Origin of the sequence: Psychrobacter sp. 78a-MNA-CIBAN-0178, from assembly GCF_040309625.1 — a bacterium.
Classification (GTDB): Bacteria; Pseudomonadota; Gammaproteobacteria; order Pseudomonadales; family Moraxellaceae; genus Psychrobacter; species Psychrobacter okhotskensis.
Genome location: NZ_JBEOOZ010000002.1, coordinates 230686 through 288356, shown reverse-complemented (window position 1 = coordinate 288356; position 57671 = coordinate 230686). Strand labels below are relative to the sequence as shown.

The following is a 57671-nucleotide window of genomic DNA, read 5'->3' as shown; positions in this document are numbered from 1 at the left end:
TCGTCAGCGACCAAGGCGGCAAATTGCTTCATCACCACGCCTGCACTGTGATGGTTTTTGCTAAAGGCAAAGTGCTCAGGGAATTCGGTATGCGTGCCTTGCTGCTCATTCACGGCTTGTCTGGTTTCACTAGCATGGCGAATTTGTAGCGTATGTAGGTCGCGACCTTTTTCGATAATACGGTTTTTGTCATCGACCACACAGATTTGCGGCTGCAAATAACGATCGATACTAGAGGGATTAAAATTGTCTGCTGTCACCGACATAATGCCGCGACGATTTAAGGCTTGGCAAAGCTGCTTAAGCAAACCTTGTCCACCAGCGGGCTGCAATTCATCAAACAAGCTATCAGCGGTGTCAGGAATTGGTACGATTTGACGGCGGATATCTTTGGGTAATGACTTAAGTAATTGCAATACCAACTCAAAACGCCAACCAGGTACGCCCCATAACAGCTCGATAGCATCTAGCTGCGGTAGCGCAACGAGTGGCACGCGAATCGTCACTCCATCGTCATCGCTCGCCGGATCGAAGACATAACGTAGCGGCAGCTTTAAATCACCCAACTGCCACACTTCAGGAAAGTCACCTGTGGTCGGTGCTTGACTATTGAGCACGTCATCATCGGTGAAGAATAGATGCTTGGTATCAGTTTTTTCAACCTCAGCCCGCCAGTCTTCAAAGGCCTTGCGACTGGCGACATGCTCAGGGATTTTTTTGTCGTAGAACTGGTATAGCGTCTCTTCATCGACGAGTAAGTCACGACGGCGCAGCTTGTCTTCGATACGCTCAACATGAGCGATTTTGTCCATGTTGTGCTGCAAGAATGGCGCTTGGCGACCCAAGTTACCCGTGACCAAACCATCACGGATAAAGATTTCTCGTGACTCAACCAGATTGACTTGCTCGTAATTGGTCAGCTGCTTACTGATAATAATCAAACCAAATAAGCTGATCTGCGCGTAAGCTTTGACACGCCCCGTCTTTTTCGACCAATGCGGCTCAAAGTAGTGATATTTTAATAAATCACCTGCCGCTGAGATAATCCATTCTGGTTCAATTTTGGCAACGGTACGCATAAAGACTTGCGACGTTTCTACGACTTCAAACGCCATGACCCAAGGTGGTATCTGTTTAAATACCGTACTCGCTGGGAAGATTTTAGCTTTTTGCTGGCGCGCGGCTAGATATTCACCACGATTTTCAGTCTTGTGGGCGATGGTAGACAACAGACCTGTTAATAATGCGCGATGTAAATTGGCATACTTAACCGCTTTGATTTCTTCATCATCAATCGCCGTTGGATCGTTAGTCACGTTTTCTAACGTATCCGTAGTTTTTGCCTCTTTAACATCCGTAAGCTTGAGGTCGGTGACCATTTGCACCAACTGGCGATGGGTCTGACTCCATTCACGCACCCGCGGAAAGCTCAGATAGTTTTTCTTCGTGAATTGCTTGCGTTGATTACCAGAGAGCTTGTTGCCGTCTTCATCGGTTTCAAACAAAGCTTTCCACAGGCTTAGATAAAATAAGAAATCTGAGTCATCTTGGCGAAATTCTGCATGCTTCTGATCCGCTTGTTGACGCTTATTGGCAGGGCGCTCGCGAGGATCTTGTACAGCAAGCGCGGCAACCACGATAAGCATCTCTCGAATACAGTCAAAATCGCTACCGGCAACTAGCATACGTGCTAGCCTTGGATCGATTGGCATACGTGCCATCTTTTGACCAGTAGGCGTCAGGCTTAGATGATCGAGACCTTTTTTTGCTTTTGGCTTGTTGGTTTGAGTAGAGACAACTGCTTCGTTTTTAGCGGTGATCGCCCCTAGCTCATCAAGCAATTTATGACCGTCAGTAACCAAGCGGCTATCGGGTGGCTCAATAAACTCAAAATCATCAACGCTACCTAGACGCAGATTCGCCATCTGTAAAATAACCGACGCCAAGTTGGTACGCAGAATCTCAGGTTCCGTAAACTCAGGACGACCAGTAAAGTCCCCTTCACTATAAAGACGAATACAAACACCCGGCGCGACACGGCCACAACGACCTTTACGCTGATTGGCAGCGGCTTGTGAAATCGCCTCAATCGGGAGACGCTGTACACGTGAGCGATATGAATAGCGTGAAATCCTTGCAAACCCTAAATCAATCACGTAACGAATACCCGGTACGGTCAACGCAGTCTCAGCAACGTTGGTCGCGATAACAATACGCCGACCTCGACCTGATGGCTGAAAAATACGTTGCTGCTCTTCATATGTCTGCCGTGCAAATAATGGCAACACTTCGGTGTGCTTGGGTCCATGACGCTCTAGCACTTCTTGTAGTTCACGAATCTCGGCTTCGGTCGCGGCAAATATCAAGATATCTGCCTGATCAGCATGACCTTTGCTTTGTGCATCACCAAAGCATTCTTCTACCGCAGCCACGACCGCACGCGGCAGATTTTCTTCAAAATCATCGTAGCTGTCATCATCCGAGCTGTTTACTGGCTCATCAGTCAGCGGACGATAGCGAACTTCGACGGGGAAGCTGCGCCCTTCGACATTAAAAATCGGCGCAGGGATGTTGCGCTTCAGCTTATTATCATAACGGCTAAAGTATTCACTAAAGCGCTTGGTATCAAGCGTTGCTGAGGTAATAATGACTTTTAAATCGGGGCGTTTTGGTAGCAACTTTTTCAGATAACCCATAATAAAGTCAATGTTTAAGCTACGCTCATGCGCTTCATCAATAATAATAGTATCGTATTTACTTAAAAATCGATCATGACCCAATTCCGCCAATAAGATACCATCAGTCATAAGTTTAACGACTGACTGCGCGGTACCTTGTTCATTAAAGCGAATTTTAAAACTGACCGTATTACCAAGCTGCTCGCCCAATTCTTCAGCGATACGGTTTGCTACACTTCTAGCCGCTAGTCGCCTTGGTTGGGTATGCCCTATCTGTCCAGTAATACCACGTCCTGCTAGCATTGCCAATTTCGGCAATTGCGTTGTTTTACCTGAGCCCGTCTCCCCTGCGACGATAATGACTTGGTTATCGATAATAGCCTGAATTAAGTCATCACCACGTTGGCTAACGGGCAGATCAAGATTTAATTTAGCTGGCAAGTCCTGAGGAATACTATTGATACGCGCTTGCACGGTTTGCTGTGAGCGGGTTTTAATTTTGTCATACTGCGCACGTTTTTTAGCTAGCTCATCAACTGCTTTATTATCAGAATTGCTACTGGCTTTCTTATTCTTAGCAACAGCTGCACGCGCCAGCTCACGCTCTAAGCGACTTAGATAGTAGCTGTCTTTTGCTAGTACGGGTAAGTCAGTGGCAACTTTAGCGTGCGAAGATGTGTTATCAGTGTGTAGCGTAAGATTTGAGTCATCATTATTTGGGTTAACAGCTTTACTTGATTCATTGCTTGGCTGATTGGGGCTAAAGGCACTGGCGTTTCGTTCATTGGCGGTGTTTTCAGTAGGCATTTCTGAGACATTTTTAGAAGTATTGGACATATTTACTTAGGCTATTTATTATTTGGAAGTGGTTAGATTATGGGGGTAATTTGGGCATGATTCAAGATGGTTATAGTGCTTGGTTTGCACATTGAAATCTTTTATCAGTTTTGAGAGCCCTAGCTTTGATGGCATTGATAATGTAATAGCTATTTTGATGCCCTGGTTAAGCCATCAAGCACGCCCTAAAACTAATGAAAACGGCCTAAAAAGTAAAATTAAGCGTTACTGGTATGAATGAGCTGTCGACTAGTCGCAGCTCCCGTAAAAAAGGTCTGCAAATTTTGCAGTGGCACCCTAGGAAAAGGTAGGTGTAGCGAGAGTATTAACTTTTCAAACCCTACCATCTCATCAGCCAATGCTTGAGCAATATCAGGTTGAATCTGCGGATTGTCATAAAGATTATCAATCAACCATGTCAACTGTGGAAAACTGCCATTATCATGAATCTGATATAGGGCGGGTACTAGCTCATCAGAGATTTGGCAGCGCGTTTTGCGAATTATGCCGTTCTTAAAGTACATATTTAAAGCCATATTATGTCAACTTCCTTAAATTCTTAATACTGAGGTAACCGACGTACTCTTTATCATCGTCGGTTTTTGCAAGTGCATGACTATCATGAGCAATAGGTTCAATTAAAATCTGTACGTTTGAGATAAGATCATTAACGTTATAAATATCATCGATATCCACCGCAAATTTATCATCAATATGCGACGCGGCATCGAAAGGTGAATCTTTATCTTTAAAAGTAAATTCTTTATAAAATGCACTCTGTTTGGCTTGTTTGATAGCCTCTGCTTGAGTGGCAGCAACGATAAGTAGTTTGTAATGAAACTCTTCGAAGCTCCCCTGCTGATAGCCGCCTAAATTAATAAAGAACAGTTTTAAACCATTATTGCTATCTCTAATTGCTGATTCGACTAACTTTATCGAGTGATTACCAACCTTAGTAATAGCGCGATACGAGTCGATGTGCCATTTATTTTTGACTTCAGGCCAATGGTGATTAATATCCTCTATCAACTCGCTCACCTGATTGGCCACACCAAAAAACATGTCATGCTGCTCAATCAAACGACCTTTTGGACGACCACCAAGTTGCACCATAAATAGTGTTGGCATCTTATGCAATCCTTATTGGGTATATGGAACTTGTAATCAATTTGCTCTAAAAATTATTTAGCTGTTTTTATAGTTATAACACCCGCCCTGTCCTTAGCGCAAACGCCCAATCTTCACGACCGTTCATTGCAGCAAATTTAGCCGCAGCTTCATAATCATAAGGCACTTTGATATGCTCAACTTGCCAGCTTGTATCTTGCTTAGTACTTTGTATAGTACCTTGCTCAGCACCAACGCATTTTTTAATAAGCGCGTAACTGGCATGGGGCGAATAGGTTTGCATTTTATGCGCGATAGGCAAATTATCTTCATAGGCTGGATAACCAACGCTACCTGTATTGACTATCGTTTGCCCTGTCGATAGCGTAACGGTACGCGGGATATGAGTATGACCACAGATGATAACGGCACTTTCAATACTGTTAAGCAATGTCAGAATATCTGCGTCATCACGTACTATCGGCTGCCCTGTTTCGATATTCTCGAGCATATATACCATGTCATCGGTTGGTGACCCGTGGCATAGATATACATCTTCACTGACATGATAATCAAACGGCAAAGCTTGCATCCATTCAACCGCTGCTTTAGGTAAGTCTTCAAGGATAAAAGCCATGGTTGCGTTATCAGCAATATCCGCCGCTGTCGCTTCATAAATCTGTCTATCCTGATTACCTCGAATCGTAATGATATCGTTCTGATGCGCCATGAGAAGCGCATAGGTATCTTTAGGGGCAATAGGTCCGTATAAAATATCACCCAGATTGACAATTTGATCGATATCGCGACGTTTGATATCAGCCAACACAGCTTCAAGCGCGAAGACGTTGCTATGAATGTCGGAAACAGCGGCTATTGTCGTTATTCGTTTGTTTTTTGGATTATTCATCTATTTGTTCACCAACCAAAACCTGCTGTACTACTTTAACCGTCGCTACGGAATCCTCTTCGTGTGGTACATGTCCCAAATTATCAAATACCTTTAACTGGCTATTAGCGATATCTCGATGAAACCGTTTGGCGTTTTCTACTGGGATTAGGTCGTCTTGCGCACCCCATAAGATGAGGGTTGGTAAATCCAATTGTTTGATTTGTGCTTGATTTGCCGTGTTATCCATCTCCAGCAAGCGGCGGTTTAGCGCCAGACGGTTGCCTTGACGCAAAGTCAAATCGTAATAACGATCCACTAAAGCCTCATCGACTTTGCTGTCGTCCGCGTAGACGCTTAAGATACTTTTTTTCACAACATCACGCGGTAGCACACGGCTAAGCAGTGGAGTCAATATGGGGTATTTCGCCAGTTTAAAACCAATAGGCACCTGTTTTGGCGTTGCAGGGTAGCCAACTGCATCGATCAATATGAGTTTATTAACCCGCTCAGGATATAATGCCGCAGTACGCCACGCGATTTTACCACCCAGCGAGTTGCCTGCTAACGTCACGCGACCCACTTCTAAATGATCAAGCACATCAATGACAAACTTAGCATAATTAGCACTGTCATACTGAGTGGATTCATCGGTATAAGGGCCGGTCAAGCCAAACCCCGGCAGATCCATGCTGATGACACAATAGTCATCACTTAACTCACATGTCCAGCCCTGCCACGTATGCAAACTTGCTGAAGTGCCATGTAGTAATACGATAGTTTTAGAGCTCTCAATGGTTTTAACACTATTAAGATCAGATTCTATCTCATTTTCTACGGCATTTTTGCTCGGATAGGCTGTGCATCTTGGCGATTTGATCACATGCGCCTGCATCCCTTGCACGTCTATAAACTCACTATTGGGCAGTTGCCAGCGCTCTAGGTCGGCGACGCTTCTGTCGGCCGCCCAATAAAGTGCGATTAAAGCTATCAATAAAACAAGTAGCCCCAAAACAATAAAGACCATGATTTTCGTTAGACGTTTTGCCATTTTTATTAAATCCGTTTAATGAGAGGACGTTATTGATTATGTTATACAGTCATTAAACCTAAAAAGAAACAAAAAACCCGATGCTTGAGAGTAACTCAAACATCGGGTTTAATGGTTTTATAGTCAGATTATTATAAGGCTAAATTAAGAAAAAATACGCCCACAGCCCTACTACAAAGGTGGCGATGATATTGAGAATGATACCAGTACGTATCATCTCTGACTGCTTGATAAGCCCCGTACCAAATACAATCGCGTTTGGTGGTGTGGCGACAGGAAGCATAAAGGCACAAGAAGCACCAATACCGATGACCAATACCAACACTTCATGTGGTAAACCCATTTGCTCAGCAATAGCAGCGAATACCGGCACTAATAACGCGGCAGAGGCAGTATTAGACGCGAACTCTGTTAAGAAGATAATAAATGCCGATACCGCAATCATTACGATAATAAGTGGTGCCGAAGACAACGCATTGGCCACGGTCTCGCCCAGCACTAAGGAGGCGCCAGAAACTTTCAAAATTGTTGATAGTGCGATACCACCACCGAACAACATGAGCACACCCCAATCAGTATTGTCAGAGACTTGCTTCCACGATACAAGTCCCAAGCTCACTACCGCTGCTGCTGCAGACAATGCAATGACCGCATCGGTATCGGTGATATCAAGTGCCGCACCGATTTTTTTGGAGAATATCCAACTGAGTGCTGTCACGATAAAGACAATAATCGTCACTACCCGAGGCTTATTCCACTCAATAGGTTCCTCTTCGACAAGGACGACCGTACGATTAAGATTGGGTTTCAGGAACAAATACATCGCCCCCAGTAATAGTGGCAATAGCACTAACATCATTGGAATACCGAATTTCATCCAATCGATAAACGCAATATCAAGCGCTTTTGCCGCGATGGCGTTAGGCGGTGAACCAACAATCGTACCCAGACCACCCAAACTGGCAGAGTAAGCGATACCCAATAATACAAACACAAACGTACCGCGATCTTTTTCGCGGTCAACCTGCGTCAGGATACCGAGCGCAAGAGGCAGCATCATCGCAGCTGTGGCAGTGTTCGATATCCACATCGACAAAAATGCAGTGACCCCAAATATTAAAAATACAGCCGTGCCAAGCTTGCCACCTGACATGGATAGAATTTTTAGCGCAATTTTTTTGTCCAATTGCTGTACATGCAAAGCGGCAGCCAAAGCAAAACCACCAAAAAACAAGTAAATCGTTGGGTTAGCAAAACTCTGCAAGCCGATTTCGGCATCGAACTCTGGTATACCAATCAGTGCGCCAACCACCACCACTAATAGCGCAGTAATGGTCACATGTAGCGCTTCTGTCAGCCATAACACACCGATGAAGAACAGCAGGGCCAAGCCTTTATTGGCATTGATATCGAACGGCAACACGTTATAAATAATCATACTGATAATGGCAGCGATGATGACCACTATCAGCCCTTTACCTGTACCCTTTGGAAAGGTGTCGGTAAATAAATACTCATTGCCATCATCAGGAAGATGGCTGTCTAACTTTTGCTCTGACATAACATATCCTTATTGTCCTCAAAGACGTTGAAAAAACTAAAATATAAAGATAACTTTTAATCATAATTGCTAACAGCAATTTATTTCGAAACCTATTCTCTGCTATTGTAAATGACATTGAACAGAAATCATCAGCATCCCAGTGATACCTCGTTACACATCGTCACTAAACAAGCCTACACCGTACCTGTACAACAAGGTAGCTCTATCTCATACTTACTATGTGAAATAAAACCAAACGCCCATAAATATTGCATATAGCTATTTTTATTGGCAGTTAACAAAAACAAACAGGAGCACGTTATGACAGACCCAAATAAAACGGATGCAACCACGAAGATGGCACCGAAGGATATCAATCAAGATGGTCTAGATAAAAAAGACCAACAACGTACTGATGACTCTGCCTTAGATATGATGCAAGGTATGCACGAACATGAAGATCACAATCCAGAAGAAGATAAATAGTTCGGTTCGGTATAAAAAGCCATAAAATATAGTCTAAAAGCGCCTATCTTGCTGATGAGCGCTTTTTTGCTTGTGGTGGTCTCTGTTCTGGCAAATGATCTGAGGCATAGTTATAGACAAATGCCGCCGTTAGCACGATAGTGATCGGTACAAACAATGCGCCATAGCCAATTTTGGCATATAAAAACGCACCCACTACCCCGCCACCGCAAAAGCAATACCAAATAATCGCCTGAAAGCCCAATGTCGGCTTACTGATTGAACGTCCTGCTAGCCAATTACCGATAGCAGCACCCATGTCTGACGTTAGACCCGTTAGATGAGTGGTACGAATGACTGCGCCGCTATAAGTCGCCACCATCGCATTCTGTAATCCGCACGCCATGGCTGCAGCTAATTGCCCAAAGTAATCATGCTCTTTATAAAGTAGATAGCTGATCAGCAGTAACGCAGCTTCGATATATAATGCCCGCCCATAGCGCCGTCCTAACTTCAATGAGCTTTGCCCAATGACAAAACCGCTCAATATTGACCCTGCCAAAAATGATAACAACGACGCGCCTATATATAGAATACTAATGGCATCAAAATGAGCAATAGCGGCAGCAAATAGGCTCACATTACCAGTGACATGCGACACGGATAAATTGGTAAATCCCATTAATGCTGCCGTATTGAGGCAGCCCGCACTAAAGGCAAGTACAGCACCGCCCCACAATATCCACCTTGGTAATTTGGTTATCATATCTAGCACCTAAAGGCTTGTTACCAAAAAGCCCGTAGTATAACCAAAAAAGACAGCCGGTTGGCTGCCTTCTCTGTCATTACTATGATTGCACTAAAGGTTTGTCATGGTCAATGGATTTTATAAATCTCAAGAATTAGAGCATATTGAATATTCAACACACCCTGATAAAACACAATTAAAGACCTTTTAAACAATTACTGCTGTGGCTCATCAAGCATCATTAATTGCTCACTGATCGCAACAGTATTAAAACCAGCGTCAACGAACATAATCTCACCAGTGATACCTGAAGCCCAAGGCGACAGTAAAAATAAAGCCGCATTTCCCACTTCTGTTTGGCTGACATTACGCTGTAGCGGTGCAATTTTTTCGCTAATATCCAGCATTTTACGGAAAGACTTAATACCACTGGCAGCAAGCGTGCGGATAGGACCTGCAGAAATAGCATTGACGCGGATACCTTCGCCGCCCATAGAGGTCGCTAGATAGCGAACGCTGGCTTCAAGACTGGCTTTTGCCATACCCATGACGTTGTAATTTGGCAATACCGAAATACTACCTTCATAAGTCAAGGTCAGCATTGAGCCGTGACGCATGGCCAAAAGCTCTCGTGCTGCTTTGGCTAGCGCGACGAAACTATAGCTGGAGATATCATGCGCAATATGGCTGCCTTCACGCGTTGTGGCGCTAACAAAATCACCATCGAGTTGATCCATCGGGGCAAAGCCGATCGCATGTACCACACCATCGATACCGTCGCCCCAATGTGCGGTGACTTGCTCAAAACACGCCGCGATAGACTCATCAGAAGCCACATCACACTCTAATACCAAGTCCGCTTCGAACTTCTCCGCAGCCATATCAACGCGTTTCTTAATCTTATCATTAGGATAAGTTAAGATGAGTGACGCGCCTTCGCGATGCAACGCCTCTGCGATAGCCCAAGCAATAGAGAGCTTGCTGGCAATACCAGTGACGACGAACCGTTGTCCTTGCAGTAGCATAATATTTCCTTTTGAGTCGATCAACGTTATTTATTTAGTTTGTTTTAATAAGATAATAACCATGAATAAAAAAGATAGATATAAAGATGACTTATTATACACGAAATAATTTAAGTATACAGTCGTAAACTGTTTTGAGTGTTCAATGAGTGACTATATTGATTAAACACTTAACTACTGCCACAGCGGTATGAAGTTGAGCAGATTTAAAGTATAATCACAGCCCTCCCAGCTTGCACAATTTTTATAAAAATCCTTTATAACCGTTGTTTATAAACAAGGATTTAGCGTTAAGCTACACCCACATTTTGGATGGCTGCCAAACTTATGAGTAACACCCCTATCGTCTCCTCAGATTATCAAGAAAGTATTGTATCCTATCGTCAACTGATTGAATCAACTGGCGAAGACTTAGATCGTCCTGGATTGCTAGATACGCCCATTCGAGCGGCGAAAGCATTTGCTCATTTAACCCAAGGCTATCATCAAAGCTTGGATGAAGTGGTCAATGACGCGGTATTCCCGTCGACCAATCGCGAATTGGTTTTAGTACAAAATATTGAGTTTTATTCGTTATGTGAGCACCATATGCTCCCCTTTCATGGGGTGGCACATATCGGTTATCTGCCGAATGGACAAGTCTTAGGGCTGTCAAAGTTTGCACGTATCGTCGATATGTTTGCTCGCCGTTTGCAAATTCAAGAAAACCTGAGTGAGCAAGTGGCACAGACCATCATGGACGTGACGGGCTGCCGTGGTGTAGCTGTGGTAATGGATGCATCACATATGTGTATGATGATGCGCGGTGTCAATAAGCAGCATTCGACCACACGCAGCACAGCAATGCTTGGTGAATATGTGCATGATAACCAAGCACGCAACGAGTTTTTAAATGCCGTACCTAAGCGTCAACCGGCATTTTAAAATGGTATTCTATAGTGAGTGAAAAGTAATATCGAACCATCATGCACTGCTGCTATCAATCTTCTTGCTTGCTGTGCCTGCGTAGACAGAGGCTACAAAAAAACGATAGCAGCAATACCGTCGCGTTTTTAGGATGTTTTGACTATAGAACAAAAAAAGGACACTCATCAAGTGTCCTTTTTTTATGCAATTCAGATATGTTTAAAACAGAGATACTGTGCCGTGTTGAGCAAATCCTAACTCACTGATTTTACGGCATCAATCCAGTTGCCATAACCTGCTTCTTCCATCTTCGCTAATGGAATAAAACGCATTGCGGCTGAATTCATGCAATAGCGTTTGCCCGTTGGCGCTGGACCATCATCAAATACGTGACCCACGTGCGAATCAGCGTAGCGGCTGCGGATTTCGGTACGGGTTGAAAAAATACCACGATCTTCTTTTTCGACGACCACGTCGGCACTCAACGGACGGATGAAGCTAGGCCAGCCTGTACCAGACTTGAATTGGTCACGAGAAGAATATAGCGGCTCGCCCGATATCACATCGACGTAAAGCCCCGGCGCTTTATTGTCCCAATAAGCATTATCAAAGGCGCGCTCGGTACCTTCTTTTTGAGTAACTTTATATTGAATGTCACTCAGCGACTTTTTCAGTGTTTCCTGTGTTGGCTTCACGAATGTTTTTGGGTTGAAGCCTGCGCTTGCTTTGGTAGTTGCTGCTTCATTTAAAGCTGCCTGTTTAGAGCTGGCCGCAGTCGGTTTAAACTGGTTAAAATCTAGCTCATAGTCTTTGCCATAGACGCTTTCGATAAATTGATAGCGACCAGAGTTGAAGGTATAAGCCTTATAGCGTAGCGGGTTTTTTTTATAATAATCCTGATGATACTCTTCTGCTGGATAAAAAGTGCTCGCAGGTACAATCTCAATCACCACTGGCTTGGCATATACCCCAGAGTCCTGCAATGATTGCTTGGCAGTTTCTGCTATCTGTTTTTCTTGCGCATTATTATAAAAAATAGCGGGGCGATACTGCGTACCTCGATCCACATACTGACCTTTATTATCAGTGGGATCAGCAATGCGCCATAACGCCTGTACGATACCGTTATAGGTAATCTGTGTAGGGTCATAATATACTTGCGCCGCTTCCGTATGACCCGTACCACCTGCTGATACTTGTTTATAAGTTGGGTTTTCGACATTACCACCTGTATAGCCAGACACCACTTCTATGACCCCAGGGATTTTCTCATAGCCTGCTTCCACGCACCAAAAACACCCACCAGCGACCGTTGCTACTGCCAGTCCTGGAGTCGTCGGCGCATAAGGATTGGCAGCATTTACATCCTTCACAGCGGTGTTGGTTTCGGTAGAAGCACAACCTGCGTACAACGCACTGCTTGCCACGATCACTAATCCGATAATTTTAGACGGCAATATACGATTCATAACTATTTCCTAAAAGAATTTTCGTGTAACTATAGTGACCCCTTGGTGTCACCACAATATTCCTATATTGTTATATATATAAAACGAGTTCAATTGTTTCTAATAAAAAAAGCTTATTATCCTATGATAATAAGCTTTTTTAGTTTATCAGCGACATGATTAAATAGATAAAATAATCTATGCTGCTATGCTGCTATGCTGCTATGCTGCTATGCTGCATTGTCACTATTTTTATCTTTACCAGCAAGAGCTTCACTTTCTTGCATAATCTTGGTCAAGATTTCCTTGATACCAGACGCTGGCATATAAGTCGGCACTGCATAGGTATCACTGACTTCTTTAGCAGCGGCTTTAGCGATACTGTCAAAGTCACTGCTTTTCATACCTTTGACGGTTGGATCAATATTTAAGCTTTTGATCAGCTCTCGTACTTGGGCGATTAAGTCATCTGCTATCTGACCATTGCTACTACTCGCTTGATCGTGCTTGACCATGCCCGTTTTTCTTGCCAATGTTGCCAGTCGTTTTTCACTTGCTTTACGATTTAAGTCCAATACATAAGGCAAGACGATGGCATTCGCACGACCATGAGGAATACTATAATACGCGCCTAATTGATGAGCGATAGCATGAACATAACCTAGACCAGCTTTATTAAAGGCAATACCACCGTAGTGAGCCGCAATACCCATCGCTTCACGGGCTTTTAAATCGCCACCATTTTTATAAGCCAGTGGTAGATATTGCATGACAGACTTGACAGCGGAAGCCGCATAATAGTCAGTCTCTACACTTGCGTTTACGCTCATCCACGCTTCTAGCGCATGGGTCAATACATCAATACCGGTATCGGCTGTGATGTGCGCGGGCATACCTTTCATAATAACCGGATCGATGGCCGCTGCTAATGGCACCATTCTTGGATCAATAGATAAGGCCTTTTGATGAGTTTTATCATCTGACACCACTGCACCGAGCGTTGCCTCTGATCCTGTACCAGCCGTAGTAGGAATACAATATAGCGGCGTAGAAGGTTTTCTGGCTTTTAGAATCCCGATAAGTTGTCTAGGTTTGCAATTATTGCCTTGCGACATCGCAATCATCTTAGCCGCGTCGATGACTGAACCGCCGCCGATAGCCAGTATAGAGTCGCACTTAGCATCGATAGATTTGCGCAGGCCTTCTTCTATGACCTTAAAAGTAGGGTCTGGTGTCACACCATCATAGAGCTGATAGCGGATGTTTTTACTATCTAGATAGTCGGTCACTTTGGCAGGTATACCAAGCTTATTCAATACGGCATCAGTGACGATAAATACATTGCTACTACCTTCGTTAATGAGCATATCACATAACTCATCACAGGCAGTCTCACCAACGAATAGCATCGGTCTTCTGATAGGCACTACGTAAGAAAAGGCTTTTAATACTTTGGCACGCGTCTTGGCAACTGCCAAATAACCAACATGCTGTAATGGATTGTTATTTACTAACTTAGAAAGACTGCTTTGTTTTTTGCTGGGCATAAAAAATCCTTTTTTAATAATGCTTTTAATAGCAGTTATAACTGTGTTGATTCCACCAACTAGGGCGTGTCTCAATTCAAACGATAGTCATCTAAATGGACTAAAAATGAGGACATGCCTTGGGAGCGAAGCCAAAACAGGTAAATACATAAGTAAAATATATATCGATAGAGTAGACTCATGTCCAAATTTATTGTACCACTGCATTTTTTAGGATGTCGTGATTATTATGAACTGCTATGTTCTGATTTTTTAGAAGGTTTTATCGAATCGTCCAATAGCAGCAGTATTCATAAATAAGGCAACCTTAATTCTCTTCTTTGACCAGCCACTGGTTATTGTCTTGCCCAAAATACCAAATCATCACCACAGGTGCCAAGATACTCAGCCAAATGCCATAGGTGATTGGCAATCCCTGCGTGACCGCTATATAGCTCAGTCCAATGATGGTCAGTGCAAGGAGCATCGCAATAACATTATGGCTCGATCTACGGCACATCAATTCTCGTAAGATGGTCAGCGTCAATAAAAATACCACCAACATACTCATTAGCATGCCCATTGCATAAGGTTCTGAGATGATTTTTTTGGCGCTATCACCCGTTTCACCGGCGACGGATTCGGTAACCAGATTCAGCATACTACCCAAACCTGCTAAGGCAGCAAAGATAAAAAAGTGCCCATAACCAAATAAAAACAAGTCATGACGTCGGCGCTCTTTATTTAAAATGGTATCAAATGGCACGATAAAATACAGCCACCATAAAGAAAACACGAGAGCGACTAAGCTTGAGCCGAGTAACAGGATGCTACTCGCAGCCGAGGTAGAGTTAACCAAAAAATATTGAATACTGTTACTAACCCCTACCACACCCTCGCCCAATACGATAATGGTCAAGAGTCCATAACGCTCAGCAATGTGTCCAGGGTGCCAGTTATCAAACTGCTCTGAACGTGCCCATACTGGCATGAGTAGTTCTGCTGCTATGAACAGAAACAAGGCGGGCGTTTGTAACGCGGATGGTAAAAACAACCAGATAATCCACAACGCCTGTAAAGTTAACAGACCGACCATACTGCGCCCAGCGACTTTTTTATGACCTGGAACTTATCGATAGACACGCCACCATTGACTACAGCTTGCTAGCCGCATGATGGCATAACCCGTCACCCCAATCTAAGTCAGCCCTTGCTCATAAAACTGATGGATGTTGGCGGCTATCATGAGAGAGCCAAACATCTGAAACATGACTGAGATGCGATAAAACCAGTCGTCAGGGTCATAGCCTGACGCAAACCACGTAAAGCTGGTCCACGCATTCCACAAGATAAAAAATGCCACAGTAAAGGTCAAAAAACCTGAAAAATCGTGCTCACTCAAGCGATTATAAAAACCATTGGCAGCGGCGGCGACAGCAATGACATAAACCAAGTCAAATAGCAGCTCAAGCGTGGTTGACGGTCGATTTGGCTCGTTAGGGTTTCGGGCTTGGATAGGTTTTATTTTGAGCCTGCCGATCATGTAGAGTGTTCCACTTATTTCAAAATTAGTGCAGCCACATGATTATGTAATTACGTAGCTATTCATTTCTGACGGTTGATCTTTTAATAGGGTCTGTTGAACATTCAAATATTAGGACTGCTGATCGCTAAAATCGTCCCAAACCTTTTATCAAATCAGGCGTAAACCGATGATAATGTCGAGACCTTAGCTAGGTTTACAACAACGTTTGGGGTGGTTTTAGCATCAGCCTTTTAGGGCAGTAGCTATTTTTTGCCAATACATGGCGAAATTGTCTAACCTAGAATGACTAGGCATCAAAAATTTCACTGCGCATTGTCTAAAAAATAGCTACTGCCAGTGCCACATTTGAATGTTCAACAGACCCTAGGCTATAGCACACTTGCCTGCAATAACTGCTGAGCATATGAATGCTCTGGGTTATTGAAAACCTCTTCAGTACGACCATACTCAATACACCTACCTTCTTTTAGCACCATAATATGCTGACATAAGGCGCGGACTACTTTTAAATCATGACTGATAAATACATAACTGATTTGCAGTTTTTCCTGAATTTCACGTAGCAAGCTGACCACAGTGACTTGTGTAGTGCTATCAAGTGCAGAAGTTGGCTCATCCAGTATCAATAAACTTGGCTGCATAATGAGTGCGCGCGCCAGCGCCACGCGTTGACGCTGACCACCTGATAGCTCATGTGGATAACGCTGCGCAAACGCTAACGGTAAGTGCACAGTAGCAAGACTATCCATTACTGCTTGCTGGCGGGATGTTTTATCAACGCCTTGTACTAATAGCCCTTCTTCTACTATCTGCATGACCGTCATACGCGGGTTAATACTGGCAAAGGGGTCTTGAAATACCATTTGAATCTGCGAGCGAAAGGTACGCAGATCGCGTTTTGATAATGCCGAGATATCTTGTCCATTGACCATTATCTGGCCACCAACACGCGCTTGATTGCTGAGTAATTGACTTAGCGCAAGGGCAATCGTGGTTTTCCCAGAGCCTGACTCACCAATGATACCCAGTGCCTGCCCTTTGTGTAGGATCATATCGACATTTTTTACCGCATCAAACCAGCGTTTGGTACCGCCAAATAGACTTTTCTCTACAGGAAACTGCACTTGTAGGTTACTGACTTGCAATACGGTTGGTTGCTCACTGCTATCAGCGAATAAACTTAGCGCCTGCCCAAAGTCTTGCTTAATAAGTGTGCGAGTATAGTCGGCTTTAGGCTGACTAAACACATCTGCAGTTTTCCCCTGCTCAATAGTGTGCCCTTGACGCATAACGATGACTTCATCACTGTAGCGTCTAACCAAATTGAGATCATGGCTGATTAATACCATCGCCATATTGTGCTGACGCTTAAGGTCATCTAACAGGGCGAGAATTTCATGTTGCAAGGTCACATCAAGCGCGGTGGTTGGCTCATCAGCGATTAAAATATCAGGCTGCTGCGCCAATGCCATGGCAATCATTACCCGCTGACGTTGACCACCCGATAGCTCATGCGGATAGCGATTCAGTTTATCAGCAGGGTCAGTAATATTGACATCGTCTAGCAAAGCGATGCTTCTTTCGCGCCATTGCTTTTTGGGTACACCGCTGAGACGCAGAGACTCTGCGATTTGCTTAGCAACCGTATGTAATGGATTGAGCGCCGTCATCGGCTCTTGAAACACCATACCGATGCGTTGACCACGGATAGAGCGTAGCGCAGCATCACCTGTTTTGTGATTGCTTATCGGCAATGTAGCCATTCCTGTCGCATCTGCTAACTGCACTTCACCAGTAACGGTCAAACTATCGGGTAACAAGCCCAACAGCGCGAGACTGGCAATCGATTTGCCAGAGCCCGACTCACCAACGATGGCTAGCGTTTGCCCTTGCCTAAGCTCATACGTTAGTTTATCGACTAAAGCATTACCTGCATTGGTGGCGATGCTAAGCTTATCCACTGTCAGCATGAGCTTATTCTGTGCTTTGCTATGACTGTTATTTAAACGATTATTTTGCTCAGTAGCAGTTATCATATTAGCGTTTATCATCTTATCAGTTGTCATATCAGGAACGCCTCGGATCAAAGGCATCACGCAGCGCTTCGCCAACGAAAATGAGCAATGATAAAATAAAGGTTAAGCTGAAAAATCCAGATAAGGCCAGCCAAGGGGCATCGAGGTTGTTTTTCCCTTGCACCATCAACTCACCAAGCGATGGTGACCCAGGCGGTAAACCATACCCTAAGAAGTCTAGCGCTGTTAAAGCAATGATATTAGCGGTTAGGATAAACGGCAGTTGTGACAAGCTTGAGGCCAACGCATTAGGCAAGATATGTCTGAGCATGATTTGACTGTCCGATACCCCAAGGTTGCGAGCGGCACGGACATAATCAAAATTACGCGCTCGTAAAAACTCTGCCCGTACCAAACCGACCAGCCCCATCCAACCAAATAACAGCATCATCGCAAACAGCATAAAGATACTAGGGCTAAACAAGCTGACCAAAATAATAATCATAAATAGCTGCGGCATACCGCCCCATACCTCCATGAAGCGCTGCCCTGCCAAATCTACCCAGCCACCGTAATACCCTTGTATCGCACCAACGATAATACCAATAAGCGCGCCTGCTAGCGTCAGTGCCAGACCGAACAGCAACGATACCCGCATGCCGTAAAGTATCCGCGCCAGCACATCACGACCCAAATCATCTGTCCCAAGCCAGTTTTGGCTATTGGGTGCGGCTGGATATGGAATCCCTAGCTCAACGTTCGGTGTCTGGTCTGCAAAGGGAATGAGCGGCATCACATAGTAACCCTGATCATTAATCAGCGTTTGCACAGCAGGATCTTTGTAATTAGTTTCAGTCTCGAACACACCGCCAAAAGTTGTTTCAGGATAGGCTTTTAATACGGGGAAATAATAGTTACTTTCATACTGCACCAGCAGCGGCTTGTCATTAGCAATCACATTGGCTGCCATACAAATGACAAATATTATCGCAAAAACAAACAGCGATATCACGCCGAGACGATTGCGGCGAAAACGATTAAGGCGTGCCTGCCAAATAGGATTTAGGCGGCGTTTTTTTTCTGGGACAATGGAAGATGTGTTTGAGGGTACAGAAGATAATGGATGACTTGACATTAGCGCCCCTCAAAATCAATACGCGGATCAATTAAGTGATAACTTAAATCACTGATTAACTGTAATAACAGCCCGAGCAAAGTAAAGATAAACAGCGTACCAAATATCACCGGATAATCACGCTGCTGAATGGCTTCGAAACCCAACAACCCCAAACCATCAAGTTTAAAGATAATCTCAATCAAAAAATTACCGGCAAAGAAAATCCCAACGATAGCCGCTGGAATACCGGCGATAATAATCAACATCGCATTACGAAACACATGGCCGTATAACACTTGCCGTTCGCCCAAGCCTTTGGCTCGCGCGGTAAGCACATATTGCTTACCGAGCTCTTCTAAAAAGCTAAACTTGGTCAAGTAAGTCAAGCCAGCAAAGCCGCCAACGGTACTTGCTAGGAGCGGCAATGCCAGATGCCAAAAGTAATCTTTCACTTTACCAAGCGTGCTTAATTGGTCAAAATTTTCGGAAGTTAATCCTTGCAGTGGAAAAATGTTCCAGTAGCTGCCACCAGCAAAAAATACTAGTAATATGACGGCAAATACAAAAACGGGTATTGCATGGCCGATAGCAAGCAGCATGGCTGTTGCTTTATCAATCCCTGAACCATGATGCATCGCTTTATAAACCCCGAGTGGAATGGCGATCATATAAATCAGCAGCGTACTCCAAAGCCCTAGCGAGATCGATACGGGTAGTTTCTCTATAATCAGGTCGGTCACCGTCTGACCTTTAAAAAACGACTCACCAAAATCCAACTGGGCATAATTTTTTAGCATCAGCCAAAAACGCTCTGGTGCCGATTTATCAAAGCCATATTGAGCATTAATCGCCGCCACCATCTCCTCTGATAAACCGCGTGTCCCTTGATAAGTGCTGTTGTTGCCTGCACTGCCCGCGCCAATATTACCACCAAGCACATTGTCTTTTGCGCCTTGTTCGATAAGCGCCAGCTGCTGCTCGACAGGACCACCAGGCGCTGCTTGTACAATCACAAAGTTTGCGAGTAATATCAAAAAAAGCGTCGGTAATATCAGCAGTAACCTTTTCAAGATATAACGACCCATAACGACGGCTTCCTAAAATAAAGAGAGATGACAACTTAGTATTTAGAAGTTATTTTTAAGCTCACGTAACTCAGCAAATACGGTCAAAGACTTATCGTCATCGATATTTACCTTAGACTTAACACCAGCGATCACACTCGATTCTTGCGTACGCAAAAACACATTGATTGCGCGTTCATGCTCTAAAGTGACTGGCAGCGTCGGGATACCTTGAGCGGTTTTTTCTTCTGCTTGAGCCAGCGCTTGCTGCATCGCCGCATTGTCAGGCTCGATAGACAAACCAAAGCGTAAGTTGCTGGCAGTATATTCGTGGGCTGGATACAGCAGCGTATCAGCAGGCAGCTCATTTAAGCGCTTAAAGCTCTCATACAACTGCTCAATCGTGCCAGTGAATACACGCCCACAACCGCCACTAAACAAGGTGTCACCGCAAAAGCAATGCTTCTGTCCATCGATATCCAAGATATATGCTACATGACTGGCAGTATGACCTGAGATATCCCATACTTGGGCAGAGCAGCCCCAAGCACTGACCGTACTGCCGTCTTTAATAGTTTGATCTTCATCGACATTGTGCTCGGTATGCGCAACCAAATGAGTCATTGGATAAGATTCTTGTAGCTCGGCGACGCCTCCGATATGATCATGGTGATGATGTGTGGTCCAGATGGACGTCAGCTCTAAGCCGTTTTCTTCTAAATAGGCGATAACTGGCTCGGCTTGACCCGGATCAATGACAATCGCCTGCTTATTATTTTCATTAATGAGTGTCCAAATATAGTTGTCATTGAACGCTTTAATGGGGTGAATACGAATACTCATATAAAATCCTTAGCAGTGATTGTCTTTATTACTGATGTTTTTTATTAAATTTTAAAAACCAAATGAAACACGATTTTATTTACTGGTTTAAATGATAATTTTTAAATAACTGTTTTAAGCCATTATTTTAAACTATTGCTTTAAGTATAGATTAACGCGAGCTTCTGCTTCTTTATCTGTCCACCAATAATCGATACCGATAGCATTGGTCGGGAGTTTTGCAGTATGACGATATTGATTCCAGTAGGCAACATTGGTGCTAGGTTTGCCGTATAAAGGGACTAAATAATGTCCTGCCCGTAGCAGGCGATCAAGTACGTGCGTATATAAGACGATCTCATCGCGATTTTTAGCGTCGCCCAGTTTTTTAATAACACTGTCAATCGCAGGATTTTTAATACCGATAGTATTATGATTACCTGCTTCATCAGCAGCGGCACTGCCCCAAAAACCCACTTGCTCAGCACCAGGTGATAGACTTTGGGCGAAGACATCGACGACCATATCATAGTCAAAACGGCGTATGCGCTCGTAATATTGCGGCCCATCGACTTGACGTAAGCTCGCATCAAAGCCCAAACGCTTTAGATTACGGATATAAGGCAATAATACACGCCCCATGGTTTCGCCTGTCATCAAAATCTCAATCTGAGCAAGCTTGCCGTTTGGTTGATACAACTTCATATCATCATAATAAAAACCCGCATCTAGTAACAGCTGCCGCGCCTTTAACAATCCTTCACGATTAAATCCGCTACCATCGCTGGTTGGCAATTGCCATTCGTCTAGTACTGCTTGCCGCTGACTCGGTTCAAGTTTGGCGAGCAATGGGCTTAATACCTGCATCTCAGCCGCAGATGGCGTACCAGTTGCAGCAAGCTCTGAGCCATGAAAAAAACTTTGCAAGCGCTCATACTGCCCATGGAATAAAGTTCTGTTCATCCATTCAAAGTCATAAGCCTTGCTCAATGCTTGACGGACGCGAATATCTTGAAAAAGTGGCCGGCGCATATTCATCACCAGACCCTGCATCGGTACTGGATTTTCGCTGCTGATGGTTTCTTTATTAATCAGACCTGCTTTGACGGCTGGGAAATTGTAACCGGTGGCCCAATTAGAGGCTTTGTTTTCCGGACGGAAACGATATTGCCCAGATTTAAAACCCTCAAAAGCAATCTCATCACTTTGATAATAGACGAATTTAATCATATCAAAGTTATAACGACCGCGATTGACCATCAAATCACGGCCCCAATAATTGGGATCACGCACGTAGCTGACCGCACGTCCGGCATCGACACGGCCGAGTTTATAAGGCCCACTACCCATCAATGGCGTCAGGGTAATTTTCTCAAAATCAGTATCAATAGAGGACTTGGCAAAGACAGGAAACTGTCCAACCGTCAATAAAATCTCTTTATTTTCATCAGACTTAAAAACAAACTTTACCCGCTGCTTATCGATAATCTCAACGTCTTTAATATCGCCTAAATAACTGCGGATATACATCGGGCCTTTATTCAATATCGCATCATAAGTGGCTTTGACGTCACTGCTGGTCACCGGCGAGCCATCCCAAAAGCGTGCGGCAGGATTAATATGGTAAATAATCCAACTGGTATCATCAGGATCATACGTGACTTTATTTGCCAGCTGCGGATACATGGTAAAGGCTTCATTGAGTGAGCCTGTCATCAAGGTATCATACAGATAGTCCGTACCAACCATCGCCACACCTGTGGTCATCCATTTATTGGCCGCATTAAAGGTGCCGCGTGCATCCAATGAAAGCGTACCACCTTTGGGCGCCTTTGGATTGGCATAGGGCATGTATGGTACGTCAATATACTCAGTGGTACTATTGTGCCCAAGCGCAGTCGTGGTGATTGGCGCTGCGATACTAACAGGTATCCAGCTGCTAGTCATGACAAGCAAGACGGCTTTTAGTATGGTGTTTTTTAGCATCATGACTATGTAATACCCCTCATAACGACCTTCTACTCTAAACCGACTTGGATAAAAAATGCGCGACTGACGGCAAAATAGGCAATTGAAGAAATTTTATCATAACAAACTTAGGTTTTTTAACCTAATGCTTTGCGGTGTTAAGGATGCTACATAACGCATTATGCTACTTAAAAAAACGCTAATAGACATAAAAAAAGACGCAGCTCTTAAAGTTGCGCCTTTTGTTTCAAAGCCTGTACTAACTTAAGCGTGTTTTTTTTCAAAATCTATCATAAAGTCAACCAACTGCTGTACCCACTCTAATGACACTGCATTGTAAATACTGGCGCGCATACCGCCGACATCGCGGTGACCTTTTAGATTCATGAGGCCCGCCGCCTCTGACTCTTCTAAAAACACTTTATCAAGGCTGCTGTCGGCTAACGTAAACGGCACGTTCATGATAGAGCGATATTTGGGGTCAACGGGATTACTATAGAAGCTGCTGTCATCAATCGTTTTATAGAGTAAATCGGCTTTTTGCTGGTTGATTTTACCAATAGCAGCAACGCCGCCCTGCTCTTCTAACCAATCAAATACTAGTCCTGCTAAATACCAAGAATAGGTCGCTGGCGTGTTTGACATCGACTCTTTTTCAGCTTGGTGTTCATAGTTCATCAGTAGTGGGCACCACTCACTCGCTTTGCCCAATAAATCTTCACGAATAATGACGATAATTAGTCCTGCTGGCCCGATATTTTTTTGCGCACCCGCATAAATCATGCCAAATTTAGAGACATCGATTGGCTGTGACAAAATGCAAGAAGACATATCGGCGATAATTGGTGCATCGACTTGTGGCGGCTCAAAAATCTGCAAACCATGAATGGTCTCATTAGCGCAGTAATGGAAATACGCCGCATCTTCGCTTAGGTTCCAATCGCTTTGGGCTGGCACGTCAGTAAAATTACTGTCTTTACCCGTTGCCACCACATTAACCTCGCCCAAACCCAGTTTGGCATAGCGCTGTGCTTCTTTAACCGCTTTACCAGACCAAGTACCTGTCGTTAAATAATCTGCGCGGCTACCATTTAATAAGTTTAATGGAATCGCTGAAAACTGTAAGCTGGCACCGCCTTGTAAAAACAGCACTTTATAGTTATCTGGAATGTCCATGAGCGAGCGCAATTTGGCTTCCGCTTTTTCAGTAATCGCGATGTACTCTTTACTACGGTGACTCACTTCCATGACCGACATACCGCGTCCCTGCCAATCAAGCAACTCTTCTTGAGCGCGTGATAAGACGGCGGTAGGTATGGTGGCAGGTCCCGCTGAAAAGTTGGGTACACGGTTAGAAGCGGCTTTGGTGGTCATAATCATTATCCTAAATATGATGAAATCATCGTGGTTATTAAAGATTAAATGTTAAAGGTGAATGTTATCGTTATTTTTTAATCTCTGCCGTAGTAGTCGTAATAATAGTAAGTGGTAAGCCTTTAATACTACTTTGATAACTGCTCCCACAGCTGACGTTTAAGGCTACTATCAGCCAGCATCTCATCGAGTGTCGGCACAGTGGTAAAGTTCGGATGCTCAAGACCGTCAGGTAACACTGTCAATGCGGCAACTTTTATCTCTTCGCGACGACCAATTTTAAAGACATATCCTGCAAGGCTGGCATTGGCAAGCTCAGCGGTATCCATACCTTCACAAATAGGAAATGAGGTTGTCTCACAACTGATGGATAGCGCCTGGGTGATATTTTGCCACAGCTTTTGGCTGTCATTATTAAGGGCTTGGATATCAACCAAAATTACCCAATCGCCATAGCGACCACCTTGTAAATCAAATGGTGCTACCTTTTTAAAGCTTTCCTCTTTAAAGCCCTCTTCCTTAAAACCAACGTCTTCAAAGCTCGGAGCGTCGTTTATATTATCAATCGTAGTGTGCTGAACGACCGTATTTACAAGTGAGGTAACGGCCGGCTTGGAGATATCAGGGGCAGTCGAGTCAAAACTATAGATGACGGGGCTTTGTTGGTCAGAAGGACTTAAGCCTGTTTCATTAGCGTCATCATAAGAATGATTAGACTCATCATCTACCATATCTGCTATGGCGACGTTTATAGTATCGATATTTGGGGGTTCAATATTAGAAGATTCAAGGCTTGGCTGTTCGGTACTCGTCGCAGAAGAAGCCGTAGCATTAGATGGAGTGCTGGCATTAGCTAAAGTTGAGTTAGCTACAGTCTGCTCAGGCAGAGCAGGCGCAGAAATATCAGCGATATTCATGGTTTCAGAGCTCGGCTGCACCCACTGATTGATACCCATCATCGCTAAAATCTGGCGCTGCTGCATACGATGTTGCATGACAACTAGCGGGTCTTGGATATCACTCATGCTTATTTACTATCCTACTTGTCTAAAATGGATTTACAGGCTTTTACTATCAAAAGAATACTCAAATGCAATTAATGACACTGCTCAAAAAAGCTGCCGAACGCCTAGCCAATGATTGGCAAGCTCGGTCAAGCAATCATACTCATCTTGACTGACTATCGTATCGTGTAACATCACTGTATGCAACGTGCTTAGCCATTGCCGGTAATCATTATAACCATAAGGTTTATTAGTAGTCGCATTATAATCTATTTGAGCGCCGCCCTGTTGCCTCTGTCGATAATTATCATCACCTTTGGCTTTAGAACCAAACGATTGACTGGCAGGCGCTATAAAAATAGGTGCGGCTGCTATTAATGCTAATAATTGAACGCTATTTAGATTTTGCGCAGTCAATAATAGCCATTGCAAATTTGCCTCACTAGCGGCAGCTAAATCAATATCAATCAAACGTGCATGACGGCGTAAATCTACAAGATAATGAGCAACGCTAGCACTATTATAGCTGAGCACTGAAATAGGTGTTGAGATAGGTACTGAGCTATCTAGTGCGGATATTATTTGCCCTTTAGCATCCTTTGCTAAGCGATACGCCAATAAAGTAAGCATGGTTTTTGCGGCAACATCAAGACCATCAAACACCTGCCCTGATGGGTCAAGCTGAGCATAGATATCATCCGTGCCGGCGTGCAATACTTGCTGCCATTGATAGTATGGATATTGAGGGGGAAGATGCGACTGAACCTGTGTATCGTTTAATACGGCAGACAATACGGGCAACAATTGCTGTAGCTGTAGCGCCTGCCATAACGCTAAAATCGAAGGCGAGCGAGACAATCGAGAGCGCGTATTCTCTAAAGGATTTAATACGGATGTAGATTTATCAATAGAAGCATCATTATTTATATTATCAGCGATATTTTGGCTTAGATCAGCCGTAAGGGAGTTTTCAAACAGCTCAATGATACCTTGCTGATAGCGCACTAGCATCGTCCGACACTTTTTTTTCTGCACATAATATTGATGATCTTGATTACTATGACTGGCTTCATATTTTAAGCGCCATTCATCAATAGCACTTTCTGATAAATCATGCTGGCGTAGTTGCTTTAACGCCAACGCAATCAAAGCGCTGTCTAGACGCCGATCAAGATTTGCTACTGCCGCTAATAATTTATGATCGAGTGTATGCGGTAAAATTTGTGTGTTATTTATATCGACCTTAGTTTTAGTAGCAAAAGCTCTATCGCTATCGAGCCCGAGCCAGATATCAGTTAAGTCATAAGTTGCTGTTGTTGACAGCACATAACCCTGATGACAAAGCAGCACAGCTTCAATCAAAGCTTGCGCCCCTAGCGGGTGATAACTGTGATTGAGCATATACTGCGGTAGCGATACTTTTTGTATATCTTCGATACCAATCAAGGTATCTGATGGCAAATCACTATCAGGTTTGGCTTGCCATGGCTTAAGCAACTGATGCGTACCGACATCTTCTGCTTGCACCTGCAAACGCTCGTCAATAACGACATCTTGCTCTACAAAAAATTCAAGCCCGTTATCGTCCTGCAATTCATTATTTATCTCACTAGTCGAAAAAGTTGCAATTTCTTTTTCGATAGCAGCTTTTTGAATAATATCTTTTTGAATAGCAACTTTTTGAATAGTACCTTCGTCAATAACATCATTGAAGTTACTATTAAGTCTTTTATCAGCCGAATAGCGGTTTTTATCGGTCGCGCTTTTATAAATATCTGACGCTGATTGAACTGCAGATACTCGCGATTGATGTGCATTTTTCTCTTGCTTATTATTGCTTAGGCTATTTACTACTATTACACCCCAATCACCCAAGCGGCGCTGCTCATAAATTTCTTTTATCTTTTGCTGATTGAGACGTTTTTCTTTAGCCACTTGCACGGCGAAATCATGATAAGCATTGGCATTGATGGCACTCATGCGCTCAGCCAAACTTGGATGCGTGGCAAACCACGATACGTCACCCAAATCGGCACCACTACTAGCAAAAAAGAAATGACTTAATCCATTAATATCGGTGATGCCAGTTAAGCGCGAACCAAGCGAGTCTTGATGAATGGCTTTTAGCGTTGCCATAATCGCCGGTGAGCGGGTCAACTGTACGCTGGTCGCATCGGCGAGCAACTCGCGCTCACGGTTAAAGCTGTGTTTAATCAGTTGCGCACTGGCCATACTGGAAAAGCTCAATCCATGGATTAATAATGTCCAAATATTGCGCGGTGCTTGGCTATCGAACTTATTATTATTTTGCAGCCACATCGACTGAGTTTGTGTTGATGATTGCTGGCTTTGTGACTGTTTATTCGACTGAGCTTGCCAATAGCTTACCCATTCACTATGAGTGTTAAAGTTTGCTGTTAACGCTTCAGTGCGACGCGCATGGCTATCAATTGCTCTTTGCGGCAAGGGGTTGTTTTGCTTAACCGCACTATTAATAAAAGAGCCATCAAAATAGTTTTGCTGACTGTTTTTATGACTGCTTTTATAACCAGCACCAAAATTATTAATAGAATCACTCCAATCATAGAGTAATTGCAAACCTGCCAGTATCACCATTAACTGCAAATTAAACGTCGCATCACCATGTAAGATATGACCATACTCATGCCCTATTAGCCCGTATAGCGCTTCATCAGATAGCTTATCAAGCGCGCCTTGGGTGACGACGAGCACCATATCTTGGCTATGGCGACCCGCTACAAAACCATTAATGCCTTGTTCTTCAGGCAGCACATATAGAATAGGCATTCGCAAACCTGAAGCAATAGCTAGCTGCTGGGCAATCTCATAATAACGCCGATAGACAGGCGGGAAATCGCGCTCATCACGCACCGCAATATGGCGGGCACTAAAGCGAACTTTAGATACAGGCTGATGCTGATGGGCAACTCCTTGGCTATGCTCCCAAGCATCTTGGCTGTGGTCGATAAACAATCGCACCGCGCCCACGCGCTTAGCAATCGCTCGACCACCTGCTTTTAGGCGACCATATTCCAAAAAACTACCAATGACAAAGCTACCTAGCGTCCAAACAGCAACCAGTATTAATACCCACTTATAAACGCCACCAGTAAATATCGTCAGCAGTAGCGCCATGATAGCCAGCGCTACTGCCAAATGGGCAAAGACAATGAGAAAAAACAGCCCATAGAGCAATAAGCTGCGCTGAGTACGGCTACGCTGTGCACCAAAAAAATCCATCTATTACTCTTACCTAACCATAACTAAGTGCATTTGACAGTATGTAAATATCAGCCCATATCGACGACAGGTGCTTGAGCAATGAGTTTTCTATCTTCAAATACCAATGGACTAAGTGGACGAAAGCCAAAAGTTGTGCTGACAAGATTATTAGGAAACACTTCGCGATCATTGTTATAAAACATCACGCTATCGTTATAATGCTGACGGGCAAAGCCAATCCGGTTTTCGGTATTGGTCAGCTCATCCATCAACTCCTTAATCAAGCTATCTGCTTTTAGCTCAGGATAAGCCTCCACAACCGCAGAAAATTGCCCCAAGGCTTTCGACAACATACCCTCTGCTTTGGCAAATAGCGCCATATGCTCAAGCGAGTCTGGCTGATGTTTATTAGAGTCTTGCAAGCTTTGGGCGTGATTACGTGCACTAATCACACGAGTCAGCGTCTCTTCTTCATGCGTCAGATAACGCTTGGCGGTTTCGACTAAATTGGGAATCAAATCATGACGCCGCTTTAGCTGCACATCTATCTGTGCAAAGCCATTCTTTGCTTGGTTGCGGGCGCGTACCAATTTGTTAAATATCGAGACGCCACATACCACCACTAGCACCACGAATGCAATGAACAGCCAAACGAACAATTTCATAAAAGAATCCCAAAGTATCTAGAATGTTAATAAAAGTTAATACATTGTATTTTAACCTATCTTAATCAATGAGAAGTTAAAATTTAACGAAATGCGAGCCAAAAAAAGCCCTTTACAATGAAGGGCTTAATATAGCAAATGAGCGTTGTTTATATTTTATTAAGATCGCACTCAAATTTTAGGCAAAAAAAAGCGACTCCAAAAGCACATCCTCGGCACACATCATAACTATTACCGTTGCTACCTTCCGGTCCTGGCGGGATTCATAGAACAATGTTGCGAGGCTACCAATGGAGCCACCAGTTGCAGATTATACAAGAATTTTTTGTGATTACAACCCCAATCGTAAAACTCTTCGTTTAAGAGGCTAAATAATGGCAAAAATTAAGGTAATAAAGGAGATAACCACGTCATTCTTATAACTTAGCCTGTAACTTAAGTGACAAAATTCTCACAGCAACCTCTTTAATTTTTGCTATTTTAGTTGAGGTATGTTGAATAAGAAACGATACAAACAACATACCGTATAAGAATAAGCGTAATCAATACACGACTCATATAACTATCATTTATTAGGAGATCATAATGAAAACCACTCTACTCAATAAAGCGGCTCTGGCTACTGGTACTGCGGCCCTACTGACAGCAATGATGGGCAGCGCTCATGCAGAACCAACAGGCTACGATCAGCTTAGCTTTCAGGCAGAAGTTAAAGAAGAGATTCAAAACGATGAAGTACGAGCCAGCTTGTATAAAAAAGCACAAGCCACCGATGCTAAAACGCTGGCCACCACGCTCAATACCTCTATCAATAATGCGATGAAAATCGCTAAGCGCTACCCTAAGGTGACAGTGACTACGGGACAGCAGCGCACCTATCCACGCTATGATAAAAATGACAAAATCATTGGCTGGACTGGACAAGCAAACATCGATCTTAAAAGTACAGATTTCGCCGCGACTAGCCAGCTTATTGCTGACCTGCAAGAAACCTTGGTCATGGACAATCTCAACTTTGGTGTCTCAGACGTCAAAAAAGATGCATTAGAACAGAAGTTAATGACTGAAGCCTCTCGCGCGTTTCAACAACAAGCTAAAAATCTCACCCGCGCTTGGGATGCTCGCGGTTATCGTGTCGTCACTGTCAACCTAAACACTGGTAGCAACTACCCTCGTCCCATGTATAGCGCAATGAGCATGAAAGCGGCCTCTGCTGATGAATCGGTACCAAGCCAAAGCTTTGAGTCTGGTGAAAGCACCATCTCAGTCACTGCCAATGGCACGATTGAGTTAACCAAATAAGTTAGAAGGATAGATGTAATTAATAGTTTTTAAAAAAAGGGCAGTCACTAAATGTAGCGACTGCCCTTTTTTAACGTCTAAAAACTAAATAGCCTAAAATCAATCCTGCAACTAGCGGCTTTAATAAATCAACTACTTCCACACTTAGTTAGTAAAAGCATTGCTAGTAATAGGTTTACTGCTCTGAGAGTTGGCCTGCTTCCCGTTTTTTTGACGTAATTTTAGCATCACTTTTTGATGAAATGGTAAATTCTGATACGCCAAAAGCTGCTGGGCAATTTTTTTATTGTTTTGCAAGGTGGTATTATTTTGAATCACATAGACAGTCCTTGTGACTTGCTGCAGCGTTTGACCTTTTTCACTTTGAATGACGGCCGTTATCGTATGCGCGCCTGGCAAAGTGTCTATTGTCGCAATCGTTGCATTTAGACCTTGAGCAACTTCGTTACCATCAAAGTAAATACGGACACTAGCGCCTGCTTGCAGCGCGGGCTGAACTTGTAGCGCTACGTTGATACTCTGCGCTGGACGCCGATAAGCGCGTTCTTCGCTCGGTTCAGTGATGGTCAGCTGATAGTTGACCGCTGCCTTAGCTGTTGAGTCATTGGCGGGCGCGGCATTGCTAGCAGTTTGACTACTTTCAGTGCTATTGCTGTTTGAACTATTCGTTTCATTACCGGTTGTCACCGTCGTCTGGCTAATCTCTTTGCCCGCTTGCTGCTCGTAATTTTGTGGACGATCGGTAAAGGTGACTTGACCGGTTTTTTCATCAACCACTTTGTAGATAGGTGCAGCATTCGCTATCGGTGCGTAAAAACTGGCTGCACCCATTAATAAACCAGCCAATACCATTTTATTTTTAATTTGTGCATGGCTGCGTATGGTCATTGCGGTCTGAATAAGTTGTAAACGGTTCAAGAGTGAGTGCATAGTCAGTTAACCTAATAAGTGCGCGTGTTTAATAAATATAATGATACCATTATGGGGTATTTTTGAAGTAATAACAGTAGCGTCTGTTATATTAGATAAATGGAAAGCAAACTCTAATCTAGAATAGTAAATCTACGACAGCAGCACTTTTATGTAGGCATTTATGAGGATATGACTTCTTGACTTAATCCATGTTTACTCTATTGACGATATATTCCAAGTGTCTAATAGTCGCCAAATGGCAGCATCAATCGCTTGGGCTTGAGCAAGGTTCTTGCGGTCAGCATACCAGTTAACTTTTACGCCGTTATAAATGGACTCTCTATATTCAACAAACATTGGAACTTGCTTAGTTATTGGAATATAAATTTCATAGCCTGAAATGAGTGAGTTTTCAGATTGACCAAAACATTTTTTATGATTATATTCGCCTTTTTCTCCCTTAAACCGATAACAAGTCACTCCATTGTTAGTTTCTGTAGAATCAGCGTCTAACTCTAACATTGAGTAATTATCGAAGGACTGCTTGGTATTTCCCCCTAGAGAATAATTATTTACGATAACTTTCACCTGATCGGGGTGATCTAACGTTTCATCAGACACAACACTCCTATCCGATGCCTGTACCCATGAGCCATTAAGCATCAGATTAAACTCTAGTGCTTGCCCTGGCATAATTGGTGTTACTGGCATGGCAAGTGTTTCTTCCTTGCTAATAGTGTCGAATGCTTTAGGCTGATAATCAATCGGGAACTGACCGAGATAATGCTCTGCATGTGGACGATAGAACTCTGATTCTCCTCGTTTAGAATGATTTTCAAGCGAATGAGTTCGCCTCTCCCCTATTTCTGCTTTGATAATCATCTCACCCCATAGTAACCAAGTGACGATGTCGCCCTCTTTATAAGGATCTTGCTTTTTTTCTTGTTGCATACAGCCTATTTGAAATAGTGACAAGGTGATTACTAAGAAAAGGCTTAAGGTTGAGCGTTTCATGGCATTGCCTGCTGTTATCATTATTATGGCTGGCTATGAAAAACTGAGCATTGCAACTCACTGTCCGCACCGTCCTGTAGAAACTGAAACCGTGGGCTTAAATCCTAAAAAAATTCATCAGTAAGAAACGGTATCGCGAGTAAAAATGTAACGAGCACTTATTATCAAGCATTCATCATCAGCCTCTCATTCTAGAACAATTGTTGGTTTGAATGCCATAAAAAAAACCAGCCAAGATTTACTTGACTGATTTTTTAATTAGAAACTCAAACTTTTAACGATGGATTAGCAGCTATAGTACAAGTCAAACTCTACTGGATGTACCGTCACATTGACACGCTGCACTTCTTCTTCTTTCAGGGCAATAAATGCTTCTAGCATGTCTTGGGTGAACACATCGCCTTTTAACAAGAATTCATGGTCATCACGTAATGCTTGCAGCGCTACTTCTAAGCTCTCAGCAACCGTTGGAATTTGTGCTTCTTCTTCTGGTGGTAAGTCATATAAGTTTTTGTCAGCGGCTTCGCCTGGATGCATCTTGTTCTGAATACCATCAAGGCCTGCCATCAATAGCGCAGCAAACGCTAAGTATGGGTTGGCGGCTGGATCAGGGAAGCGCGCTTCGACACGGACGGCTTTCGGGCTACTAACATGCGGAATACGAATAGACGCTGAGCGGTTAGACGCTGAGTACGCAAGCTTGATAGGTGCTTCGTAATGCGGTACTAGACGCTTATAGCTGTTGGTCGATGGGTTGGTAATCGCATTCAAAGCGCGGGCATGTTTGATGACGCCGCCGATGAAATATAGTGCCGTTTCAGACAGACCAGCATACTCATCGCCTGAGAAGGTATTGACACCATCCTTTGAGATTGACATATGCACGTGCATGCCCGAACCATTGTCGCCAACGATTGGTTTTGGCATAAAGGTCGCGGTTTTGCCAAACTGATGCGCAACGTTATGAACCACGTATTTTAACTGTTGTACTTCATCCGCTTTTTTGACAAGCGTATTAAACGCGACGCCAATCTCTGACTGACAAGGTGCCACTTCATGATGATGCACCTCGATACAGCCTTCGCCGATGATTTCTTCGATACGTTCGCACATCACCGCACGCATATCGTGTGAGCTATCGATTGGTGGTACTGGGAAATACGCCCCTTTAACACGTGGACGGTGTCCCATGTTGCCCCACTCATAGTCATTATTGGTTGACCATGCAGCTTCTTCCGCGACGATTTTATGGCTAACCCCTGACATCTCAATCGACCATTTTACTTCATCGAATACAAAGAATTCTGGCTCAGGACCAAAATAAGCCGTATCACCGATACCAGTAGACTTTAAGTACTCTTCTGCACGGCGGGCGATAGAGCGTGGGTCACGGTCATAGCCTTGTAGCGTAGAGGGTTCAATGATGTCACAAGTCACCACAACGGTCACGGCATCAAAAAACGGATCCAAAAAAGCGGTCTCAGGATCAGGACGCAAGATCATATCTGACGCTTCAATGCCTTTCCAGCCAGCGATAGATGAACCATCGAACATTTTACCGTCTTCCATGACTTCTTCGTCTACACTATGCGCTGGAAAACTGATGTGCTGCTCTTTACCACGGGTATCGGTAAAGCGAAAATCGACCCATTTGGCATTAGAGGATTTGATAAGATCTAGTAGTTTGTTCGACATGAATAATCTCCGTTATGGTTATGACGTTATTACGATTTAAAGTAATAAATTAAAAAATTACGATTTAAAGTAATGAATGAAAACTTTTTAAAATATGGGACTGGCTTTTGGATCTACATAGCGGCTTTGTAGCGCCTGCAAGTTCATGTTTATCAACACTCGTGACACTATCCGTCAGTGTGCGCAGCTATCATTGGGCTAAAATTACTGGTCTAAAATCATTGGCCCAAAATAGTCATCAGCCAAATGCAGACTGACCCCATTTTAGCAACATCTGACTCATAATGCTGAACTCTTCAATTGCTTATTAACAATTATTTTTAGAGTAACCAATATCCAATATCTAATAATATTGATAACACTAATGGTGCAACTGCTGTGCCAAGTTACCTTGCTAAATATAATATTTAGTACTAACAACCTAATTATTGGCAATAATTTCAGTAATTTATAATAGTAATTTAACTATATTAAGAGGTAACTGAGCCATTATTTTTATGGACAACATTTAAGAGTAGTATATATAAGCGCATATTCGCACTGTATTAGTGCAGTAGCAAGTGCACCAATGATTAACATTGCATTTTTATGGTGCATTTTAATTTTTTGGCTCTTTGAAACGCTAGGCCATGTCCTACATTTTATAGACCACAAAATAGTGGTAAGATGATGTCCTTTACAATAACTAGCCAGTAAAGCAAGCCGCTTTTATGTTGAGTTCAATGCATAAATAATAAGAGCAAATTTACCTTTTGAAAAATAAAATCAATGAGTTGACTACACAATGATTCTAATGATCGATAATTACGACAGCTTTACGTACAATATCGTACAGTACTTCGGTGAGTTGCAGCAGGACATCACGGTATGGCGTAACGATCAGATGACCATTGAGCAGATTCAAACCTTGGCTCCCGATGCCATCGTCATTGGTCCAGGGCCTTGCGATCCAGACCGTGCCGGCATTTCTTTAGACGTTATCGAAACTTTTAAGGGTATTATCCCTATATTGGGCATCTGTCTCGGGCATCAGGCGATTGGACAAGCATTCGGTGGACAGGTGGTCAAAGCTGGCGAAGTGATGCACGGGCGCTTATCCGCCGTTTACCACAATGGTAAGGGCATATTTGCTAACTTACCTAGCTCCTCAAAATTCACGCGTTACCATTCGCTGGTCGTCGACAAAACCAGTCTACCCGACTGTCTAGAGTTGACCGCATGGACGCAGCACGCCGATGGTAGTATTGAGGAAATCATGGGCATACGTCATCGCACATTGGCCATTGAAGGCGTACAGTTCCATCCTGAGTCCATCTTGAGCGAAGCCGGTTATCAGCTACTCAATAACTTTTTGCAAACTCATAATCTGGCAGTATCAGCCTCAAAGGCATTGCCACAAGTCGGTTAATGTTACTAAAAATGCATGATTGATAATAAAAATTCTGACCACCCTATACACCAATATAAATAATATAAAGCGAGAGCCTAATGAGTACTGTAAAGATAGAGGACACCCACACCGCAGATAATATTGCCCAACTATCGGACGAAGGCATCCATAAGCTACTAACGACGGCTTTGGGTCGAATTTTTCAGCATATTGATTTGACCTTTGATGAGATGTATCAAGTCATGCTGATTATCATGCAAGGCAGATGTAGCGATGCGATGATGGGCGCTATTTTGACTGGTTTACGTATGAAAGGTGAATCCATCGACGAGATTACGGCATCAGCCAGTGCCATGCGCGCTTTGGCTGCGAATATCGAACCTAAGAACTGTGCTCATTTAGTCGATATCGTCGGTACGGGCGGTGATGGTGCGAATTTATTCAACGTCTCTACAGCGTCGGCGTTTGTGGTGGCAGCGGCAGGCGCTCAAGTTGCTAAGCATGGTAATCGCGGCGTCTCTACCAGATCCGGTAGCTCAGATTTGTTGGAGCAAGCGGGTATTAGTCTGTCGCTCACACCTGAGCAAGCAAAAGACTGCATCGAAAATCAAGGCGTTGGCTTTTTGTTTGCGCCCAATCATCACAGCGCGATGCGTTATGCCAATCCAGTCCGTCGTGAGCTCAAATCGCGCACTATCTTTAATATCTTAGGGCCATTAACCAACCCTGCTGGCACGCCCAATTTGGTCATTGGCGTCTTTACTGCTCAGCTGTGTGAGCCAATCGCCAAAGTGATGAAAAATCTAGGCGCACGTCATGTCATGGTCGTCGGTGCAAAGGATGGCTTAGATGAGATCAGCCTCGCCACTTCGACCACAGTAGCTGAATTAAAAGAGGGTGAAATCTCTGTCTATGAGATGATGCCAGAGGATGCGGGTATCGAATCACAAACGCTGATTGGGCTTGATGTAGATTCTCCAGAACAAAGCCTTGAGCTAATACGCGCCGCTTTATCAGGTGAAGAGACTCATGATCGCGCGGTCCTAAAAGCTCGTGATATGATTGCCCTAAATGCAGGTGCGGCGATATATACCGCAGGACTTGCCAGCAATTATCCTAATGGTGTCAGCCGTGCTCAACAAGTCATCCAAAATGGCGATGCGTTAATCAAGCTTGAGTCTTTAGCCAAATATACTCAGCAGCTAGCGGCTAGCTCTTAACGGATACATCCGTGTTAACGAGATGCAAAAATAGCCATTGTTGCTTATTTATTTACCTTTAACAATATTCGGATACCAGTATGAACACAACCAATACAGATATTCCTTCGGTATTACAGCGCATCGTCGCCACCAAAGTAGAAGAAGTAAAAGCCGCTCGCGATGTGCTATCTCTTGAAGCGTTAAAAGCGCAAGTAGCGACTGATAAAAAATCACGTCGAGGTTTTGCCGCTGCTCTAAGAGCTGTGGGAGCTGTAGGAGTTACCGCTGCTAAAGACAATGGTATCGGTATCATCGCTGAGATTAAAAAAGCCTCTCCCTCTAAAGGCGTTATCAATCATAACTTCGCGCCTGCGTTGTTTGCCAAACAATACGAGCAAGCTGGCGCGAGCTGTTTGTCTGTATTGACGGATCGCGATTATTTCCAAGGCGATGACAGCTACCTGATTCAAGCTGCCAATGCCGCAAGCCTACCGATACTGCGCAAAGACTTTATGATTGATGAGTATCAAATTTACCAATCATATCTCATGGGTGCCGACTGTATATTATTAATCATGGCTTGTCTGGATGATACTCAAGTACAAAAACTACATGCGCTCAGTATCGAGCTGGGCATGGATGTATTGATTGAGGTCCATACCAAAGCTGAGCTTGAACGCGCATTAAAACTGCCACGCTCCGAGCATAATATCTATGGTATCAATAACCGTGATTTGAATACTTTTGATGTCGATCTACAAACCACGCTTGATCTAAAAAATATTTTAATCGAAGCATTGGCGGATGACGCTAATAGCGCAGCCACAGCACAGAAACCGCTTATCGTCACCGAAAGCGGTATCCATAGCAGCGATGATATTCGTTTGATGCTCAATAACGATATTCAGCACTTTTTGATCGGTGAGCAATTTATGAAAACGGATCACCCCGGACAAGCGTTACAATCCTTACTTGCGGGCGTCGCAGCAGACGGGTAAAGTGGCTTCAGTCTTCTGAACAGTTTAAATCAATCAATCATTCCTTCATTAACCAACGATACGTTAACTTTTATGTCAAATTCTCTATTTTCAAAAGAAATGCAAGACCAGCTCAAAGAGCTCAAAGGACAACTGAGCAAAGGTCGCGATACCAATTCGCCTGATGGTGACAATGGCAAGCCCACAGAACCTGTCTCGCTACTTACCCAAAAGCAGGTCAAAAAAACGGTCAAACAATTAGACAGTGAGCATATCGATGATGATAAAGTTCTCTTTATGCAAGCGATGCATGGTGTAGATCAGCTAGAGGACAAAAATGTCCGCTCCCCTGCCAATGCCGCAAAAGTGCGCAAACCTGACGCCGCGACTCTGTCGAAACGTGCCGCTGCGCAAGGCAGTGAAACGAGTGACTTGGGTGCAGGCTTATCAGATATGCAAGCGCTACTCAACCCCGTCGCTGGCGAAGCGTATTTGTCTTATAAGCAGCCAACGCTGCAAAATAAGGTTTTTACCCAGCTAAAACAGGGCAAGCTGCGTTGGTATGACGCAGTAGACATCCATGGCTGTACCATTGACGAAGCGCGCGCGGCTATGACTCAACTATTGAGCCAAGCGAAACAGAACAACGAAACCATGGTAAAAATCGTTCATGGTAAAGGTTCTGAGGCTATTTTAAAAACCTGCGTCAACGGTTGGCTACGTCAATTGCCAGAAGTATTGGCATTTTGCTCTGCGCCGCCCAAAGATGGTGGCAATGGCGCTGTATTGGTACTGCTTAAAAAGCCTAAAACTGATAGCGAATAAGCTGCTCGGTTAAAGAAAAAAAAGGACTGCATCTATGCAGTCCTTTTTGTTATGCTCATCATCGAAGCAACTGTTTGCATCTATAGTCCAAACATCCTAAAAACGCGATGCTGTTGCTGATATCAATTTTTTGTCGCCTCTATCAGCAGTGCGTCATCTATCGATATTACTTTTCACTCACTATAGCTTTAGCGGTATCTAAATCAATGAGGATAAGATATTTATGAGTCTACAAACTATTGAAAATGCTAAAGCATTAGAAGAGCATATCATCGCCTTGATTGCCATCGAACCGAGATTTGCACCTGTTTATGAGCAAGTTGGCGTGCCCAGTCTCAGGCACAATGCCGGTGGCTTTGAGCAATTAATGAGAGCGATGGTTGGGCAACAGCTATCGGTAGCCGCAGCGGCTAGCATTTGGCAACGAGTTGTTGCGGCAGGTTTGACCACCCCTAAAGCCATTAGCGAAGCGACGGATGAAACATTGCGCGCTCAAGGACTATCTAAGCAAAAGATACGTTATGTCCGCTCACTAGTAGACCATAACATAGACTTTGCGGCGCTAGTAAGGATGGCAAATGCAGAGGTTATAAACACTCTGACAGCAGTCACTGGTATTGGGCGCTGGACGGCTGAGATGTATCTACTATTTTCTTTAAAACGCGCAGATGTATTGGCAGTCGACGATTTGGCGATTAAAGTCGCAGCGATGGAGTTACTAGGTCTAGCAGAGCGTCCGACCCCAAAACAGCTAAACCACTTGACCGAAAGTTGGTCGCCACATCGTAGCGCCGCCAGTCTGCTGCTATGGTCGTACTATGGCTTGTTACGCGATAAAACTGCCGTACCATTATAACTGGATAACTGGCAGCCCCTTTATAGCTATCAAACAAAAAAAACAAAGGGATGGCCAACGACCGTCGCCCTCATTTCACCCGCTACCGCCTGCTTAAAAGTCAGTTCTGCAAAGCCATTTTCACAAAGTCGATTCACCATAAATACTATGGCTGGTTCCAAATAGAGAAACCAAATTTTCTTTTGGAATGCTTAAACTTACGTTTTGCAAACGCATAAGTATGAATTTTACGGGCTTTTTTTGACTGAGCTTTTTTAGCCTTTTCTTTCTGTTTGTCAGCGACTTTGTCGTTGTTCGCACTGCTGGCATCTTTGCTGCTATTTTTACTGACGTTGATAGATTTATGCTCGCTATCACTAGCAGTACTATTATCCGCATTGTTATCAATATTAGCGTCGTCATCATCACTAAGATTATCATTGCTATTGTGATAAGCATTGTCATCATTCGGCGTATTTGCAACAGAGTCGAGCGCAGTATTATTATCACGACCATTATCCATATGATGCTCAAGCTCCGCTTGATTGACAATCAACTGTTGGGTTGGTAGCGCATGCTCGACCTTATATTTTGCCACTTGATTGAGCACATCAACGAATACCACATTTTGCTTGTCATAAAACTCCATGACGTCGTTAGCATTAATATAAGCTTGTAACTGAATCACATAACAGTCTTGACGCAGCTCTAAAATATTGACTTGATTCCATTCATTATTGGTCAAATAATGCTCATTTAAAAACTCGTCTAAGTCTTTGACCATTTTGAAGACCACGTCAATATCGGCAGTACGCTTGAGATATAACTGATGAAAGAAGCGAAACATATCACGCGAGGTAAAGTTCTCGATTTGCATGGACGAGAAGTCACCATTGGGGACAGTGACAATCGTGCGAGTCAAGGTGCGTACACGTGATGAGCGAATACCGATATCGATGACCGTACCTTCATAAGTGCCAAACTTACAGTAGTCGCCGATACGTACGGGCGAATCCGCCACGACGACCACGCTTCCCACGAGGTTCTCGATGGTTTTTTGCGCACCAAGTGCTAAAGCCAAACCACCGACACCTAAGGCTGCGATACCTGTTGTCAAATCAAAGCCTAAATTACCAAAAATGACGATCACAGCAAATATCAGTAGTAAGGCCTTAACAACTTTTCGCATCAACCCTAATATCGAAACCCGTTCAGTATGGTTTTTCTTATAGCTTAAGTTAACAGCACGCGTGAAAATCGCATCGATGACACGCAATAATAACCACGTTATAGCGAGCCACGATGCAATCTCGGTAAAGCGATTGACCGGCTCACGCAGCGTCACTGACACCCCAGAATAGACCATCACCTCAGACAATATCAGCGCCATAATCACTACCGCAAGGGGCAAGATAACCTTGTCCGGCACTGGTAATGCCACACCGCGCACGCGTGGATAAACGAGCTTTAACAAATGATACAGCAGCCATACCATGACGTAGGTCAATAAAAAACTGCTCACAGTCATGGCCAAGGCGGCGAACAGATCCACCAATTGATAGCCGAAAAGCTTTTTACCTTCTAGCGAGTCGATCGTATAACGAGATACCAAGGTAGGATCGGTGTTTTCTAGAACTTCTGGTATTGAGCTGAGCGTTTCGGTAGAAAACTGCCAGTATTGCTCACCTTGCTTTGAGACGACGCGCTCAAGCAATAACGGCACGCTTTTATCACCGATACTGATGTTACCCACATTTTCTTGGCTGGGCGGTAGTTGGTCGGCTAAATTGCCTTCGAGCGTATTATTAATCTGCAAATCAGCTGAAAAGCGTCCACCCGCGTCAAGCGCTTGCTTAAATTGACGCACAGCAGTCGTTGGATTGTCTGATTTTGACAAATTAAGATAATTGCTCGCCAGCAAATAATCATTTTCGCCAAGCGCACTAATGAATCCTTGCACCGTATGCCGCGGGGTATCTCGTCCGAACGAATCAGGTAGCGGCTCGCTGGTACTAGCAGCCTCACTAGTTCCGCCAATTCCCAATACACTGGCCTCAGCAGCAAGGGCAGCATTTGGCAGTATCAGGCTAAATAATAAAGTCAGCAATAAGCTCAGCACAATCAGTGTTCTTGATAATGATGCCGTTAAAGACAAAGGTAAGCTAGCAGGACTCATACGACGCTTAGTAGACAAAACAAACCTCTTAATTTATAGATAAAATATTTATAAATATCAACAGTGATACATAAAAAATAGCTGAAACAGCCAATAATGAATATGACCTGCTGCCATGATAGCAATTATAACTAACGGTCGTGTTTTTGATTACATATTTTTATGCCGACTGATGTGTCTAATGATAGGTCAGTACTGAGTATGAACACAGTAATCAGAGAACAAATGCCTTGTATAGTGCACGAGGATGACTTAATAATCTACTATCATGAAACTGGCTCAGCTTAGCGTGAATAAATATTGGCTAAAAGTGGTTTATAAAGCAGGCATATTTATAGATAATGAGCGTTGTTTAACTTGTCTACTGTTTTTTGTAAACTTTACCTTCTTAACCTTTGCTCATGTAACCTTGGAAATCATTATGTTGTTAACACGTTCTTCTTCGTCTACTTATTTACGCTGCTGTATTTTAAGTGCGCTTGGTGTATTTGCCGTAAATACAGCCATGGCTGTCACACCAGCTGACACTGACTTAGAAACAGTCAATGATAGTGAATTACCACAAGTTGAGCTTGATAAAATTGTGGTGACCGCCACACGTACGCCTACTAAAACGAGTAACGTCATTGCTCAAACTCGGATCATTGATAGTGAAGAGCTACAACGTTATCAAGGTCAGACAGTTACTGATGTATTAAAGAATCAGCCTGGTATTAATATTACGCAAAGTGGCGGTATGGGCACAGCCAGTAATTTTTATATGCGCGGGTTTGATAGCAAGCAAGTCTTGGTGATTATCGATGGGATACGCTATGGTTCTATCTCTTTAGGTAGCCCTTCTCTAAATTTATTATCAGCAGATCAAATTGATCGCATTGAAATTTTATACGGCGCCTCAGGTTCTAGTATTTATGGTTCTGACGCCATGGGCGGTGTCATTCAGATCTTTACCAAGGGCAACAATGTAGAACAGTCTAATATTTCGACTAGCGTGGGTTACGGCAGTAATAATCACTACCAAGTAGGCGTCACAGGTCAGCTTAAAAACGATACTTCGTCGTTAAGCTTAGGCGTCAGTCGCAATGAAACAGACGGATTTAGCGCGATTGCTAATAGTGATTCTTTTGATTATAACGCCGATGATGATGGCTTTGAGTCTACCAATGCCAGTTTGGCGTTACAGCATAAGCTCTCGGACTCTCTAAGCGCAGGACTCAGTGCTTTATATTCTGACTCTACCACTGATATTGACTCAGCAGGAAACGCGTTTCCGAATGCTTATTCAGATCAAAAAAACGGCAGTGCCAATGCTTATCTTCAATATCAAACGCCTTTGACAGTCAGTAAACTTAGTTACGGTCAAAGTATCGATAAATCTACTTCTCATGATGCCAACTCTATTAATTATCAAGAAGGCAGTCAATTTGATACTACCCAAGAGCAGGCGCGCTTAGAGACCAGTATCAACGCGCAACCTGGTACCGTTATCATCGGGGCAGAATGGTTGTCACAAAAATTAGACGCATCAGATGTTTTAGATTTTTCAGGTTATCCTAATCCTGCTGTGCAAACTCCTTATGACCCTGACGACAGAACGGTCAAAAGTGCCTTTGTTGGTTATCAGCTTGCAGACACTTATTACGACCTGCAAGCCAACTACCGTGTAGATGATAACTCCCAGTATGGTAACGAGAGCACTTACAATTTAGGAGCGGCTATACGTCCGTTGGCTGGCATGCGAATTGGTGCAAACTATGCGACTGGATTTCGCGCACCGACCTTCAATGATTTGTATTTCCCAGGCTATGAAAACCCTGACTTAAAGCCTGAAAGAACTGAAAATACTGAGGTATTCGTTGAATATGCTAATGATGCTCAGACGTCGCGCTTGACCGGTTATTACACCGATGCAGAAGACCTGATTGCAAATGGTAACAACATCAATGAAGCAAAAATCAAAGGAGTAAGTTTAACCTCGGATTGGAATATGAACGCCTTTATATTTGGCTTAGGTTATGACTACTTAGATGCGAAGAACAAAACCGCAAACAGTACTAACTATGATCAACAACTTGCCTACCGTCCTAAAAATAGCGGTTTGATTTATATCGGTTATCAACAGCCTATGTTTGATGTTCGCCTCGAAGCCAAACATACGGATGATAGAATCACGGCCGAAAACAATAAACTTGATAGTTACACGCTGCTTAATTTGAGTGGCGCTGTTTATATTAATCCTAATCTTCGCGCCAACTTGCGGGTAGATAATATCACTGATGAAGACTATACGCTTTCAAGCCAATTTGGTAACGTCTATGCCACTGAAGGTACCAGTTATTTCGGCTCACTTACCTATAACTGGTTTTAAGCTTACTTAGTCCAAAATAAAAACTATATTAATAATAAAAAAGGTCATCCATTAGATGGCCTTTTTTATGGCTGTTATTTGCGAAACATACTTCTATATATCATGGACACTTACTATTTATATCAGCCAATGGGTGACAAATTAACCGCCATCTATTACAATAATCACCCTCCGAGAGGTGTTGCACCATATGAATTGATGCTTGCGTTTGCGCTCTATAAACAAACTAAGCTGATGAATTCGTTATGTTAGGCTCGGTAAACTGTCTGATACTGGTTATTCCAGTCTTTGACAGCATAACAACGGCACCTGCGCTATTATTCTTTTTATCATACCTTAACCACTGATAGGAGCATATTATGGACGCAGTGTCTAACACCCCATCTGCCCATACGATCGACCCCTCTTTCACTGACTATAAAGTCGCCGACATTAGCCTTGCTGATTACGGTCGCCGTGAAATCACCCTAGCTGAAGCCGAAATGCCTGCCCTGATGGGTTTGCGTCGTCGCTACGAAGCCGACCAACCGCTTAAAGGCGCAAAAATCGCTGGCTGTATCCACATGACCATTCAGACGGCTGTCCTTATTGAGACGCTTGTCGCGCTAGGTGCGGAAGTACGCTGGACCTCATGTAACATCTTCTCAACTCAAGACCATGCTGCTGCGGCGATTGCTGCTGCTGGTATCTCTGTTTATGCTTGGAAAGGCGAAGCCGAAGAAGAGTACGAGTGGTGCTTACGTCAACAAATCCATGTTGGCGGCGAAGCCTCAGGTCAACTTTGGGATGCTAACTTAATCTTGGACGACGGCGGTGATTTGACTGCTTTGATTCATAACGATTATGCCCAAATGCTTGATAACATCCATGGTATCTCTGAAGAAACTACTACAGGTGTCCATCGTTTGGTTGAAATGCTAAATAAGGGTACGCTAAAAGTACCGGCTATCAACGTTAACGACGCGGTTACCAAGTCTAAAAATGACAACAAATACGGCTGCCGTCATAGCTTAAATGATGCCATCAAACGTGCTACCGATATGTTCCTTGCCGGTCGCCGTGCGCTAGTCATCGGTTATGGTGATGTGGGTAAAGGCTCAACGCAAAGCTTACGTCAAGAAGGCATGATCGTACGTGTCTCAGAAGTTGATCCTATCTGTGCTATGCAGGCCTGTATGGACGGCTATGAAGTATTGTCACCTTACATCAACGGCGATAACACCGGCGGCGCAGAGAATATCAACAAGCGCTTGCTTGAAGACACTGACATGATTGTCACTACTACTGGCAACTATCATGTTTGTGATAGACACATGCTTGCGGCACTTAAGCCTGGTGCGGTCGTTTGTAACATCGGTCATTTTGACACTGAAATCGATACCCAATTTATGCGTGACAACTGGCGCTGGGTTGAGATTAAGCCACAAGTGCATCAAATCTTCCGCTCAGACGATGAAAACGATTATTTGATTTTGCTTGCTGAAGGTCGTTTAGTAAACCTAGGTAATGCCACTGGTCACCCATCACGCGTGATGGACGGCTCATTTGCCAACCAAGTATTGGCACAAATGTATTTGTTTGAAGAAAAGTTTGCTGACTTGCCAGTTGATGAGCGCACTGACAACTTATACGTCAGAGTATTGCCTAAAAAGCTAGACGAAGAAGTCGCTGCTGCCATGGTTGCTGGTTTTAACGGTACATTAACTAAGCTGACGGAAAAACAAGCAGAGTATTTGGGTGTGCCTGTCGAAGGTCCGTTCAAGCCTGACGCTTATAAATACTAAAAGGAGCTAGCCTGTGAGTAAGCCTGCTTTCTCCTTCGAGTTTTTTCCGGCCAAAACCGAGCAAGGACATGAAAAGCTCCTCAGCACTTATGATGAGTTAAATAAGCTATCACCTGCTTACTTTTCAGTGACCTACGGTGCGGGCGGTTCAACCCGTAGCCGCACTTTGGATATTGTCCAAGCTTTGTGCGCGCGCGGTGAGACGGATATTGCGCCGCATATGTCTTGTATCGGTGATGATAAAAGTCAAATCGCCGAACTGCTCGATCTTTATAAAGGCTTAGGCATCCAGCGTTTGGTCGCCCTGCGTGGTGACTTACCCTCAGGTCAGGTTGGTATGGGTGAGCTACCGTTTGCGTTAGACTTGGTGAAGTTTATCCGTGAATATTCAGGTGATCACTTTCGTATCGAGGTCGCAGCCTACCCTGAGATGCATCCACAAGCGCGTAGCTTTGAGTTTGATGTTGACAACTTAGTCAATAAATATCAGGCTGGTGCCGATGCATCAATTACCCAGTTTTTCTATAACGCGGATAGTTATTTATATCTGCGTGATACGTTAGAGAAGCGCGGTATCGATACAGTAGCGCAGCCGTTAGTCGCAGGCATTATGCCGATTACCAACTCTAGCAATCTCGTACGCTTTGCCGATAGCTGTGGTGCTGATATTCCTCGCTATGTGCGTAAGCGCTTGGCAGATTTTGGCGATGACCGCACCGCTATTCGCGAGTTCGGCTTTGATGTGGTCTATCGTTTATGTGAGCGCTTGATTGCCGAGGGCGTACCTGCCATGCATTTTTATAGCATGAATAAGGTTGAGCCAAACAAGCGTTTGGTTGAAGCGTTAGGTTTGATTGCTTAAATATTGACCGAATGTATTGCTTAATGACTGGCGTTCTTAGGAGCGCCAGTTTTTTTGTTTTGCTGATGACTCATCTTATGCTAAGGACAGCCTTATTTGAGCTGTTTTTATTCCCCAAACACCTGTAACAATACCCCTCTCTTCTCAGCTCATATTCTGCTAATATATTGGGATGGATTATTGTTCAATTAAAGGATTAAGCGACTGTGCGACGTTTTTTTTATGCCTCCAGTAACGATACGAACACCCCCTTCCCCAAACTTAGCACCTTGCCTATGGGTGCTAGTGTCGAATTAACAGACAGTATTGTCCATCATTGGTGCCGGGTACTACGCGCAAATATCGGTGACCAAGGCATTTTGTTCGATGGCTTTGGCGGCGAATATCAGGTACAGCTACAAGCAATTAGTAAAAAAAATGCCACAGCGACTTTACTGACCCAGATCGAGAATGACCGCAGCGCTTCTATATTAACTAAAATCGGGCTGGTGATGAGTCGTGGCGAACGCATGGACTATGCGATTCAAAAATCTACCGAGCTTGGCGTTACTGCGATCCAACTCCTCAGCAGTCATCATGGCGAGGTCAACCTCAAACCCGCACAAGTTGAAAAAAAGTTGGCGCATTGGCAACAAGTCGCTATCGCCGCCTGTGAGCAATGCGGCCTCAATCGCCCACCACTTATTCTTGCGCCATTATCGATTGATGACTGGCTATTAAATATAGCCGCTAGCGAAAAATTAAACGAAAAAGAAATGGTGGTCAGCCCTATAGTAGCTGAGCTGAGCCAAGATTCTTATTATCAAGTATTACAGCAACCGGCAGATTTACGTTTGCAACTGAGCGTGCCAGCAGCAGGACAACCTTTGCGGCCAGAGACGCTATCAATTGCACTAAAAAGAGATAAACCCTACGTAGAGTTGCTCATCGGCCCCGAGGGTGGTCTGAGTAATGATGAGCGCGCACAAGCACAAGCAAGGGGCTTTGCGCCTTGGCAAATTGGCCATCGCGTATTGCGCACTGAGACTGCGCCGGTCGTTGCCTTGGCGACATTGCACGCGCTTCGTTGTTAACGACAAAATGTTATTGCCAATATCATGCTGATAGCTAGGGTAAACGAAGCGTGCTGATACGACCCTTTTCATTGCCTTGCACGCTGGGGGTATAACTTGTACCGCTAAGCTTACGATATTATTTACCAAGGTTATGTCTAGCAAAGACTGGCTAACTTTTTTGGCTTGATGTTGATTTAATGAGTCCAACTATGACTACTTTTACCACGCTTCCACTCTCGGACAAGCAGCAACTGTTGACCCAGTTATGCGAGCAATCTGAAGACGCCATCTTTATCCTAGATGCAGACTTTCGTTATCTATCAGTCAATGCCATTTATGAGATTATGATTGGTTACAGCGAATCTTTTTTGCTGGGCCGACCGCTTGGTATATATGCGGCTGAATTCTTATCAAAAGAAGAGCAAGCAATTTTACATGATCTCACCAAAGCCTTAGACAGCGAAGGATTTCATGAAATCGATTTTTCGATGGCGAATCGCTATGGACAAGTCCTAAACTGTCACATTACTTATCGCAGAATCTATGTGGGGCAAACGGCTTATTATGTCGGGGTGGTTCGTGATATGTCGTCTGTTGTCGAGGACAGAAAACAAGTGGCTCATCTGCTTAATTACGATCAACTGACCGGCTTGCCCAATCGCAAGGTGTTTTTGAGTCAGACCAGTGAGCTGTTGTTAGAGAGTTATCAAGAGGTGGTGATTGTACGTCTTAATATTGATCGTTATCGCAATCTTGCCAGCCTACTCGGCCCTGACGGTATCAATACACTCATAGAGAACTTTGTACTGCGGGTCAAAACCTTAAAGCTTGACAACTTACGCTGTTTTTCTCATTTTGGTGGTGATGATTTTGCTTTATTGTTCGAATGTAATGACGCCAATACCGTACGTAATCAGCTAGATAGCTTGATGCAAATGTGTGAGCATCCGTTCTCTATCAATGATGAGCCAGCCGAAGATGCGGACATTTATTGTCATATCTCCGTTGGCGTCAGTTACTTCCCTGAAAATGATCACGAAATGGCGGGGCTATTGACCAAAGCCGAGAAGGCCTTACATTATGTGAAGCAACAAGGTGGCGACGACATCTGTTGGTACAATAAAGCAATCAGCGAAGCGACTGCCAATAGTTTACAGCTAGAGGCCGAGCTTAGAGCAGCCAGCAATGAAGTTCAGTTTATACCCTACTATCAACCCAAGTTTGCCTTAGATACCGGAGCCATCACTGGCTTTGAGGCGCTGGTACGTTGGCAGCACCCCACTCGCGGACTGCTAAAACCTGTCCACTTTATGAACGCCATCATTACTCACAAACTGTCGTTTGAGCTATTCTCACAAATGGCAGTCCAAATTGCACAACAGCTATCAATTTGGCAAAAACTTGGCTTCGATCAGCATATCTGTATCAATGCGGATGCTGCTGAATTTAGCCATCCTGATTTTTATAAAATGGTCAGCAACTTGTTTTTGCAGTACGACATCAGCGCTCAACAATTGCACATTGAAGTAACAGAATCCTCATTGATACAACGCCATGCCAATGTCAAGAAACAGCTCGATTTACTAAAAGAGTTGGGGATTTGTTTGGCGCTAGATGACTTCGGCACAGGTTATGCATCTTTAAGCTATTTACAAGAATACCCTTTTGACTTTATCAAAATCGATAAAAGTTTTATATCAAAGATTGAAACCAACCGTACTCAATACGCCATCGTCAAGGCAATTTTAGATTTGGCAGTGGCACTTGACATGCAAGTTATCGCTGAAGGTATCGAAACCGAGCAGCAGCGTGATTTACTATTAGACATGGGTTGCCAGTACGGGCAAGGCTATTGGTTCGGCAAACCAGTGACTGCTGATATCGCAACCGAACTGCTAAGGCAGCAGTACTCATCCAAATAAGACATCTTAAGATATATATTGACTTTGGTAATGATAGTAAAGGGCAAGAGAAATATCAGCAAACTAAAGTCAGTAAGGCAGTTAACATAATGATATTAACAACTTATTTAATACCATTTTTCGTCGATTTTGCCCTTTCTAGCTTATTAATCCCTTTTTTGTCCAGATTGAAGACAAATTCAAATCTTTTTGTAAAAATGACTCGCTAGTTTTTTAGTCGATTATTATCATTCATTTTTTTCGCCTAACGTTGATTGCATAACGGATGCAAGGTAGGTTCATGACTTATCAGTGCTGTCACTAAACTTGTATAATCGCCTATGAAAGCCTATCTTTTATGGTGCATTTGTTAGAGCCAATTGAACATTAAACTGACTTTAACAATCACCATTCGTTTCAATACTATTTTATACAATCGACACCTTAGATGAGCCGTATCCGTCTCTACCATTCCAGTAGACACTTCGGATACAGTCAGTTCTGTCTCATGCGCGAAACTTTAGCGCATGAGACAGGATAACCAGCTATTGGTCTCGATTGCATTCCAAAAAGGACAGGAAGTTATGCAATACAAAGCGCCCTTACGTGACATTCAATTCGTGATGCATGAGTTACTCGACAGCGAAAGTCACTACAAAACTTTGCCTGCGTTCCAAGAAGCAGATCGCGAGTTGATGGACAGCCTGTTTGAGATGGCAGCGAGCTTTGCTGAAAATGAGCTATCACCACTGAATCAAAGCGGTGATGCTGAAGGTTGTCAGTTTAACAATGGCGCTGTTACCACGCCAAAAGGTTTTAAAGAAGCATACAAAGCGTATTGTGAGCTTGGCTTCCCAGCGTTGTCTGCTGAAGAAGCATTCGGTGGTCAAAACATGCCGTTTTCATTATCGACGGTCATTAATGAGATGGTTGGTACAGCTAACTGGTCATTCTCTATGTACCCTGGCCTATCACATGGTGCCATCCAGACCATTGAACATCATGGTACTGATGCCCAAAAACAAACTTACTTAGAAAAAATGGTCACTGGCGAATGGTCAGGTACTATGTGCTTGACTGAAGCGCATGCAGGTTCTGACTTGGGTATCATTCGTACCAAAGCTGAGCCAAAAGAAGATGGTAGCTATAGCATCACTGGTCAAAAAATCTTTATCTCAGCTGGTGAGCATGACTTAACCGATAACATTATTCACATCGTTTTGGCTCGTCTACCAGGCGCTCCTGCTGGCACCAAAGGCATCTCGTTGTTTATCGTTCCTAAAGTCATGGTCAACGAAGACAGCAGCTTGGGTGAGAACAATAAAGTCGTTTGTGGTTCTATCGAGCACAAAATGGGTATCAAAGCCTCAGCGACTTGTGTCATGAACTTTGATGGCGCAACTGGTTACTTGATTGGCCCTGAGAACCGTGGTTTACAGTGCATGTTTACCTTTATGAACGTCGCTCGTATCGGTACGGCAGTTCAAGGTTTAACGGCAGCAGAGTATGCGTTCCAAGGCTCACTGACTTATGCCAAAGACCGCTTAGCGATGCGTTCACTATCAGGTGCTAAAGCGCCAGAAAAAGTGGCCGACCCTATCATCGTCCATCCAGCGGTTCGTAACATGTTGTTGACCGAAAAAGCCTTTGCAGAAGGCGGTCGTGCCCTAGTTTATTACCTCTCGCATTTTGCGGATACCGTTGCCAAAGGCGAAGGCGACAACCTGAAATTTGCTGACCAAATGCTGTCATTATTGACACCAATTGCTAAAGCATTCTTGACTGAGACTGGTCTAGAAGCGGCTAACCATGGCGTACAAGTCTATGGCGGTCATGGTTTTATCAGCGAATGGGGCATGGAACAAAACGTCCGTGATACACGTATTGCTTGTCTTTATGAAGGTACTACTGAAATACAAGCACTCGACCTCTTAGGTCGTAAAGTGTTGGGTTCACAAGGTAAATTGCTTGCCAACTTCGTACAAATCATCCAAACGTTCTGTGAAGAAAACAGTGACAATGACGAGATGGGTCAGTTTATCCGTCCACTTGCCAAGCATCTAAAAGAATGGGGCGATTTGACGTCACGTATCGGTATGCAAGCGACTGAAAACGCAGATGCAGTCGGCGGCGCGGCAGTTGATTACTTATACTTCAGTGGTTACGTCACTCTAGCCTACTTATGGGCTCGTATGGCATTGGTCGCGCAAACTGAAATCGCTAACGGTAGCAGCGAGCAAGCATTCTATGATGCCAAGATTAAAACCGCACAATTCTACTTTGCAAAACTATTACCACGTACCACTACTCACGTACAGCGTATCGCTACTGGCGTTGAACCGTACATGACGATGGATGTTGATCAATTTGCTTTTTAATAAGCCCTAAGTAGATCCAATATTTGCTTAATGAACATCACTATTGTAATTAAAATCGGCAACATACCAAGGTGTGTTGCCGATTTGCTTATTGCGATACAGTTGCGCTTATAAAAACGATTATTTGCCAAAAAAACATTTTTGGTGTACGCGCAATTCACGAAGAAATACACAAGCTAAGCCTCTAATTTGCTAAACTTTAGCTATTGACCATTAAGGTTAACTCAAAAAGAACAACCGATAACCTTAACGTATTTAATTTTTATTCAATTGAACCAAAGGAATGTTTATGGCTGTTTATAATGCCCCTCTTAATGACATGCGCTTCATCTTAAATGATGTTTTTAAAGCGAATGAATTTTGGCAAAACAACGACAATCTGGCTCATGTTGACATGGACACTGTCGATATGATTTTAGAAGAAATGGCAAAACTGACCAAAAACGTTCTGCTACCTATTAACCGTAGTGGCGATGAAGAAGGTGCTACTTTTCAGGGTGATGGCGTTGTCACTACGCCAACAGGTTTCAAAGACGCTTATAAACAATATGCCGAATCTGGCTGGGTTGGTTTAAGCGGTAACGCTGAATACGGTGGTCAAGGCTTCCCAAAAATGGTCACTATGCTGACCGAAGAGATGGTTTTCACTGCCAACCAATCGTTTGCCCTCTACCCTAACTTGACTGTTGGCGCCACATTGTGTCTTAATGCTGCCGGTTCAGAAGAACAGAAACAAACCTATCTAGAAAAAATGTATAACGGCGAATGGGCTGGTACCATGTGCCTAACAGAGCCACATGCCGGTACTGACTTAGGTATTATCAAGACCAAAGCGGTGCCAAATGATGATGGTAGCTATCAGATTTCTGGTACTAAGATTTTCATCACAGGTGGTGAACACGACCTAACTGATAATATTATTCACTTAGTATTGGCAAAAACGCCTAACGCCCCAGAAGGCTCAAAAGGCATTTCTTTATTCGTCGTACCAAAATTCTTGGTCAACGAAGATGGCAGCTTGGGCGAGCGTAATACCTTGGCTGTTGGTTCTATCGAACATAAGATGGGTATCAAAGCGTCGGCCACTTGCGTCATGAACTTTGACAATGCAAAAGGCTGGATGGTTGGTGCTGAAAACACGGGTCTGTCTTCTATGTTCATCATGATGAACTATGAGCGTGTCACCATGGGTCTGCAAGGACTTGGTGGTTCTGAGCTTGCTTACCAAAACGCGGCACTGTATGCCAATGACCGTGGTCAAGGCCGTAGCGACACCCAACTACAAAGCCCAGAAAAACCAGCTGACGCGATTATTCATCACGCCGATGTCCGCCGCATGCTGTTAAATGCTAAGACCAATACTGAAGCATCACGCTGTTTTGCAATGTATGTCGCCAAAAACCTTGATGAAGAAAAATTTAGTACCGATCCAGAAGCAGCTGCTGCTGCTGCCGCTCGCGTTGCCCTACTGACGCCAGTTGCCAAGGCATTTTTGACCGACAAAGCCTTAGAAGCCACGGTTGATTGTCAGCAAGTCTTCGGCGGTCATGGCTATATTCGCGAATGGGGTATGGAGCAGATCGTTCGTGATACGCGTATTGCCCAGATTTATGAAGGCACCAACGGTATTCAAGCACTTGACCTACTAGGTCGTAAAGTGGCAAAAAATAATGGCAAATACGTCACCCACTTCTTAGGTGAGATTCGTGATTTCGTCAATAATATGCAAGCGGATCATGCGATCAAACAAGCAACCCTAGAGGCTGCGGATACGATAGAAACTCTTACCCAAACGGTACTGGCTAATATTGGCGAGCGTAAAAACGAAATCAATGGCTGTGCTGTTGACTATATGCATGCCTTTGGCTATCTGTGCTATTCGTACATGTTTGCATTGATGGTGGAAGCCGCTAACGGTCAAGAGGGCGAGTTCTACACCAACAAGGCCAAACTGGCTGATTACTTTGTCGGTCGTGTCTTGCCACGTATCGATGCGCATGCGCAAATGGTAAAAGCAGGTAGCGATCCGATGATGAACTTTGATCTTGACTACTTTGATGTACCTGCTAGCTAAATAGCCGTCATCGCCATTCTATAAGATTTTAAATAAGGGGACAGTTACGCTACTGTCCCTTTTTTTGCCAAAAATATTTTCAGCATAACTGCTAACAAAATAACTCACTATCAATGCATGGTTCCGATTAGAATAACGCAAGACAAACTATAGTCAGAGCATTTCTAAACCGCTACGGTGTTACCCGCCCTAGATGTACTCAGTGTACTATCTGCGGTCGGTCGCCTTGCAGCGATTCTAAAATTCCTTGACTATAGCGTTCGAGTGACTTCATAAGATGACCAAGTTTTTAGCATAGCCTATACGGTATACCAAATAACACTGTTTGGAACCTAACAAAAAAAATATTCGAAACCTAACAATAAAAACGGCTAAAACCACCATGATAGAGGATGCGACGTGCCAGAATTAAAACGCATTTTACAGCAGATTACGGCGCTAAGTGATGTACCCGATCCTGCGGTACTAAAACGCTTAATAGATGAGCTACGGGTGAGCGATAAAGAGCCTGCGCTCGCCAATGAAAACATTCAGGATTTGATTGATATCTTACGCCATCATCCAGAATATGGAGACGGGCTGGCAAGCTTTGTACTAAAACTCATTATCCAATACCGGCAAATTGCGCTCTATACCGACACGGGCATCATGTCGGATCAAGGATTTTTTAACAGTTTGCGGCGTTTAGTCGGTCATCGCTTTTTGCCATTACTGCCGCAAGAGGACTCCGTTGTTGAGCTGGTTGGTTATTTATTTGATAAGCGCTCTGACGAGCGCTGGTTGGCCAATATCGACAAAGAAAAGTGGGATGAGCTGGTTGAATTAATCAGAGTCGAAGAAGCGCATTTAGATCTGGTCGCTACGGCGAAAAATAGTATTTTAAACGCGATTATCATTTTGTCTTATCGCATCAGTGGTATCGGTCTGCACCCTGATTTGATGGAATCTTACCCCCAAATATTAAACTACTCAGCGTCTTTTGTAGCACAAAATCAAGAAGCAGTACTGTTCGTCAATCAATATAGACAGGCGCATGAGCTTGATACCTTGACTGATATTACCCCCGAAAAAGCGGTCGATCCAGCGCCGTTGCTCGTCATGATTGAGCAGTGCGAAGACATCGTTGCCACGGTGCGTAAACGTATTTATAAGACGGGTATTTCTATTCGTCTGACCAATATGATGCTACGTCTAGACCAAAGCTTGCAGCGTATGCGTATCTTGACTGAGCTGGTGACTGATGATTATAACAAGCGTGATCTTGCCGTCATTGAACTCATCCAAACGCTGATTACCACCGCCAATCGTCGCTATAGTATCGGTTATTTGATCGATAATAATACCAAGTTACTCTCGCGAAAAGTGACAGAAAATGCAAGCCGCGTCGGTGAGCATTACATTAGTACTGATAAGGCCGGTTATCAGGAAATGTTCAAAAAAGCCTCAATTGGGGGCTTTATCATTGCTTTTATGGCGACCACCAAGATACTGGCTTATCATTTGGCCCTCGCACCGATGGGTCGGGCATTTATTAATAGTATGATTTATGGTTTGGGCTTTGTTTTTATTCATGTCATTCGCGGTACGGTCGCCACCAAGCAGCCTGCCATGACAGCGGCGGCTATTGCCTCCACCATATCAGACGGCTCTGGTAAAAAATCTCGACAGCTGACCAAGCTGTCAGAATTGGTCGTTGATATTTTGCGTACCCAATTTATCGCTATTATGGGTAATGTGATGGTGGCGATACCCGTTGCCCTTATCATCTCTTTTGCTTGGCTGCAATATACGGGCACACCGATGATTGATACCGAGAAGGCGGGCCATCTCCTCCATGATCTCGACCCTTTTCGCTCGCTCGCCCTGCCCCATGCTGCTATCGCTGGTGTGTATTTATTTTTATCGGGTTTGATCGCTGGCTATTACGATAATTTAGCGGTTTATAATCATGTTGGCGCCCGTATACAGCGCCATAAGTTGCTAAAGTTCCTGCTTCCCAAATCATGGTTACAGCGTTTAGGCGGCTTTGTAGAAGCCAATTTGGGTGCCATCATGGGCAACTTCTTATTCGGCGTATTTTTAGGTAGCACCGCCACTATTGGTTTTATCTTTGGCTTACCCATTGATATTCGCCATATTGCCTTTGCCTCAGCCAACTTGGCACATGGGTTATTCAACATGCCTGCCGATCAAATCAGCTGGAACGTCATCTTACTGTCCATTCTTGGTGTCGCCCTTATCGGTATCGTCAACTTAATGGTCAGCTTCTCCCTCGCCTTGTTCGTGGCGCTACGCTCAAAAGAAGTGCGCTTCTTTGAATGGGGTCGCCTGACCAAACTGGTGTTTGGTCACATTATCAGTCATCCATCTGACTTCTTTTGGCCACGTGATAAACCCATGAAATATGCGCGTATCGATAGCCAAGGTCGCATGATTTTTGACGATACCTCAGCGCAAAAAGGCGGCAAGCCCTTACCCAGTAATTATGTGGTACGACGTTTATCGGACGTAAAAATACTACCCAAATCAATGCAAGGCAATATGCAAAATGATCCAGCAGTGACCGACATACAATACGACAATCAGACAGCTGACAATAACTTTGATCCTACGACGGGTAATCGTGAAGCGCACAACACCGCGAATCAAACCATGGCCAAAAAAATAGTAGATCTCGATGATGGTCTGCTGGATGACGATCTCAATAGTGTGCCATACACCGATGATATTCAATATGATAAAACTACGAAAACCCTTGATAGCCTGGCGGCTAACAGCGATGAAGTGAGTAGTGATGAGACAGGGAATGCTGACTCTGATAGCAAAAACGCAGGCGATGCCAAAACCCCACTGCCAAAACCGAAAAAGCCACCTAAGTTGCCCAGTTAAATCGGCAGTTTTGGTGGCTTATATAATCGCTTCTTTTATTGTCTAGCAGATGATTTTTTTATAGAAACAGTTACAGCCAACTGTTTCTACAGCTATGGCTAGCAAATCCAGCCGTTATGGCGGATGACAATGGGCACTTGAGGTAATGACATCTTCATCGCCCAATCGATAAGCCAATAAGTAATTACCCCAGACGCAGCCACCGTCCAAGGCGCGGGCATGTGGTAAATCGACCTCACCTTTTAATGCCGCCCAATGACCAAATAATATCTTACGCGTGCGCGGTACTTGCCACTCAAACCATGGCAAAAAGTCTTTTGGCATCGAGTCATCTAAACTTGCTGTAAAGCTAAACTCGAGCAAACCATCCTGCTTGCACAAACGCATACGCGTAAAGTAATTTGCAATCGCCCGCATCTTGGTAAAGCCATCAATGTCTGAATGCCACTCATCAGCGGTCTTGCTATATAAGTTCGGCAACAATCGATCAAGCTGTTTTAAGCTGCCTCGCAGTTGCGCCTCTAACTGCTGGGCATAGTCTGCGGCTGCTTCAATAGTCCAATGCGGCGGGATACCAGCATGTACCAATACCGTCTGCTCATCAGGATAAGCCAATATTGGCTGATGGCGTAGCCAGTTTAACAACTCATCGCAATCATCGGCGGCAAAAATAGGAGCTGTTTTGTCTTTTTTCTTGAGCTTTGCAGCGCCGCGCCAAACAGCGATCAAATTAATATCGTGATTACCTAGTACTGTCGCTGCTGCGCCTTGCTCACAAAGCGCCTTTACATGACGCAAGGTATTCAACGAGTCTTCGCCGCGTGCCACCAAGTCACCCGCAAACCACAACTTATCCTGCGCAGAGTCAAAATCTAATGTGTCGAGTAGATTAAGGTACGCCGCATAACAACCTTGCAGATCACCGATGACGTACTGGTGGCGAAAGCTCATAAACCCTCATATCTCTATCTAATGACTTTTTTTATTTCTA

41 protein-coding genes, 1 other RNA gene and 1 pseudogene (1 of these 43 running past the window's edge) are annotated in these 57671 nt (G+C 43.9%); 17 read left to right on the top strand and 26 right to left on the bottom strand.

The features are described 5' to 3' along the window. The 6 genes from hrpA to AAEY80_RS02920 all read right to left on the bottom strand — a co-directional run. On the bottom strand, nucleotides 1-3515 hold the 5' portion of the coding sequence (hrpA, locus tag AAEY80_RS02945) for an ATP-dependent RNA helicase HrpA (RefSeq protein WP_350587860.1). It extends 799 nt beyond the left edge of the window; the window shows 3515 of its 4314 coding nt (coding positions 1-3515); its start codon is at nucleotides 3513-3515; the stop codon falls past the left edge of the window. 218 nt (nucleotides 3516-3733) lie between these two features. Continuing rightward, on the bottom strand, nucleotides 3734-4051 hold the full coding sequence (locus tag AAEY80_RS02940; RefSeq protein WP_101212593.1) for a hypothetical protein: 318 nt from the start codon (nucleotides 4049-4051) through the stop codon (nucleotides 3734-3736). A 1-nt stretch (nucleotide 4052) separates the two neighbouring features. Beyond that, the gene (locus tag AAEY80_RS02935) at nucleotides 4053-4643 is read right to left on the bottom strand and encodes a DUF1543 domain-containing protein (protein WP_201566460.1); all 591 of its coding nucleotides are present in this window, start codon (nucleotides 4641-4643) and stop codon (nucleotides 4053-4055) included. A gap of 73 nt (nucleotides 4644-4716) precedes the next feature. Then, the gene (locus AAEY80_RS02930; RefSeq protein WP_350587859.1) at nucleotides 4717-5532 is read right to left on the bottom strand and encodes a metallophosphoesterase family protein; all 816 of its coding nucleotides are present in this window, start codon (nucleotides 5530-5532) and stop codon (nucleotides 4717-4719) included. Next, nucleotides 5525-6562 carry an alpha/beta fold hydrolase gene (locus tag AAEY80_RS02925; protein WP_350587858.1) on the bottom strand — a complete coding sequence of 346 codons (1038 nt, stop codon included), beginning with the start codon at nucleotides 6560-6562 and terminating at the stop codon, nucleotides 5525-5527. The genes AAEY80_RS02930 and AAEY80_RS02925 overlap by 8 nt, the downstream gene beginning before the upstream one ends. 139 nt (nucleotides 6563-6701) lie before the next feature. Further along, a complete protein-coding gene (locus AAEY80_RS02920; protein ID WP_201566454.1) occupies nucleotides 6702-8123 on the bottom strand; it encodes an SLC13 family permease in 1422 nt (473 codons plus the stop codon). Between the two features lie 303 nt (nucleotides 8124-8426). Here AAEY80_RS02920 and AAEY80_RS02915 point away from each other — a divergent pair, with 303 nt between their 5' ends. Then, nucleotides 8427-8591 (top strand): hypothetical protein, encoded by a 165-nt coding sequence (locus AAEY80_RS02915; protein ID WP_173239989.1) that lies wholly within the window; start codon nucleotides 8427-8429, stop codon nucleotides 8589-8591. A 43-nt stretch (nucleotides 8592-8634) separates the two neighbouring features. Here AAEY80_RS02915 and AAEY80_RS02910 read toward each other — a convergent pair whose 3' ends face one another. Continuing rightward, nucleotides 8635-9336 (bottom strand): YoaK family protein, encoded by a 702-nt coding sequence (locus AAEY80_RS02910; RefSeq protein WP_201566451.1) that lies wholly within the window; start codon nucleotides 9334-9336, stop codon nucleotides 8635-8637. Between the two features lie 197 nt (nucleotides 9337-9533). After that, complete coding sequence (locus tag AAEY80_RS02905; RefSeq protein WP_025651168.1) at nucleotides 9534-10343, bottom strand: enoyl-ACP reductase FabI; 810 nt, start codon at nucleotides 10341-10343, stop codon at nucleotides 9534-9536. Between the two features lie 327 nt (nucleotides 10344-10670). Between AAEY80_RS02905 and folE the strand changes: the two genes are divergently transcribed. Continuing rightward, nucleotides 10671-11267 carry a GTP cyclohydrolase I FolE gene (folE, locus tag AAEY80_RS02900; RefSeq protein WP_201566450.1) on the top strand — a complete coding sequence of 199 codons (597 nt, stop codon included), beginning with the start codon at nucleotides 10671-10673 and terminating at the stop codon, nucleotides 11265-11267. A gap of 236 nt (nucleotides 11268-11503) precedes the next feature. On the opposite strand, the gene msrB is transcribed toward folE, so the two are convergent. From msrB to ffs, 13 genes and pseudogenes are all read right to left on the bottom strand, one after another. Further along, nucleotides 11504-12718: a peptide-methionine (R)-S-oxide reductase MsrB gene (gene msrB, locus AAEY80_RS02895; RefSeq protein ID WP_201566449.1), complete on the bottom strand. Its 1215-nt coding sequence runs from the start codon at nucleotides 12716-12718 to the stop codon at nucleotides 11504-11506. A 209-nt stretch (nucleotides 12719-12927) separates the two neighbouring features. Beyond that, nucleotides 12928-14244, bottom strand: coding sequence for an iron-containing alcohol dehydrogenase (locus AAEY80_RS02890; RefSeq protein ID WP_201566448.1), 1317 nt, complete (start codon nucleotides 14242-14244; stop codon nucleotides 12928-12930). 307 nt (nucleotides 14245-14551) lie between these two features. Then, nucleotides 14552-15766, bottom strand: a pseudogene (locus AAEY80_RS02885) (low temperature requirement protein A). Nucleotides 15767-16137: 371 nt separating this feature from the next. After that, complete coding sequence (locus tag AAEY80_RS02880) at nucleotides 16138-17805, bottom strand: ABC transporter ATP-binding protein (RefSeq protein WP_413786713.1); 1668 nt, start codon at nucleotides 17803-17805, stop codon at nucleotides 16138-16140. Nucleotides 17806-17836: 31 nt separating this feature from the next. Beyond that, nucleotides 17837-18919 (bottom strand): ABC transporter permease, encoded by a 1083-nt coding sequence (locus AAEY80_RS02875; RefSeq protein ID WP_350587857.1) that lies wholly within the window; start codon nucleotides 18917-18919, stop codon nucleotides 17837-17839. Further along, on the bottom strand, nucleotides 18919-19986 hold the full coding sequence (gene yejB / locus AAEY80_RS02870) for a microcin C ABC transporter permease YejB (protein ID WP_201578028.1): 1068 nt from the start codon (nucleotides 19984-19986) through the stop codon (nucleotides 18919-18921). The genes AAEY80_RS02875 and yejB overlap by 1 nt, the downstream gene beginning before the upstream one ends. A 42-nt stretch (nucleotides 19987-20028) precedes the next feature. Then, nucleotides 20029-20808, bottom strand: a complete 780-nt coding sequence (gene gloB, locus AAEY80_RS02865; protein WP_201578035.1) for a hydroxyacylglutathione hydrolase — start codon at nucleotides 20806-20808, stop codon at nucleotides 20029-20031. Nucleotides 20809-20940: 132 nt separating this feature from the next. Continuing rightward, nucleotides 20941-22773 (bottom strand): extracellular solute-binding protein, encoded by a 1833-nt coding sequence (locus AAEY80_RS02860; RefSeq protein WP_201578049.1) that lies wholly within the window; start codon nucleotides 22771-22773, stop codon nucleotides 20941-20943. Nucleotides 22774-23019: 246 nt separating this feature from the next. Continuing rightward, on the bottom strand, nucleotides 23020-24129 hold the full coding sequence (gene serC, locus AAEY80_RS02855) for a 3-phosphoserine/phosphohydroxythreonine transaminase (RefSeq protein WP_201616151.1): 1110 nt from the start codon (nucleotides 24127-24129) through the stop codon (nucleotides 23020-23022). Between the two features lie 128 nt (nucleotides 24130-24257). After that, nucleotides 24258-25154 carry a hypothetical protein gene (locus tag AAEY80_RS02850; protein ID WP_350587856.1) on the bottom strand — a complete coding sequence of 299 codons (897 nt, stop codon included), beginning with the start codon at nucleotides 25152-25154 and terminating at the stop codon, nucleotides 24258-24260. 84 nt (nucleotides 25155-25238) lie between these two features. Beyond that, on the bottom strand, nucleotides 25239-28394 hold the full coding sequence (locus AAEY80_RS02845; protein ID WP_350587855.1) for a M48 family metalloprotease: 3156 nt from the start codon (nucleotides 28392-28394) through the stop codon (nucleotides 25239-25241). Between the two features lie 50 nt (nucleotides 28395-28444). Continuing rightward, nucleotides 28445-29041 (bottom strand): LemA family protein, encoded by a 597-nt coding sequence (locus AAEY80_RS02840; protein ID WP_025651180.1) that lies wholly within the window; start codon nucleotides 29039-29041, stop codon nucleotides 28445-28447. Nucleotides 29042-29237: 196 nt separating this feature from the next. Next, nucleotides 29238-29334, bottom strand: an RNA gene (gene ffs, locus AAEY80_RS02835) — signal recognition particle sRNA small type. Between the two features lie 292 nt (nucleotides 29335-29626). Here ffs and AAEY80_RS02830 point away from each other — a divergent pair. Next, nucleotides 29627-30343, top strand: coding sequence for an SIMPL domain-containing protein (locus AAEY80_RS02830; protein WP_350587854.1), 717 nt, complete (start codon nucleotides 29627-29629; stop codon nucleotides 30341-30343). A 144-nt stretch (nucleotides 30344-30487) separates the two neighbouring features. On the opposite strand, the gene AAEY80_RS02825 is transcribed toward AAEY80_RS02830, so the two are convergent. Beyond that, nucleotides 30488-31273, bottom strand: a complete 786-nt coding sequence (locus AAEY80_RS02825; protein ID WP_350587853.1) for a DUF4124 domain-containing protein — start codon at nucleotides 31271-31273, stop codon at nucleotides 30488-30490. A gap of 195 nt (nucleotides 31274-31468) precedes the next feature. Next, nucleotides 31469-32269 carry a hypothetical protein gene (locus tag AAEY80_RS02820; RefSeq protein WP_350587852.1) on the bottom strand — a complete coding sequence of 267 codons (801 nt, stop codon included), beginning with the start codon at nucleotides 32267-32269 and terminating at the stop codon, nucleotides 31469-31471. On the opposite strand from AAEY80_RS02820, the gene AAEY80_RS02815 reads away from it, so the two are divergent. Then, entirely contained in the window at nucleotides 32268-32393 is a 126-nt protein-coding gene (locus AAEY80_RS02815) for a hypothetical protein (protein WP_265088246.1), read from the top strand. The genes AAEY80_RS02820 and AAEY80_RS02815 overlap by 2 nt on opposite strands. A gap of 161 nt (nucleotides 32394-32554) precedes the next feature. Here AAEY80_RS02815 and glnA read toward each other — a convergent pair whose 3' ends face one another. Next, a complete protein-coding gene (gene glnA / locus AAEY80_RS02810) occupies nucleotides 32555-33964 on the bottom strand; it encodes a type I glutamate--ammonia ligase (RefSeq protein ID WP_025651184.1) in 1410 nt (469 codons plus the stop codon). 784 nt (nucleotides 33965-34748) lie between these two features. On the opposite strand from glnA, the gene AAEY80_RS02805 reads away from it, so the two are divergent. The 5 genes from AAEY80_RS02805 (at nucleotide 34749) to AAEY80_RS02785 (ending at nucleotide 39214) form a co-directional block, all read left to right on the top strand. Continuing rightward, nucleotides 34749-35372, top strand: a complete 624-nt coding sequence (locus tag AAEY80_RS02805) for an anthranilate synthase component II (protein WP_101212615.1) — start codon at nucleotides 34749-34751, stop codon at nucleotides 35370-35372. Nucleotides 35373-35452: 80 nt separating this feature from the next. Next, nucleotides 35453-36574: an anthranilate phosphoribosyltransferase gene (gene trpD / locus AAEY80_RS02800; protein WP_101212616.1), complete on the top strand. Its 1122-nt coding sequence runs from the start codon at nucleotides 35453-35455 to the stop codon at nucleotides 36572-36574. A gap of 80 nt (nucleotides 36575-36654) precedes the next feature. Then, nucleotides 36655-37554: an indole-3-glycerol phosphate synthase TrpC gene (trpC, locus tag AAEY80_RS02795; protein ID WP_101212618.1), complete on the top strand. Its 900-nt coding sequence runs from the start codon at nucleotides 36655-36657 to the stop codon at nucleotides 37552-37554. 72 nt (nucleotides 37555-37626) lie between these two features. Beyond that, complete coding sequence (locus AAEY80_RS02790; RefSeq protein WP_025651188.1) at nucleotides 37627-38358, top strand: Smr/MutS family protein; 732 nt, start codon at nucleotides 37627-37629, stop codon at nucleotides 38356-38358. Between the two features lie 223 nt (nucleotides 38359-38581). Then, nucleotides 38582-39214, top strand: coding sequence for a DNA-3-methyladenine glycosylase family protein (locus AAEY80_RS02785; RefSeq protein ID WP_101212619.1), 633 nt, complete (start codon nucleotides 38582-38584; stop codon nucleotides 39212-39214). Between the two features lie 145 nt (nucleotides 39215-39359). Here the strand turns inward: AAEY80_RS02785 and AAEY80_RS02780 are convergent, their stop codons facing one another. Further along, nucleotides 39360-41369, bottom strand: a complete 2010-nt coding sequence (locus AAEY80_RS02780) for a mechanosensitive ion channel family protein (protein WP_413786529.1) — start codon at nucleotides 41367-41369, stop codon at nucleotides 39360-39362. Nucleotides 41370-41790: 421 nt separating this feature from the next. On the opposite strand from AAEY80_RS02780, the gene AAEY80_RS02775 reads away from it, so the two are divergent. The 8 genes from AAEY80_RS02775 (at nucleotide 41791) to AAEY80_RS02740 (ending at nucleotide 56680) form a co-directional block, all read left to right on the top strand. Continuing rightward, on the top strand, nucleotides 41791-43737 hold the full coding sequence (locus AAEY80_RS02775) for a TonB-dependent receptor (RefSeq protein ID WP_227687633.1): 1947 nt from the start codon (nucleotides 41791-41793) through the stop codon (nucleotides 43735-43737). A gap of 359 nt (nucleotides 43738-44096) precedes the next feature. After that, entirely contained in the window at nucleotides 44097-45521 is a 1425-nt protein-coding gene (gene ahcY / locus AAEY80_RS02770; protein ID WP_350587851.1) for an adenosylhomocysteinase, read from the top strand. Nucleotides 45522-45534: 13 nt separating this feature from the next. Continuing rightward, on the top strand, nucleotides 45535-46383 hold the full coding sequence (locus AAEY80_RS02765; RefSeq protein WP_025651193.1) for a methylenetetrahydrofolate reductase: 849 nt from the start codon (nucleotides 45535-45537) through the stop codon (nucleotides 46381-46383). Between the two features lie 206 nt (nucleotides 46384-46589). Further along, nucleotides 46590-47456: a 16S rRNA (uracil(1498)-N(3))-methyltransferase gene (locus AAEY80_RS02760; RefSeq protein WP_201566435.1), complete on the top strand. Its 867-nt coding sequence runs from the start codon at nucleotides 46590-46592 to the stop codon at nucleotides 47454-47456. Between the two features lie 191 nt (nucleotides 47457-47647). Then, complete coding sequence (locus tag AAEY80_RS02755; RefSeq protein WP_227502339.1) at nucleotides 47648-49360, top strand: putative bifunctional diguanylate cyclase/phosphodiesterase; 1713 nt, start codon at nucleotides 47648-47650, stop codon at nucleotides 49358-49360. Nucleotides 49361-49923: 563 nt separating this feature from the next. Beyond that, the gene (locus AAEY80_RS02750) at nucleotides 49924-51717 is read left to right on the top strand and encodes an acyl-CoA dehydrogenase C-terminal domain-containing protein (RefSeq protein WP_025651196.1); all 1794 of its coding nucleotides are present in this window, start codon (nucleotides 49924-49926) and stop codon (nucleotides 51715-51717) included. Between the two features lie 289 nt (nucleotides 51718-52006). Further along, nucleotides 52007-53791, top strand: a complete 1785-nt coding sequence (locus tag AAEY80_RS02745) for an acyl-CoA dehydrogenase C-terminal domain-containing protein (RefSeq protein ID WP_201566434.1) — start codon at nucleotides 52007-52009, stop codon at nucleotides 53789-53791. A gap of 399 nt (nucleotides 53792-54190) precedes the next feature. Beyond that, the gene (locus AAEY80_RS02740; protein ID WP_101212627.1) at nucleotides 54191-56680 is read left to right on the top strand and encodes a site-specific recombinase; all 2490 of its coding nucleotides are present in this window, start codon (nucleotides 54191-54193) and stop codon (nucleotides 56678-56680) included. Between the two features lie 114 nt (nucleotides 56681-56794). Here the strand turns inward: AAEY80_RS02740 and AAEY80_RS02735 are convergent, their stop codons facing one another. Next, a complete protein-coding gene (locus AAEY80_RS02735) occupies nucleotides 56795-57631 on the bottom strand; it encodes a symmetrical bis(5'-nucleosyl)-tetraphosphatase (protein ID WP_201578259.1) in 837 nt (278 codons plus the stop codon). Nucleotides 57632-57671: the final 40 nt, after the last annotated feature.

What these genes read in the sequence shown, in the direction of transcription:
- AAEY80_RS02940 (WP_101212593.1), bottom strand. Translation starts at nt 4,051, where the DNA reads ATGGCTTTAAATATGTACTTTAAGAACGGCATAATTCGCAAAACGCGC.
- AAEY80_RS02935 (WP_201566460.1), bottom strand. Translation starts at nt 4,643, where the DNA reads ATGCCAACACTATTTATGGTGCAACTTGGTGGTCGTCCAAAAGGTCGT.
- AAEY80_RS02930 (WP_350587859.1), bottom strand. Translation starts at nt 5,532, where the DNA reads ATGAATAATCCAAAAAACAAACGAATAACGACAATAGCCGCTGTTTCC.
- AAEY80_RS02925 (WP_350587858.1), bottom strand. Translation starts at nt 6,562, where the DNA reads ATGGCAAAACGTCTAACGAAAATCATGGTCTTTATTGTTTTGGGGCTA.
- AAEY80_RS02920 (WP_201566454.1), bottom strand. Translation starts at nt 8,123, where the DNA reads ATGTCAGAGCAAAAGTTAGACAGCCATCTTCCTGATGATGGCAATGAG.
- AAEY80_RS02915 (WP_173239989.1), top strand. Translation starts at nt 8,427, where the DNA reads ATGACAGACCCAAATAAAACGGATGCAACCACGAAGATGGCACCGAAG.
- AAEY80_RS02910 (WP_201566451.1), bottom strand. Translation starts at nt 9,336, where the DNA reads ATGATAACCAAATTACCAAGGTGGATATTGTGGGGCGGTGCTGTACTT.
- AAEY80_RS02905 (WP_025651168.1), bottom strand. Translation starts at nt 10,343, where the DNA reads ATGCTACTGCAAGGACAACGGTTCGTCGTCACTGGTATTGCCAGCAAG.
- folE (WP_201566450.1), top strand. Translation starts at nt 10,671, where the DNA reads ATGAGTAACACCCCTATCGTCTCCTCAGATTATCAAGAAAGTATTGTA.
- msrB (WP_201566449.1), bottom strand. Translation starts at nt 12,718, where the DNA reads ATGAATCGTATATTGCCGTCTAAAATTATCGGATTAGTGATCGTGGCA.
- AAEY80_RS02890 (WP_201566448.1), bottom strand. Translation starts at nt 14,244, where the DNA reads ATGCCCAGCAAAAAACAAAGCAGTCTTTCTAAGTTAGTAAATAACAAT.
- AAEY80_RS02880 (WP_413786713.1), bottom strand. Translation starts at nt 17,805, where the DNA reads ATGATAACTGCTACTGAGCAAAATAATCGTTTAAATAACAGTCATAGC.
- AAEY80_RS02875 (WP_350587857.1), bottom strand. Translation starts at nt 18,919, where the DNA reads ATGTCAAGTCATCCATTATCTTCTGTACCCTCAAACACATCTTCCATT.
- yejB (WP_201578028.1), bottom strand. Translation starts at nt 19,986, where the DNA reads ATGGGTCGTTATATCTTGAAAAGGTTACTGCTGATATTACCGACGCTT.
- gloB (WP_201578035.1), bottom strand. Translation starts at nt 20,808, where the DNA reads ATGAGTATTCGTATTCACCCCATTAAAGCGTTCAATGACAACTATATT.
- AAEY80_RS02860 (WP_201578049.1), bottom strand. Translation starts at nt 22,773, where the DNA reads ATGCTAAAAAACACCATACTAAAAGCCGTCTTGCTTGTCATGACTAGC.
- serC (WP_201616151.1), bottom strand. Translation starts at nt 24,129, where the DNA reads ATGACCACCAAAGCCGCTTCTAACCGTGTACCCAACTTTTCAGCGGGA.
- AAEY80_RS02850 (WP_350587856.1), bottom strand. Translation starts at nt 25,154, where the DNA reads ATGAGTGATATCCAAGACCCGCTAGTTGTCATGCAACATCGTATGCAG.
- AAEY80_RS02845 (WP_350587855.1), bottom strand. Translation starts at nt 28,394, where the DNA reads ATGGATTTTTTTGGTGCACAGCGTAGCCGTACTCAGCGCAGCTTATTG.
- AAEY80_RS02840 (WP_025651180.1), bottom strand. Translation starts at nt 29,041, where the DNA reads ATGAAATTGTTCGTTTGGCTGTTCATTGCATTCGTGGTGCTAGTGGTG.
- AAEY80_RS02830 (WP_350587854.1), top strand. Translation starts at nt 29,627, where the DNA reads ATGAAAACCACTCTACTCAATAAAGCGGCTCTGGCTACTGGTACTGCG.
- AAEY80_RS02825 (WP_350587853.1), bottom strand. Translation starts at nt 31,273, where the DNA reads ATGCACTCACTCTTGAACCGTTTACAACTTATTCAGACCGCAATGACC.
- AAEY80_RS02815 (WP_265088246.1), top strand. Translation starts at nt 32,268, where the DNA reads ATGGCATTGCCTGCTGTTATCATTATTATGGCTGGCTATGAAAAACTG.
- AAEY80_RS02820 (WP_350587852.1), bottom strand. Translation starts at nt 32,269, where the DNA reads ATGAAACGCTCAACCTTAAGCCTTTTCTTAGTAATCACCTTGTCACTA.
- glnA (WP_025651184.1), bottom strand. Translation starts at nt 33,964, where the DNA reads ATGTCGAACAAACTACTAGATCTTATCAAATCCTCTAATGCCAAATGG.
- AAEY80_RS02805 (WP_101212615.1), top strand. Translation starts at nt 34,749, where the DNA reads ATGATTCTAATGATCGATAATTACGACAGCTTTACGTACAATATCGTA.
- trpD (WP_101212616.1), top strand. Translation starts at nt 35,453, where the DNA reads ATGAGTACTGTAAAGATAGAGGACACCCACACCGCAGATAATATTGCC.
- trpC (WP_101212618.1), top strand. Translation starts at nt 36,655, where the DNA reads ATGAACACAACCAATACAGATATTCCTTCGGTATTACAGCGCATCGTC.
- AAEY80_RS02790 (WP_025651188.1), top strand. Translation starts at nt 37,627, where the DNA reads ATGTCAAATTCTCTATTTTCAAAAGAAATGCAAGACCAGCTCAAAGAG.
- AAEY80_RS02785 (WP_101212619.1), top strand. Translation starts at nt 38,582, where the DNA reads ATGAGTCTACAAACTATTGAAAATGCTAAAGCATTAGAAGAGCATATC.
- AAEY80_RS02780 (WP_413786529.1), bottom strand. Translation starts at nt 41,369, where the DNA reads ATGAGTCCTGCTAGCTTACCTTTGTCTTTAACGGCATCATTATCAAGA.
- AAEY80_RS02775 (WP_227687633.1), top strand. Translation starts at nt 41,791, where the DNA reads ATGTTGTTAACACGTTCTTCTTCGTCTACTTATTTACGCTGCTGTATT.
- ahcY (WP_350587851.1), top strand. Translation starts at nt 44,097, where the DNA reads ATGGACGCAGTGTCTAACACCCCATCTGCCCATACGATCGACCCCTCT.
- AAEY80_RS02755 (WP_227502339.1), top strand. Translation starts at nt 47,648, where the DNA reads ATGACTACTTTTACCACGCTTCCACTCTCGGACAAGCAGCAACTGTTG.
- AAEY80_RS02750 (WP_025651196.1), top strand. Translation starts at nt 49,924, where the DNA reads ATGCAATACAAAGCGCCCTTACGTGACATTCAATTCGTGATGCATGAG.
- AAEY80_RS02745 (WP_201566434.1), top strand. Translation starts at nt 52,007, where the DNA reads ATGGCTGTTTATAATGCCCCTCTTAATGACATGCGCTTCATCTTAAAT.
- AAEY80_RS02735 (WP_201578259.1), bottom strand. Translation starts at nt 57,631, where the DNA reads ATGAGCTTTCGCCACCAGTACGTCATCGGTGATCTGCAAGGTTGTTAT.